The following is a 43,019-nucleotide window of genomic DNA, read 5'->3' on the forward strand; positions in this document are numbered from 1 at the left end:
ATCTGATCAAGGAAATGCTGCGGCAGCGCAAAGAGGCCGGCACGCTGAACGAAGACGCATTCGACGAAATCGAGACCGAAGAGTCCGAAGAGGAGAACAAGTAATGGCTATCACCTCTGCAAACCAGCTGGAGCTGTTGCAAACCGCCGAGGCCGTGGCGCGCGAAAAGATGATCGACCCGGGTCTGGTGATCGAGGCGATGGAAGAGAGCCTCGCCCGTGCAGCCAAGAGCCGCTATGGCGCCGAGATGGACATCCGTGTGTCGATCGACCGCAAGACCGGCCGTGCGACCTTTACCCGGGTGCGCACTGTTGTCGCCGATGACGAGCTGGAAAACTATCAGGCTGAGATGACCGTCGAGCAGGCACGCCAGTACATGGCGAACCCCGAGGTGGGCCAGACCTATGTAGAGGAAGTCCCGCCGGTCGAAATGGGCCGTATTGCTGCCCAGTCGGCCAAGCAGGTGATCCTGCAGAAGGTTCGCGAAGCAGAGCGCGACCGTCAGTATGAGGAATTCAAGGACCGCGCCGGCACCATCATCAACGGCCTGGTCAAGCGCGAAGAATACGGCAACGTCATCGTCGATGTGGGTGCAGGTGAAGCGATCCTGCGTCGCAACGAGAAGATCGGCCGCGAGAGCTACCGCCCGAACGACCGTGTGCGCTGCTACATCAAGGACGTGCGCCGCGAGCCGCGCGGCCCGCAGATCTTCCTGTCGCGCACCGCGCCCGAGTTCATGGCTGAGCTGTTCAAGATGGAAGTACCGGAAATCTATGACGGCATCATTGAGATCAAGGCTGTTGCCCGTGACCCGGGGTCGCGCGCCAAGATCGCTGTTATCTCCTACGACGGCTCAATCGACCCGGTCGGCGCCTGTGTGGGTATGCGCGGCTCCCGTGTGCAGGCCGTTGTGAACGAGCTGCAGGGCGAGAAGATCGACATCATTCCGTGGAACGAGGATCAGCCGACTTTCCTGGTGAACGCGCTGCAGCCTGCTGAAGTGTCCAAAGTGGTTCTGGACGAAGAAGCCGGCAAGATCGAAGTTGTGGTTCCGGAGGAACAGCTGAGCCTGGCCATCGGCCGCCGCGGCCAGAACGTGCGCTTGGCTTCCCAGCTGACCAACCTCGACATCGACATCATGACCGAGGAAGAGGAATCGGCTCGCCGCCAGAAGGAATTCGAAGCGCGCACCAAGCTGTTTATGGAAACTCTGGACCTCGATGAGTTCTTTGCCCAGCTGCTGGTGTCTGAAGGCTTCACCAACCTGGAGGAAGTCGCCTATGTCGAGCTGGACGAACTGCTGGTCATCGACGGTGTCGACGAAGGCACCGCCGAGGAGCTGCAGGCCCGTGCTCGCGATTACCTGGAAGCTCAGGCCAAGGCGGCTCTGGACGCGGCGCGCGCACTGGGTGCAGAGGACAGCCTGATCCAGTTTGAAGGTCTGACCCCTCAGATGGTCGAAGCGCTGGCGAAGGACGATGTGAAGTCGCTGGAAGATTTCGCAACCTGCGCGGACTGGGAACTGGCCGGCGGCTGGACCACCGATGGCGGCGAGCGGGTCAAAGATGACGGTATCCTGGAGCCTTTCGGTGTGTCTCTGGAGGAAGCTCAAGACCTGGTGATGACCGCCCGCATCATGCTGGGCTGGGTTGATCCGGCAGAGTTGGAAGAAGAAGCGGCTGACGGCGAAGACGCTGGCGAAGAGGAAGGTGAAGCCTGAACCCGGGCTTCGCACAGGAGAACTGCATGACACGCGGTGGTGCCACAAAAGACCGGACCGGCGATAGCGAACGCAAATGTATCGCGACCGGCGAGTCCCAGCCCAAACAGGGCCTCATCCGTTTTGTGATGGGGCCTGACGGGCAGGTCGTGCCCGACGTGATGGGCAAGTTGCCCGGCCGCGGTGTCTATGTGGCCTCCAACCGGGAGGCTCTGGGTACGGCAGTCAAGAAGAAGCTGTTTGCCCGCGGTTTCAAGGCGCAGGTACAGGTGCCGGATGAACTGGATCAGGAAGTTGAGCGCCAGATTGTCCGCCGCCTGATCGAACTGATCAGCCTGGCGCGCAAGTCGGGTGACGCGGTGTCTGGCTTTGAGCGGGTCAAGGACTGGCTGGCCAAGGAAGAGGCGCGTGTGCTGATCCAGGCCTCTGACGGGTCGGGGCGCGGGAAGTCGAAGCTGAGCACGCCCTACAAGGGCAAATTCATCGGCTGCCTCACGGCGGACGAGCTGGGAATGGCATTTGGGCGCCAAACTGCGATCCATGCCGCCCTCGCCTCTGGCGGACTCAGCAAACGTGTTGTAGATGAGGCGCAACGACTGCAAGGTTTGCGCGAAATGGTGGGCGGCAACGGCCGCACGGAAGGATAAGTAGCTTTATGAGCGATAGTGACGGCAAAAAGACACTGGGTCTGCGTGGGGGTTCCCGTCCGGGGAACGTGAAACAGAGTTTCAGCCATGGACGGACCAAGAATGTCGTGGTGGAAACCAAGCGCAAGCGCGTTGTGGTTCCCAAGCCGGGTGCGGCCAAGGGCGGCAGCGGAGCCGCACCCGCTGCCTCCGGATCGCGCCGGCCTGCCGGCATCAGCGACGCGGAAATGGAACGCCGCCTGAAGGCTCTGCAGGCCGCCAAGGCCCGCGAGGCCGAGGAGGCCGCACAGCGCGAAGCCGAGGAGAAGGCCCGCGCCGAAGAGCGTGAGCGCCGCCGGGCGGAGCAGGAAGCCAAGGAGCGCGAGCAGCGCGAGGCGGAAGAGCGTGCGCGTCAGAAAGCCGAAGAAGAAGAGCGCCAGCGCATCGAAGCCGAAGAAGCGGCCAAGCGGGCTGCAGCTGCTCCGGCAGCAGATACCGCGAAGGCGGACCGCGCGGCACCGAACAAACCAGCCCCCGCGGCAGCACCGCGCAAAGCGGACCGGGAACGCGAGCAGCGTCCGTCCCGCGGCAAGGGCCGTGACGACAACCGCCGCTCTGGCAAGCTGACACTAGGCCAGGCAACTGGCGGTGAAGGCAACCGGCAGCGCTCGATGGCAGCGATGAAGCGTAAGCAGGAGCGTGCGCGTCAGAAGGCCATGGGCGGCTCGGTCGAGCGGGAAAAGGTTGTGCGCGACGTGCAGCTGCCGGAAACTATCGTGGTTTCCGAGCTGGCCAACCGTATGGCCGAACGCGTTGCCGATGTGGTGAAATCGCTCATGCAGATGGGCATGATGGTCACCCAGAACCAGTCGATCGACGCTGACACCGCGGAACTGATCATCGAGGAATTCGGCCACAAGGTGACCCGTGTTTCCGATGCTGACGTTGAGGACGTGATCAAGGAAGTCGAGGACAAGGAAGACGATCTGAAGCCGCGTCCGCCGGTCATCACCATCATGGGCCACGTCGACCACGGCAAAACCTCGCTGCTGGACGCAATCCGCGACGCCCGCGTTGTGGCAGGCGAAGCCGGCGGCATCACCCAGCACATCGGCGCCTATCAGGTGACCACCGAAGGCGGCACCGTGCTCAGCTTCCTGGACACCCCGGGCCACGCGGCCTTCACCTCGATGCGCTCGCGCGGTGCACAGGTGACCGATATCGTGGTTCTGGTTGTCGCCGCGGACGACGCGGTGATGCCGCAGACCGTCGAAGCGATCAACCACGCCAAGGCCGCGCAAGTGCCGATGATCGTGGCGATCAACAAGATCGACAAACCGGCTGCAGACCCGAACAAGGTCCGCACCGACCTGCTGCAGCACGAAGTGATCGTGGAAGCCATGTCCGGCGAAGTGCAGGATGTGGAAGTCTCCGCCGTCACCGGCCAGGGCCTGGATGACCTCTTGGAAGCCATTGCTCTGCAAGCGGAAATCCTGGAGCTGAAAGCCAACCCTGACCGTGCCGCCCAAGGCGCCGTGATCGAGGCGCAGCTGGATGTGGGCCGCGGTCCGGTTGCCACCGTTCTGGTTCAGAACGGCACCCTGCGCCAGGGCGACATCTTTGTTGTGGGTGAGCAGTACGGCAAGGTCCGCGCGCTGATCAACGACAAGGGCGAGCGCGTGCAGGAAGCCGGCCCCTCGGTTCCGGTCGAGGTTCTGGGTCTCAACGGCACGCCGGAAGCGGGCGACGTTCTGAACGTGACCGAAACCGAAGCGCAGGCACGCGAGATTGCCGCCTACCGTGAGCAGGCTGCCAAGGATAAACGCGCTGCTGCCGGTGCTGCCACCACGCTGGAACAGCTGATGGCTAAGGCCAAGGAAGACGAAAACGTCTCTGAGCTGCCGATCCTGGTTAAGGCGGACGTGCAAGGCTCTGCTGAAGCCATCGTTCAGGCGATGGAAAAAATCGGCAACGAAGAGGTGCGCGTGCGCGTGCTGCATTCTGGTGTTGGCGCGATCACTGAGACAGACGTCGGCTTGGCGGAAGCCTCAGGTGCACCGATCATGGGCTTCAACGTCCGTGCCAATGCATCGGCCCGCAACACGGCAAACCAGAAGGGTGTGGAGATCCGCTACTACTCGGTGATCTATGACCTTGTGGATGACGTGAAGGCGGCGGCCTCCGGCCTGCTGTCAGCTGAGATCCGCGAGAACTTCATCGGCTATGCGCAGATCAAGGAAGTCTTCAAGGTCACCGGCGTTGGCAAGGTTGCCGGCTGTCTGGTCACCGAAGGCGTTGCCCGCCGCTCGGCCGGCGTGCGCCTGCTGCGCGACAACGTGGTGATCCACGAAGGCACGCTGAAGACTCTGAAACGCTTCAAGGACGAAGTGTCCGAGGTTCAGTCCGGCCAGGAATGCGGTATGGCGTTCGAGAACTACGACGATATCCGTCCGAACGACGTGATCGAAATCTTCGAGCGCGAGGAAGTGACCCGCACCCTCGACTAACGTCTGAGGAGTTGCGGAAAGAAAAGGCCCCGGTTCGAAAACCGGGGCCTTCTTCTGTTCCGCGCACTTTTTCAGTAGTTTTTGGGCTGTGGCAGTTAAGTGCCCGAAAAAATGCGAAAAACCTCCCTGTAAGGGTAGCGGTCCGGCTGTGCCGGGGCCGCAAACGCCTTACAGCCAATCACGCAGGATAGGGATCAGCGGAATATCTGCCGGCGGCATTGGAAAGTCGCGCAGGTCTTGCGGCCGGACCCATTTCAGCGTTTGCCCTTCTTTGGCCTGCGGGATGCCATCCCACTTGCGGCAGGCAAAAAGAGGCATCAGCAGGTGGAAGTCATCGTAGGAATGGCTGGCGAAGGTCAGCGGCGCGAGGCAGGAGGCCCAGGTGTCGATTCCCAGCTCCTCGTGCAGCTCGCGTATCAGGGCAGCCTCGGGCGTTTCGCCCGATTCGATCTTTCCTCCGGGAAATTCCCACAGGCCGGCCATGGACTTTCCTTCAGGTCTTTGGGCCAGCAAAACTCGCCCATCCACATCAATGAGCGCCACCGCCGATACCAGAACTGTTTTCATGACCGGTAATCCGCGTTGATCGAGATGTACTGGTGCGTCAGGTCACAAGTCCAGACTGTCGCTGCACCGCTGCTCAGGCCCAGATCCACCCTGATAGTGATCTCCTGCTTTTTCATCTCGGCAGCGCCTAGCTCTTCCTTATAGTCCGGGGAAACCCAGCCCTTTTCGGCCACCAGCACATCACCAAAGGAAATCGACAGGAGATCGCGGTCTGCAGCCGCGCCGGACTTGCCGATTGCCATCACTACGCGGCCCCAGTTCGGATCTTCTCCGGCAATGGCGGTTTTCACCAGCGGCGAGTTGGCGATTGCCATGCCATGCACTTTTGCATCCGCGTCCGAAGCCGCACCCGTCACCTGGATCTCCACGAATTTGGTCGCGCCTTCACCGTCACGCACCACCTGGTGGGAAAGGTCCAGCATGACACGCTCCAGGCCCGCAGAAAACTCTGCATTGCCGGTCGCATCTACACCGGAGGCGCCAGTGGCGCAGAGCATCAGGCTGTCGGAGGTGGAGGTATCGCTGTCCACGGTGATGCAATTGAAAGTCCGGTTGCAGATCTCTACCAGTTGCGCCTGCAGCGCCGTCTGCTCCATCTTGGCATCGGTGAAGATATAAACCAGCATGGTCGCCATGTCCGGTGCGATCATGCCGGAACCCTTTGCAATGCCGGCGATCTTGACCGTTTTACCATCGATCCCAACAGTGGCGCTGGCACCCTTTGCAAAGGTGTCCGTGGTCATGATCGCCTTGGCTGCCGCTTCAATCGCGTTTTCATCCAAGGCGCTATTCAGCTCGCCAAGCTTGGCGACAATCCGGTCATGGGGCAGCGGTTCGCCGATCACACCGGTGGAAGCAGTAAAGATGCGTTCCGCCGGAATGCCGGTTTGCGCGGCCACAGCAGACGTTATCTCCGCAACCGAAGTTTGGCCGTAATGGCCGGTGAAAGCGTTGGAGTTGCCTGAATTCACCAGGATTGCTGCGCCTTCGTCAACCGAACCGCCCAGCTTGGCCTGGCAATCCAGCACAGGAGCGGAGCGCGTCTTGGAGCGGGTGAAGACGCCTGCAACCGCAGTTCCTGGCTCCATGAGCGCCAGCATCACATCCGTGCGGCCCTGATATTTAACGCCTGCTGCAGCGGACGCAAATCGTACGCCTTTGATCGCAGGAAGATCGGGGAAGCTGGCAGGCGCCAGCGGCGAAACGGGCATAGGTTTGGCCATCATCAGTTCCTTACCAGGCTGAGGTCTTTGAGAATGGCCGGATCCAGGTCCTCGATCTCCGGCCGTTCAATTTTGGCGGCGGCGGTCAGTTCGTTCACCCGTTCCTCAACCGCTTGCTGACGCAGTTCATCGGCCAGTTCGGCACGCACGTCTTCGAATTCGGGCGCTTCCGTCTTGCGGCGCTCGTTCAGCAGGATGATATGCCAGCCGAACTGCGTCTGAACTGGACCGGAGACCTCGCCAGAGCGCAGTTTCAGGACAGCCTGTTCGAACTCCGGCACCATGCGGCCGGTGGTGAACCAGCCGAGATCGCCGCCGTTTGGACCGGAGGGGCCGGTAGAGCGTTCCTTGGCCAAGGTGGCAAAGTCGGCTCCTGCGTCCAGCTCCGCCTTGACGTCCTGCGCGTCTTCTTCGCTTTCGACCAGGATATGGGCCGCATGAAATTCGTCGCCGCCTTCACCGGTTGAGTATTTTTCGTCATAAGCGGCGCGCAGCTTTTCCTCGCCGCTGGCCTTGTTCATGACCATTTCGATCACATCCGCCGCGAGCATCGCGCGTTCCTCGTTTTCGACTGAAAGCTCGACGTAGCGCGGGACCTCGCCGCGCAGCTGCTGTTTCAGCGCAGTCTGCTGGATCAGCTGGTCCAGGATTGCGTTGTACAGCACTTCGTCCGGCAGCTGCTTGTACTGGGCCGGCAGGTTTTCGCGGGCCATGACCATATGGCCGATGGTGATCTCTTCGCCGTTGACCGAGGCAACCACGGTGTTTGCATGCGGTGCTGCTGCTGCGGTCAGCGGCAGCGCAGCACAGGCAGCAATCGCCATGCCGCGCAGAAATGTGAGACCTTTACGCATTGAAACCTTCCTATTCCTTGGCCGCGGAGGGCCCCGGCGTTGACACTCTATACCCTGCCGCTTACATCGCTTTGAGGCCATTGGCAGGACCGTCTTTCCACCATTGTTTATGGGTTGCGGACACGGCGGGCAAGCCTGCCCGATGCAAAGGCCGGACATAGGATCGCTGGAGAAGATATGCTGGGTTTCGGAACACTCGCCAAAAAGGTTTTCGGCACGCCGAACGACCGTAAGATTAAGGCGACACGGCCGCTGATTGCGCAAATCAACGGGCTGGAAGATGAGTTCGAGAAGCTCAGCGACGACGGGCTGGTGGCAAAGACCGAAGAGCTGCGCAAACGTGCCCTGGGCGGTGAAAGCCTGGACGCGCTGCTGCCCGAAGCCTTTGCCAATGTGCGGGAAGCGGCCAAACGCGCCCTGGGCCTGCGCGCCTTTGACACCCAGCTGATGGGCGGCGTGTTCCTGCATCAGGGTAACATCTCCGAGATGAAGACCGGCGAGGGCAAGACCCTCGTGGCCACTTTCCCGGCCTATCTGAACGCGCTGACCGGCAAGGGCGTGCATGTGGTCACGGTGAACGAATACCTGGCCAAGCGCGACAGTGAATGGATGGGCAAGGTTTTTGCTCAGCTCGGCATGACCACCGGCGTGATCTGGTCGGGCCAGCCCGATGCCGAGAAGATGGCCGCCTATCAAAGCGACGTCACCTACGCGACCAACAACGAGCTTGGTTTTGACTACCTGCGCGACAACATGAAACCGTCGCTGGATCAGGTGTTCCAGAAGCAGCATAACTTTGCCATCGTTGACGAGGTTGACTCGATCCTGATCGACGAGGCGCGCACCCCGCTGATCATCTCCGGTCCGGCAGAGGACCGTTCGGAGCTGTATTCGACCATCGACAAAGTGATCCCGCTGCTGGCGGCAGACCACTATGAGATCGACGAGAAGACCCGCGGTGTGACCTTTACCGAGGACGGCAACGAATATCTGGAGCAGACTCTGCGCGAGCACGGCCTGCTGGATGCAGAGGCTTCGCTCTATGATCCCGAAAGCACCACAGTTGTCCACCACGTGAACCAGGCACTGCGTGCCCACAAGCTGTTCCAGAAGGACAAGGACTATATCGTCCGCGACGGCCAGGTGGTGCTGATCGATGAATTCACCGGCCGGATGATGCCGGGCCGCCGCTTGTCGGAAGGCCTGCACCAGGCCATCGAAGCCAAGGAAGAAGTACAGATTCAGCCGGAGAACACGACTCTGGCCTCCGTGACCTTCCAGAACTACTTCCGTCTCTACGACAAGCTCTCAGGCATGACGGGCACTGCGATGACCGAGGCCGAGGAGTTCTCGGAAATCTACGGTCTTGGCGTGGTTGAGGTTCCAACTAACCGCCCCATTGCCCGGGCGGACGAGGACGATCAGGTCTACCGCACCGCCCGTGAGAAATACGAGGCGATGATCAAGGAAGCTAAAAAGGCGCATGAAAAGGGCCAGCCGGTTCTTTTGGGCACCACCTCGATTGAAAAATCCGAGCTGCTAAGCCAAATGCTGCAGCAAGAAGGCATACCGCACAACGTTTTGAACGCCCGCCACCACGAGCAGGAAGCCCAGATCGTAGCCGATGCCGGCCGATTTGGCGCGGTGACCATCGCCACCAACATGGCTGGCCGCGGCACCGATATTCAGTTGGGCGGCAACGTCGAGATGAAGGTGCTTGAGGCGCTGGCGGCAAACCCGGAGGCTGATCCGGCAGAACTGCGCGCCGCTGAGGAAGCCAAGCACGCTGAGGAGAAGCAAAAGGTGTTGGATGCAGGCGGTTTGTTCGTCATGGCCTCCGAGCGCCACGAAAGCCGCCGCATCGACAATCAGCTGCGCGGCCGCTCCGGCCGTCAGGGCGACCCGGGCCGCACCCGCTTTTACCTCAGCCTCGAAGACGACCTGATGCGCATCTTCGGCTCTGAGCGGCTGGACAAACTCTTGTCCTCGCTCGGCATGAAGGAAGGCGAGGCGATCATTCACCCTTGGGTGAACAAGTCGCTGGAACGCGCCCAGGCGAAGGTCGAGGGCCGCAATTTCGACATGCGCAAGAACGTGCTGAAGTTCGACGACGTGATGAATGACCAGCGCAAGGTGATCTTCAAGCAGCGCCGTGAGATCATGGCGGCCGAAGACCTCTCCGAGATCACCGATGACATGCGCCACGAGGTGATCGACGATCTGCTCGACGCCCATATGCCGCCCAAGACCTATGCAGACCAGTGGGACACCGAGGGTTTGCAGGAACAGGTCCGTGAAATGCTTTCGGTCGACGCGCCGGTGGCGGAATGGGCGGCAGAAGAGGGCGTGGACGACGAACAGATCCGCGAACGCCTGGTGGAAGCTTCCGACAAACTGATGGCGGAAAAAGCTGAGGCCTTTGGTCCGGAAAATATGCGCAACATCGAAAAACAGGTACTGTTGCAGACTATCGACAAGAAATGGCGTGAGCATCTGCTGACGCTTGAGCACCTGCGGTCAGTTGTGGGTTTCCGCGGCTATGCGCAACGTGATCCGCTGAACGAGTACAAGAACGAGAGCTTCCAGCTGTTCGAAGGCATGCTCGACTCCCTGCGGGAGGAAGTGTCACAACAGCTCAGCCGCGTGCGTCCGATGACCGAGGAAGAGCAACAGCAAATGCTGATGGAAATGGCAGCCAAGCAGGCAGCCATACAGCAGATGGCGGCACAGCAGACCTCTCCTGCGGCTGCTTCCGCAGAAGAGCCCGCGCCGGGATTTGTAGAGGATGATCCATCCACTTGGGGCAACCCCTCGCGCAACGACAAATGCCCCTGCGGCTCAGGCAAGAAGTTCAAACACTGCCACGGCAGCCTCGCGTGACAGCATGACCTGAATTAACTGGGTCCGGCCGAAATCCGGACCCTGCCGTCCGGCCGCGGAAGGGGGAACTCCTGCCCGCCGCCGGTCTTTTTGCAAAGACCGCTCCCGTTGGGCGTGGCGCTGCGCCACGCCCAAGGCTGCGAGGGAGTCCCTGGCGCAGCCAGGGTACCCGCAGGCGCGGGGGCTCCCCTTTTGCTGTTTCTCTCTGAGCAACAAAGAAGACGAGATTGCCTTATTTGCCGGATTCTCACCTGTTTGAGGCCACAAACCGGCCGACATTTTCAGCCAGGTTCTGTTTACCAGACAGGTTCAGGAGGATCTCATGCTGAGCAACCAGGTGATGCTGACAAGTGCAATAACGCTGGCATGCGCATTGGGCATCGGGTTCTACATGCAGGCATCTAGCCCCCGCTGGGCAGGTGATGCGGTTGCCGCCTCCGATCCTCAGCTTCCAGATGAACCCGAGTCGGCGGAGCTGAAAATCGAGAATATCACGCTGACCTCCTCCCCGGCTGAAACGGCACCTGCTGCCGCGGAGCCGCAACCGGCGGTTCCGGCGCAACCGGCCTCCTGCCGTATGACTGCCTCGGCCGAGGCTGCCCCCATTGCGATGGTCTCGCTCACTGTGACCGCGCCGTGCCATGGCGGCGAACGCCTGACCGTGCATCACAGCGGCATGTCCTTCACGGTTTCTCTGGACCCGACCGGGCGCTACGCGGCGCAGGTTCCGGCCCTGACACGGACCGCGGTATATATTGCGGAGACCGCAAGCGGCGGCGGGACGGTTGCCGTTGCCGAAGTGGCGGGCGTGGAGGCCATGGAGCGTGTGGTTCTGCAATGGAGCGGCCACAGCGGCCTGGAAATGCACGCCCGGGAGTTTGGTGCGGAATACGGCAGCGCCGGGCACGTCTGGCACGGGGCCGCACCCGGCGCGGCTGCAGGGCAGGTGGTCCGCCTCGGCGACCCTAGCCTGCTGGCGCCGCGGATTGCCGAAATCTACAGCGTGCCAGCCAGCCAGCCGGAACGGTTCGGAACCGTCTCCCTGACTGCTGAAGCGGAGGTGACGGGCCTAAATTGCGGCCGCGAAATCTCCGCTCAGGCGTTGCAGCTGCGCGGCGGGCGGCTCAGCAGCAATGATCTGGTGGTGGCAATGCCGGATTGCGATGCCCAGGGCAGTTTTCTGGTGTTGAATAATCTGTTGGAAGACCTGAAAATCGCCGCCAACTGACTTGCGGTAAATTCAGGTATCCACATGACCTTCTTTCGTGCGGCCGTTTGCGCCGCACTTTTTCTGGCGGTTCTTGCGCGCGGGCTTGCAGCTCAGGACGTCACACTTTCATCTCCGGACGGTGCTGTTGAGATCACTGGCACGCTGCTGGGCTTTGATGGCGAATTCTATCGGGTGCAGACCCAGTTCGGGGAACTGACCGTTGATGGCTCAGGTGTAACCTGTGACGGTCCGGGGTGCCCCAGCCTGTCCGGGTTTGTGGCTGAAATCACTTTGGCGGGCTCTTCAACCATGTCGGAAGTCTTGCTGCCGGCCCTGATTGAAGGCTTTGCTCTGCGGAATGGGTATCAGACCCGCAGGGAACCTCTGCCTCAGGGAAATTTCAGCCATGTGCTTCTGCGTGGCCAAAGGCCTGCAGCGCGGTTCTCCTTCGCCGCCAGCAACACGGACGCGGGGTTCGCAGCCCTGATTGCGGATGAGGCGGATGTTGCCATGGCGCTGCGGGAAATCCGGCCCCTTGAGCGGAAGGCCGCGCGTGCGGCAGGTTTGGGAGATCTGACTGGGCCAGGGCGCAGCCGTGTGCTGGCGCTGGATGCCTTTGTGCCAGTGGTGGCCCCCAGCAACCCGGTGCGCGAGATTTCCTTGCTGCAATTGGCCGGTATCCTGTCCGGCCGGATCACCAATTGGCAGGAACTTGGCGGCCCTGACGCTCCCGTGTCGATTCATATGCCTGTATCTGGTTCCGGTTTGTCGCAGGCGGTCGAGGACAAGCTGATGGGGCCTTTCGGGACTGGCTTTACATCTGCAATCCACCGTCATGACCGCAGCAGCACGCTGGTCCGGCGGGTGCTTGTTGACCCTTTCGCCATCGGAGTCGCCAGCTATGCCGAGAAAGGCGCAGCCCGGGTGCTGACGCTGACCGGTCCTTGCGGGTTTTCTCTCCAGGCAAGCCGCCGGGCAGTTAAGACAGAGGATTATCCGTTGACCGTTCCGATGTTCCTGTACCTGCCGGCCCGGCGCCTGCCCAAGGTCGCACGCGATTTCTTGGCCTACGTGCGCGGTCCCGCAGCGCAGGCAGTGATACGCCGCGCCGGATTTGTGGATCAGGCTCCGGAACTGATCCCGGTCAGCAGCCAGGGCAACCGCCTGGCCAATGCCATTCTGGCAGCGGAAGAAAGAGGCGGTTTGCCGGAACTTCAGCGCCTGGTGACCGAACTGGGCGGGATGCGGCGGCTGACGGTCTCGTTCCGGTTCGAGCCTGGGTCACCGCGCCCGGATGCCCAGTCCCGCAGCAATATCGAACAGCTGGCCCGGGCGCTCGAGGCCGGGGAGTTCGACGCCAGGGAGATTGTGTTCGCTGGATTTTCGGACGGTGTGGGACCTGCAGAAGGCAACCGGCAGATCGCGCTGAAACGGGCAGGTGCCGTGCGGGACGCAGTGCTCAAAGCTGCGGAGACAGCGGATGCCAGCCGTGTCGCAATCCGTACCGAAGGTTTTGGCGAAGCCTTGCCGATGGCTTGTGATGACAGCGATTGGGGCCGCCAGATCAATCGCAGAGTGGAGGTCTGGGTGCGTTAGGCCCGAAAAGTATCACCGGTAAGCCTAGCAAAATGTGGCTGCCGTATTTTTGGGCCGTCGCAACAAATGCGATAGCCGCGCAGGTCTAATTGCAGCAGAAGACGCAAGATTTCCAGGCTAGCTGGCCAGCCGCTTGGCCCAAACCAGCGGCTGCTCGAAATTGTACATCACCAGATCTTTGTCCACGCCCTCGAAGCGGGCCAACTCTGCCACTTGGGCGATGCCGCAGGTTTCAAAGACAAGGCTGGAGGGGCATTCGAAGAACAGCAGTCATGCGCCGGGCAGGGAGCAGGCCGTGGCATCTAGGTCGGTGCAGTTGACATAGGTGACAGAAACGCCAAACTGCTGCAGCAGGACCTCGTCCCGCCGGATTGCGCCGGAATAGGAGTTGGGGACACTGACAACCCAGTCGCCGCTGCGCAACAGTGTCGGCACCGTGGCGGAGACCGCTGCCAAAGGCGACAGCGGCTTCACCCTGCTCCAGTGCCGCCAGCTTGTGTTCCAAGTCGCGCCCGGTGGGGTTGGCGGTCGCGGAGTAGATGTCGTCTAGGGTGGCATCGGCAAAACGGTCTTGAAGGGCGTCGTAATCCGGGAATGAGAACAGGCTTTACTGGACGATCGCCGGCACCACCGCACCGTGCGCTTGGCTGCCCGCGTCAGGAGTTAGCAGCTATTGCAGAAGGCGATTGTTCACCAGCTCATCTTCAGTTCAAAGCACACACCTGACATCTGATATATGGTTTTAGACGAAAGCAGTGCCTTCTGTTGGCAGGGTAGATTCCCGGGTTTTACCGGCAATTTCCGCAGCTTGGAAAATTGCCGGGGATGGTATGCACCTGCCCGGTTTGCCATAATGCCTGCCGGGCGGTCCGTCGCCTGCGCAGATACCTTCTTTTGGCCGGGAGCCGTAACCCCGGCGGTTCACGCATCCCATGGAGCAAATCGATGGCCCAGAAAACTATCCTTGTCACCGGATGCTCCGGTTTTATCGGCTATCATCTGTGCCTGCGCTTACTGGCAGACGGGTTTCGAGTTGTTGGCATTGACAATCTGTCGGATTACTACAGCGTTCAACTCAAGCGGGACCGACAGGCGATGCTTGAGAAACACCCCGATTTTACTGTCGTCAATCGCAGCATTGAAGAAGCTGGGGTCATGATGGGGCTGTTTGCAGAGCATAGGCCTGATTATGTTGTGCATCTGGCTGCGCAGGCCGGGGTGCGATATTCGATCGAGAACCCGCGCTCCTACCTGGACAGCAACATCGCCGGTACATTCGAGATCCTCGAAGCCGCTCGTGCCTATCCTCCTCGGCACATGCTGCTGGCCTCCACCTCTTCGGCCTATGGTGCCAACACCAAGATGCCTTACAAGGAAACTCAAAAGGCCGATCACCAGATGTCATTCTATGCCGCTACCAAGAAGGCGTGCGAGAACATGGCGCATTCTTATGCGCATCTGTTTGATCTGCCGGTTACCATGTTTCGCTTTTTCACTGTCTACGGCCCTTGGGGACGGCCCGACATGGCGCTGTTCAAATTCACCAAGGCGATCCTCGGAGGGGAGCCGATTGACGTCTACAACTACGGCGATATGAAGCGGGACTTTACTTATGTCACTGATTTGGTTCAGGCGATCCGTTTGTTGCTGGATGCGGTCCCAAAACGCCCGGCAGACGGGGTTGTGCCGGACGGAGACAGCCTGTCGCCCGTTGCGCCGCACAGAGTAGTCAACATCGGTAATTCTGAGACCGTCAGGCTAACCGCCTTCATAGAGGCGATTGAGTCAGCCACGGGACGTAAGGCAGAACAGAACCTGATGCCGATCCAGGCTGGCGATGTTCCCGCGACCTGGGCCGATGCGTCGCTGCTTCAAACGCTCACAGGCTACAAGCCGAAGACCGCCGTGGCCGAGGGTGTGGCGCAGTTTGTAAGCTGGTACCGGGAGTACTACGGCGCCGCGCTGCCTTCAGAAACTTGCAGCTAAGGCGCTTCGCCAGACAGCACGGGAAACGGCTGCTGCAGGCAGACGGATGGTGTTTTCACCGGAGCAAAGCCTGCGGTTACGCTTGGGTACATGATCAGGGGAGGCAGTCCTTGCTCCGGATTGCCGAGGGCATGTTGTCTCGAAACAAGGGTTTACAGCCGCTGGTTTTGTGGCTCTGTTTTGAGAAAACGGCTTCACGCCGCAATGCATAAGGAAATTTGCGATGGGTAATGTTCTGTTCCCGCTTCCAATTAGGCCGGTTGTTCCGGTGACGGGCGAGGAAGCTGGGTACCCGGTGGGGCGGGTTTTTTGTGTGGGACGCAACTTTGCGGCGCATGCTGCTGAGATGGGCAATGAAGTGGACAGGGAGGCGCCATTCTATTTCACCAAATCTGCTGCCAACGCGGTGCTGACGGATGCAATTGTGCCCTATCCGCCGGGGACAGAAAACTTCCACTACGAAATGGAACTGGCAGTGGCGATCGGGACACCGGTATTCCGGGCCGGGCGGGAACAGGCTGCAGCATCTGTGTTCGGCTATGGCTGTGCGCTGGACATGACTCGCCGCGACCTGCAGATCAGAGAGCGGCAGAAACAACGGCCCTGGGATCTGGGCAAAGACCTGGAGAACGGTACGGTGCTGGCGCCGCTGACCCGGGCGGTCGAGTGGGGTGGCCCTGCGGGGCAGCGAATCTGGCTGGAAGTGAACGGCGAGATCAGGCAGGATGCTACGCTGGCGGAGATGATCTGGTCCGTAGCCGACATTATTTGCCACCTTTCCGGATTCTACCACCTGCGGCCGGGGGATCTGATTCTAACCGGCACACCTGCCGGAGTGGGGGCCGTGAAGGCCGGGGACAAGATACGCGGAGGGATCGACGGGCTATCTATTGTTGGCCTGGAATTGGCTGCAGCGGAATGACGCACGGTGGTCCACAGCGTGATAGTTGTTGCCATGCGGCTGTTTTCATATGTATCAATTTAGGTGGAAATCTTGACCGTTTCGTAACGTATCGGGCAGCTGTTTCGCCTGAAACCGGAGCGCGCGGGCAGATTTCATGAGTAAAAAATGCATAATCTGCTGTTGATGGTTACAAATGCACCTAATAGCAGGGAAGCAACTGGTTCGTTAAACGAACCCAATTGGGGGCTTTGACGGCAGAATCGGAAAGAAGTTCGCGGGGGCGGCGCAGCAAAATTGCGAAAGCGCCAGGTCCGGCAATTGAATTGGTCAAAGGGAGGACACATATGACCACTCGCAGAAAGCTTTTGGGGGCAGCTGGTGCAGCGGCCCTGGCCATGTTCGGCACAATGCCGGCATTTGCTCAGGAAGTGACCCTGAAACTGCATCAGTTCTTGCCGGCGCAGGCAAATGTGCCGAAGCTGATCCTGGACGTCTGGGCGGACAATGTTGAAGAATCGTCCGGTGGACGGATCAAGATCGACCGCTTTCCGTCGATGCAGCTGGGCGGCAAGCCGCCGGAGCTGATGGACCAGGCCATTGACGGCGTGGCTGATATCGTCTGGACCGTGGTGGGCTATACCCCGGGCCGATACCCCTCAACCGAAGTGTTTGAGCTGCCGTTCATGATGACCAATGCACGCGCCGTGTCGCATGCCTATTGGGAAATGTTCGACAAGCACATGAAGGACACGGAGTTCAAGGATGTGCATATCCTGGGCACCTGGGTGCATGGACCGGGCATGATCCATACCGCCGATCCGGTAGAGACTCCGGAAGACCTGGAAGGCATGAAGATCCGCGGCGGCGGCCGTTCGGTCAACGCGCTGCTGACCGAACTGGGTGCGACCCCGGTTGGGATGCCGGTTCCGGCGATCCCGGAAGGCCTGTCCAAGGGCGTGATCGACGGCACCACCATTCCGTGGGAAGTGACCGCGGCTCTGAAGGTCCCGGAGCTGGTTGAAAACCACACCGAGTTCTCCGGCAAGGCGCTCTATACCCTCACCTTTGTTCTGGCGATGAACAAAGAGAAGTACGAGAGCCTGCCTGATGATCTAAAGAAGGCGATCGATGACAACTCCGGCCTGGAGTTCTCGGTCTTTGCCGGCGGCACTCAGGCGGATTCGGACGGTCCCTCGCGCGAGATGGCGCTGGACCTGGGCAACAACGTCATCACTCTGGACGAAGACCAGACCGCCATCTGGCGTGAGCGTTCGCAGCCGATTTATGACCAGTGGATCGCTGACATGAAGGAAAAGGGCATCGATGGTGCTGCGCTGATCGAGGAAGCCAGCGCGCTGATCGAGAAATACACGCCGCAGTATCAGTAAGGCGTTTTGATTGATAAAGGTAAGGGGCCGCGCGGCATTGGCACTGCGGCCCTTTGCATACCGGAACAAGGCAACAGAACCATGCACAAGCTCATGATGCGGCTGGCCAAATCAATGGCCTACCTGGGCGGTGCGGTCCTCACTCTTCTGATCATTCTGACATGTGTTTCGATCGCTGGGCGCTTGCTCAACGGTTTCTTCCATGGCGATTTGATGGAGCGGATTGCGCCTGGGTTTTCGAAATGGATGACGGGCTGGGTCGGACCGGTCAACGGCGACTTTGAACTGGTCGAGGCCGGGGTGGCCTTTGCAATCTTTGCCTTTCTGCCGCTGTGCCAGATCACGGCGGGCCATGCATCGGTTGATGTGGTGGCCAATGCGTTTCCGCGCAGTGTGAAACGGTTTCTGCGGATGGTGACCGAAGTTGTCTTTGCCGCGGTTCTGGTGCTGATCGCCTGGCGGCTGGCGGACGGTCTTGCCGGCAAGTATTCAAATGGCGAGACCTCCTTCCTGCTCGAGTTTCCGATCTGGTGGGCCTACGCCATCAGCCTGGTGGCAGCGGTCGTGGCCGCCATTGTGGGCATATACATGGGTGCAATCCGCACCATCGAATTCTTTACCGGCCGGATCCTGATCTGGGACGGCGTGGAGGGTGAACAGTGACGGCTCTTGAAATTGGCATCGCCTCCTTCCCGGTTCTGATGCTCTTGATCTTTCTGCGGGTTCCGATTGGGCTTTCGATGTTTCTGGTCGGCCTTGGCGGGCTGATCTGGGTGACGGATGGCACGCAGGTCGCGTTCGGGCGGCTGAAAAGCGAGACCTACACCACCTTTTCCTCCTATTCGCTGACCATCGTGCCGATGTTCCTGCTGATGGGGCATTTTGCGACGCTGGGCGGCATGTCCACCGCGCTGTTCAAGGCGGCCGAAGGGTTTCTGGGCCACCGCAAGGGCGGCGTTGCCATGGCAGCGATTGGCGCCTGTGCGGGCTTTGGCGCGATCTGCGGCTCGTCGCTGGCAACCGCGGCCACCATGGGCCGGGTCGCGCTGCCGGAGCTGAAGCAATACGGCTATGCCGGCGGGTTTTCGACCGCGACGCTGGCAGCCGGCGGCACGCTGGGCATCCTGATCCCGCCTTCGGTCGTTCTGGTGATCTATGCGATCCTGACCGAGCAGAATATCGCCAAGCTGTTCCTGTCGGCCTTCATTCCCGGCCTGCTGGCGGCACTGGGCTATGTGATCGCAATTTCCATCTACGTGCGCCTGTTCCCGGAAAGCGCGGGCACCCGTCCGCCGGTTCCGATGCGCGACCGCTTTGCCGCGCTGTTCCATGTCTGGCCGGTGCTGCTGGTGTTCGGTCTAGTCGTCGGCGGCATTTACCTGGGCTGGTTCACCCCGACCGAGGGCGCGGCCGTGGGGGCATTTGGAACCGGCTTTATCGCCTGGACCAATGGCGGACTGACCCGCGAGACGCTTGCGGACAGTTTCCTGGTGACGGCGCGCTCCACCGCGATGATCTTCTTCATCGTGCTGGGCGCGGGCTTCTACAACGGCTTCCTGGCGCTGACCAAGGTGCCGCAGGAACTGGCCGATTTCGTCGTGAGCCAAGGCCTGAGCCCCTGGATGGTGCTGGCGCTGATCCTTGCGTTCTATCTGGTGTTCGGTTGCCTGATGGACTCGCTCTCGATGATCCTGCTGACGATCCCGATCTTCTTTCCGGTGATCTCTGCCATGGACTTTGGTCTGCTGTCGCTGCCCGCGATGCAGGCGGATGCGGCGATGGAGGTGCTGAAGGCCGGCGTGCCCGAGGGGATGGGAGCAGAAATGCTAGCCTCGATACAGGATGCCATTGCCACCGGTGCCGAACTGACCCGTGAGCAGATGAAGGAACTGGGCATCCGCGTCACCGAAGGCCGTGTGAACCGGATTGAGGCGGAATATGTCGCCATCTGGTTCGGCGTGCTGGTGCTGATCGTGGTGGAGGTTGGCCTGATCACCCCGCCGGTGGGCATGAACCTGTTCATCATCAACGCGATGGACCGCAAGACCAAGATGATCGACACCTACAAGGCGGTCATGTTCTTTGTCGCGTCCGACCTGATCCGGGTGGTCATCCTGGTGGCCTTCCCGATCATCACGCTGCTGCCGCTGATGCTGATGCAGTAATGCGTTGCCCTCTCCCGCTATGCGCGGGGGAGGGGTTGCCGCCAGCCGGTGCAGGATATGGAAATATTTTGTGACACCGGCCCGGATTGACCTGAATCACCTTTCGGGGTTCCGCTGGTCCTGTCCGACACCACGCACAAGGGGAGACCCGCCATGCAAATCAATCGCAGCAAAGCCTCCGCATCCAAGGTCAAGGCGCTGGCCACCGAGGTTTCCGGGCTGCAGGGGCCTTGTGTGGGCTGCAGCAACTGCGTTGGGCTGTGCGAGGCGCTGATTGACGCGCTTGTGCTGCCGGATCTGATTCTGTCCCGCAAACGCGGTGGTTCGTGACGCAGCGGCTCTGGCTGCCTTAGCCGTTTGATACCGCAGACCCGCGCCGGTAGGATGCACCTGCAGAAATATGCGGGGCGGCAGAAGATGGCAGGGCAAGACACATTCGTTCATGAAATCCGCGTGGGCTGGGGCGATTGCGACCCGGCGCGGATTGCCTATACCGGGCGGCTGCCTGCCTTTGCTTTGGAAGCGATCGACGCCTGGTGGGAGTACCATCTGGACGGTGACGGCTGGTATCAGATGGAGCTGGACCGCGGCACCGGCACGCCGTTTGTGCATATGAGCATCGATTTCCGGTCGCCTGTCACCCCCCGCCACCGGTTGATGTGTGAAGTCTGGCCCGCTGCCCTGGGCAGCAAGTCGGTGACTTTCCGGGTCAATGCGCGGCAAAACGGAGAGCTGTGTTTCGAGGGGAAATTTGTCTGCGTCTTCATTGCACCTGAGACCTTCACCGCCAAACAGGCACCCGAGGACTATCGGGCGGTGATCGAGGCGCAGCTGCGGCCCGAGTAAGGCCGGTCAGCGCAGCCAGCCATCAGAGAATGCCACCCCGGTTACACCTGCAAACCGCGCCACCCGGTCCAGCTCTGCCTCCAGCCGTCTGGTGCGGGCCGCGCTCCATTTAACGTCTCTCTCCGGCCAGACGGCGGTTACGCGCAGGAGGTCTGCGTCGCGGTCCGCCTTCATGTCTATTCGGCCCGCAAGCCGGGCGCCTTCCAGTAGCGGGAATACATAATAGCCGTACCGGCGTTTGGGCGCGGGGGTGAAGACCTCGATCCGGTAGTGGAAGCCGAACAGCCGCTCGGCCCGCTTACGGTCGCGCAGGGCCGGGTCAAAGGGACTGAGCACCCGCATCCGGCCCGGCGGAGGCCGCAGCTCTTCAGCCCTTTCCACGGTGTCAGGACGGGTGAACACCTTGCGCAGATTGCCATCCGCCTGCTCGACTTCGATCTCTTCAAGCTCACCCTGGCGCAGCTGTTCCGCACACCAGGCCTTGGCTTCCGCCGCGGAGGCGGTGTCCCAGAAGGCGGCGATCTCTCCCGATGTGGCAAATCCCAGCCGGTCCAAAGCGGCAGAGCACAGCCAGTTGACTGTCGCAGCTGCATCGCAGTCGGTACCGGGACGCAGATGTTCCTCGATCACTCGTTCCGTCAGGTCATAGCGTTTCTGAAACCCCTCGCGCCCCACCACCGTAAGCGCGCCGGAGCGCCATAGGTATTCCAGCGCGGTTTTGGACGGGTGCCAGTCCCACCAGCCGCCGGAACCCTTTTTCTCGTCCTTGCCGACGTCGGAGGAACTGACCGGCCCGTGATCGCGGACATGTTGCAGGACAGTTTCGAACTGCGCCTCAAACCCGTCGCGCCGCCAGTCGCGCCAGCGTTTACGAAGCAGTTCAGTGTCGCGCTGAAACCTGAGATGCCAGTGCGGATAAAACTCCATCGGGATCACGGCAGCGTCATGGGTCCAGTGTTCAAACAGACCCCGCTCGCGCTCGTAAAGGTGTTTCAGGTGCTTGGATCGGTAGCCCGGCCGGCGGGAAAACAGGATCACATCATGCGCCCGCGCCACGGTGTTTATGCTGTCGAGCTGCACAAATCCAAGCCGCTGGATTAGTTCCAACAGATTTGCGCCCTTGGCCGGTCCTGAGGGTTGCTCCAGCAGCGCGTGGCGATCCAGGAACAATCGCCGCGCGCCCTGATTGCCGAGCCGCTGCAGCGCCATCAGCGCCGTTTCAGCGTGTCGCCATAGGATATGGTCGGGGTCAGCGTGACATGCTTTTCGATCTGGGCGTCCGGATCTTCCAACTGGGCAGCAATGATCTCTGCCGCCTTGCGCCCGATTTCCAGGCGGCAGGCGTCCATGGTGGCAAGTTGCCGGGGCAGACCCTGCAGCAGTTCCACTCCGTTGAAGCCGGCCAAGCCGATCTGGCCGGGAACGCTGATCCCCTGTTCCTGCAGGTAAAGCAAACCTCCCGCACCGATCATGTCGTTGGAGTAATAAAGAAAATCCAATTCAGGGGAGCGTTCCAGCATGGCCTGGGTCATTTCCCTGCCCTTAGCCAGCGCCGACCCGCCGGAATAGAATTCGCGGTCCTCGATCTCTACGCCTTCTTTGGCCAGAACCTCGGTGAAACCCTCGAACCGTTTACGCGCCCTGTGGTCAAGTGGCATTTTTGTGCCCATGAAGCCGATGTGCCGGTAGCCCGCCTTGAGGATCGCCTTGGCCATCTCGCGGCCCGCGCGGCGGTGGGAGATACCGACCATCGCATCCACCGGCTTGCCGTCGGTATCCATGATCTCCACCACTGGAATCCCGGCGCTGCTCAGCATGGCGCGGGCGGCATCGGTATGTTCCAGGCCTGCGATGATAACTCCGGAAGGGCGCCACGACAGCATTTCGTAGAGGACTTTTTCCTCCTTTTCGGGCTGATAATCGGTAACGCCGACAACGGGCTGAAGCTCTGTGTTTTCCAGCACCTTGTTGATGCCGGTCAGCACCTCTGGAAACACCATGTTCGAGAGTGAAGGAATGATCACAGCCACCAGGTTCACCCGGTTCGAGGCCAGCGCGCCCGCAATTTTGTTTGGCACATAACCCAGTTCCTTGGCGGCGGTCAGAACCTTGGATCGGGTCTTCTCCGACACGTCGCCGCGATTGCGCAGAACCCGGCTCACCGTCATTTCTGAAACACCGGTTGCTTCGGATACATCGCGAAGGGTTAGCGGGCGCTTGCTGTCCGTTGTCACGTTCCTGAGCCTCTTGTTTTGTCTGCCTCTAACGTTAGCGCAGACATGACTTGCTGCACAATGGAAACTGGCGCGGCAAAACGGCTTTCGCCTGCGCCCATCCCATTGTGATCGCAGGATGGATTTGCTATCGCGGAAGGACGCGGCCCCGTGGCTCAACTGGATAGAGCAGCCCCCTCCTAAGGGGCAGGTTGCAGGTTCGAATCCTGCCGGGGTCGCCAGACACAAGTGAACCAATTAAGTGTCTGATAAGTAAAGAAGGTTTAGGGCGGAGAATTTTCGCACCCCACACACCTCCCCCACACGACAGGTGGTCTTTTGCTTCTTGGCCGTGACGCAATGTCCACTACCTGGGCAGGCGCGCTATCCTCTCAGCATGGTTTGTCTCCTACGTCTGCCAATGATGTCTTAGGAGTGGCGGCATACCGTCGGCTGTACGCATCTGCCGTTTGGCCTATCCGCTAATCGCCTCGTATGCTATCGGCCATGACATTTCTTGTATTTTTTTCCACTGCCGCAGGGGCAAGGTTTATTCCGACCAGTTTTCTGAATCTCAGCTGGCGGAGGATTTGTTTTTGATTGGTGGAGGTTCACCGTCCTCCCAGGTTGAGCCATTCGAGCGGCATCCTCATAGATGTGAGCATTTTCGGAGGTCCGTACCGAGGGTAAGGTGAAGGAAAGGACGCGGGCTGCTGAAGCAGGGAGCAAGGCGAAGTCCGAGTTTCTGGCCACAATGAGCCATGAAATCAGGACCCCGATGAACGCGGTGCTGGGCATGGCCTCCTTGCTGGAGGAAACCAGCCTGGACGAGGAGCAGGCGCTTTATGCCAGGACAATCTCTGAATCGGGCAAAGCGCTGCTGGACATCATCAACGGGATTTTGGATTTCTCGAAGATCGAAGCCGGGAAGCTTGAGCTGCGGACCGCGCCTCTTGACCTGCAGGAACTCTTGAGCGGGGTGGCCCGCATGTTGGCCCCCAACCCGGTCGAAAGCCGGGTCGCACTGCAGCTGGAGTATGATCCCGAGGCGCCGGCGGGCATTCTAGGGGACGAAGGGAGGATTCGGCAGATCATTGTGAACCTTGTCGGCAATGCTCTGAAATTCACCGAGGCTGGATCAGTGACGGTCAGAGTCACCGGCCAGGCTGCTGGCGGCATGGCTAAGCTGCGGATCGCCGTGAAAGACACCGGGGTGGGCATACCCGAAGACAGTCTCGAGAAGATCTTCACTGCGTTTTCCCAAGTTAACAGTACCGCTTGCCGGGAGTTCGGCGGCACCGGGCTGGGGTTGGCGATTGCTTCCCGTCTCGCGTATCTGATGGGGGGCGGTATTGAGGTCCAGTCCGTGCTCGGCAAGGGGTCCACATTCACCTTCACATGCGCCTTTGCAACCGCTGAAGATCTGGTGACGGGGTAACTGCGGTGTGCAAAGCCGGAGGCCTTGGCGCGGCGGGGCGGCATTGCAGGGGCGGGAAGAAACCAAAAGCTGAGCTGTGCGGACCGGCCTTCCGACTGCCGCAGTATACGCAACTTGAAGTGAAGTATTGAAAACAGAGCTCGTAGATTTTGCGATTGCACCAGTTACTTCATTTGAGCCCGTGTCATTCGCGTCCGCGGCATGTTTGCTTGTAGCAACTTTTGGTTCCGGCCGTCGCGACGCATGGTCTGAAGTTTACTCAGCCTCGTAAATCAGAAGCCACGCATAAATCAGACAAATGAAAAAAATATGTTAGCACTTAGAGACCCCGTGCGAGTTCTCCTCGCACGATCCGGCGTTGTTTTGGGGATAGAGGGCTGCGGAGCGTGACATGGAAACCCTACAATTCACAGATGAAATGGCAGTTGTTCTTGGGCTTCTTGGATTTACGGTTTTCCTATTTGTCTCTGAAGTCATTCGAATTGACTTAGCGGCACTGCTTGTTCTCGTGCTGGTTGGTATCCTGAGCTACCTCCCAGGGCTCGAAAATCTGGCGGATGCAACCCATCTGTTCGATGGCTTCGCCTCCAACGCTGTCATATCGATCATTGCCGTGATGATTGTCGGGGCCGGGCTGGACCGGACCGGGATCATGAACAAGGTTGCTGCGGCCATCCTGAAACACGGCGGAGCGACCGAGGCGCGGGTGCTTCCGATCGTGTCGGGAACGGTCGGCTTTATTTCCAGCTTCCTGCAGAACGTTGGCGCGGCGGCGCTGTTCCTGCCTGTCGTCAACCGGATATCTGTGCGCTCGGGCATTGCGTCCAACCGCCTGCTGATGCCAATGGGATTTTGCGCCATCCTAGGCGGCACAATGACAATGGTCGGCTCCTCCCCGCTGATCCTGCTGAACGATCTGGTCCTGACCGCGAACCGGGGGCTGCCGGAAGAGGCCAAAATCCCAACCTTCGGGTTGTTCTCTGTCACCCCCATCGGCGTTGCGCTGGTGGCCACGGGCATTCTGTATTTCTTGCTTCTTGGCCGCTGGGTACTGCCTGGATCGCCGGAACCGGCCGAATTGGTTTCCGGCGGCGGCACCTCCGAATACCTTGAGCGTGTCTACGGCCTGCACGCCGATGTTTTTGAGGTGGATGTGCCTGCAGACAGCGCTCTTGTGGGGCAAGTTCTGGCCGACATCAACAACGACAACAATCTCTACATCATCTCGACCTTCTACCACGGCAAAGTGTCGATGATTCAGATTTTGACCGCCGAGATTGCAGCGCCGTGCAGGCTGGCCATCATTGGGAACCGGCAGGTGGTGCGGAATTTTGCGGACCGCTACGGGCTGACGGTCCGCCCTGAGCTGGATGTCTTCGTCGAGGAATTTGCCGCCACGAACGCCGGTGTCGCCGAGTTGGTCATCCCGCCGGATTCCAAGCTGATCGGCAAAAGCCCGCGCCAGCTGCTGCTGCGCAAGACATATGGCCTGAGCCTCATGGCGATCCACCGGGGCGAGGAAACCTTGAGCCACGTAAAAACGGAAGAACATGAACCGACCCAGATCGGGCTGGTGCCTTTCAGGGCCGGCGACATGCTGGTCACGCATACCCGCTGGGACAATCTGATGCGCATCAAGGCCGACCGGGACTTCATCGTGGTGACCACCGATTTCCCGCAAGAGGAGCTGAGGCCGCACAAAGTCGGCTGGGCGCTGCTGTTTTTTGCAATTTCGCTGTCGCTCATCCTGTTCACGGATGTGCGCCTGTCCCTTTGTCTCCTGACCGGCGCGGTCGGGATGCTGCTGAGCCGGGTTTTGAGCATCGACGAAGCCTACCGCGCGGTTGGGTGGAATACAGTGTTTCTGCTGGCCAGCCTCATCCCGCTCGGGCAAGCCGTTCAGAACACCGGCACTGCCGAGTGGATTGCTCAGCATATCCTTGTCCTTCTTGACGGATGGCCAGTCTGGTCGCTGCAGGTGGGCGTGGCCATTCTTTCGACGGTATTCTCCTTGGTGATGTCAAATGTAGGCGCAACGGTGCTCCTCGTCCCATTGGCAGTCTCGATCGCCGTGGCCGCTGGGGCAAGCCCGGCGCTCTTTGCGCTGACGGTAGCTATATCGACATCGAATTCGTTCATCATCCCAACGCATCAGGTCAACGCGCTGATAATGGGGCCGGCCGGCTACAAGGTTACAGATTTTTTGAAGAGCGGAGGTATCATGACGGTCCTTTTTCTGGCCGTTTCAATAGTTATGCTTAACGTGATGTTTTGACCCAAAAGCAGTCGAGACCAAGCTGGTTTGAGACGGGTTTCAAGACGGTGGCCGGTTTCCTGCAGCGCCATCGGACACCATGGGAATGGCGGCTGAAACCGCCGTTGGCCGACATTCAGTGAACGGCAGAATTGTCCCGCAGCGGGGCATTGCTTACTATGAAATGCTGCACCTGATTGCGGATGGCCGCTCTGGGGACTTTACACCGCAGCGGTTCCACGATGGCGAATGTCTGGATTGGGCCGATACGCTACTCAGCTCACCAACTTTCGAACAGTTGTACCGTGACTTTGGCTATGTATGTTTCATGCCAGCAGGCTTAACTGCCTGCCCGGCGCCCATTCTCCTCGTGCCAAACTGAGAACCAGCCCTGGCATTGTTGCCGAAACTCAGGAAGAACGTCACTTTTTTGAAGAACCTCAATTCGGGAGGGTCAGTATGCTGGTCAGCGTCGCGGTAGTCATAAGCACGGCCAGCAAGATCAATGCTTCAATTTCGATGGAGCGGGCCAAATGTCTTCCGGCGCGCGCCTCGCCCCGCTGCAAGTCAGGGACAAAGCGCCTGCCTCCAGTTCTTTCTGATTGGACGCGCTCACGCCCGCGATGATGTCTTCGGCGTTGGGCGGGGCTCAGAAGTTTCCCTTCGCAGCTTCCGTCAGGATGAGCCTGTCCAGGGTCAGGTCCGAGACGGCGCGACGCAGCCGTTCGTTTTCTTTCTGCAATCGTTTGAGTTCCCTGAGTTGGTCGGTTCCCATCCCGCCATACTGTTTGCGCCAGCGGTAAGAGGCCTTCAATCCCGAGGTGATCGCGTCGCTGCTTCACAAAGAACAATAACGATCAGAGCGCCTGTAGTTGCCGCGAAGAGCCCGCCTTGAGCGGGCTCTTTCTTTGCCAGACCTGTGCATGCTTTTGGTTTTGGCGTGCATGTTTTTGGGTTGCGCCACTATTTGTCAATTCACAAGTAACTGATTTTAATTAGTAAAATTCGCGAGTTGGATTGCCGAATCAAAGAAGCGTGCATTCTTATGCCTCATTGGCACCAACTGGCAAACGGACCCTCAGGCTGCGAGTGATTGCTTTCCTGCTAGGATTCGGACCAGCCGGAAAAGTTGGCGCGGTTGTCGGCCATTAGAAATTGCATCTTGCTATGGTTAGCAACCGGCGCACAAATTCGATTTGTGAAATTTAGTGGTGCCGCTGAAGGGACTCGAACCCCCGACCCCATCATTACGAATGACGTGCTCTACCAGCTGAGCTACAGCGGCACCGGCCTCCGCTCGAGGCGGGCAGGTGATGCTCGTTTAAACATTGCGCAATTCCCGCGCAAGTGGGGATCACAGGGAATGGCATAGAATGCCCGTCGTGGCTCTGGGCAGCTCTCCGAAACGGGCGCGGTAGAGCTGGGAAAACCGGCCAAGTGGGAGAACCCGCAATCATAGGCAATGCTGCTGACCGGCGTTTCTGCGTTCCGCGACAACATCAGGTAGCGGGCCAGGTCCAGCCGCAGGTCGCGCAGGTATTCCATGGGCGTCAGTCCGAAGTGCTTGCGGAACCCAGCCTGCAGCGACCGGATGCTGCAGTCCGCCGCGGCAGCAATGGCTGAGACCGAAAGTGACTCACCGACATTGGCATGAATGAAGTCCTGAGCGCGGCGGACTTGACTGCTGCTCCCCGATGAACGGGTGGTCAGCAGGTGACGGATATTGCTTTGCTGATGGGTCAGGAGGCCAAGGATCAGCTGCTCTTCGATCACTTGCTGCTGCAACGCGCTCCAGCAGCCAAAGCCGGTACGGTTTTCAGTGGCGCTGACACAGGCCGCAAACTGGCGTGCCCAGCCATGCAGGGCACCGCCGGATACCGGGAGCGCGGTGTCAAAGACAACAGCCTCGGACAAGGACAGGCCGGCAGCCTGTTCTGCAAGCGCGTGCAGGGCGCTCCGCCTGATCTGCAGCAGCAGCATCCGGCAATCGGCGTGCCAGGTCATCCGGGTATCGCGGGTCGGGTTGAGCACCGTGGCAATGCTGCGGTCGGACGCCACCGGAGTGGCGCCGTTGGCCACCAGCGCGCGGCCGTTGAGCGGCACCTGGACCAGATAAAAGTCCTGCAGTTCGCCCGGATCGATGTGTACCGCGGATCCGTAGCTGAGGTAATTGAGTGACAGAGCCTGACCGTTCACATGGTTGTAACGGGTGCCGGTCCTCCGGGAAGGGCCTGCGGGCTGCAGGCGGTGGTCGCAAAACTTTTGCGCCACCAGCGCGCGTACTTCATCAATGTCGCGGCTGTGGAACTGCCGCCAAGCGCGCAGCGGTTCACGTGCGCCTGAAGATTGCGATGCGGTCATTTCCGCAGCCTAGCACGGTTTGCGGGTCAGGCAATCACGGAGGTCTGCGCTTATTTGCGCATTCTGGATAATCCTTTTTCAGCACTGCGCATAGGCTCTTGGAGTGAGCTGACACGGGAGGAACAAATGGCTCAGGAGCAAGGAGTAACCAAGGCCGCCGACGGACTGAACGGCACGTCCTGGAATGTCGTCGGGCACACATATACGCCCAAGCTGCATAGCGAGAACGCCTTTATCTGGCATGCTGTCATTCCGGACGGGACTTTCGTTCCGCCGCATGTGCACCCAACCCAGGATGAGTGGATCACAATTTTGGAAGGCACCTTGGAGGTAGAGTTTGGCGGTGATGTTTACCAAGCCGGGCCGGGCGACACCGTGAGGATGCCGCTGGGGGTAGCGCATGGCATCTTCAACCGCTCTGGCAGCACGGCGTCCTGCGTGTTCGGGGTGGCTCCGTCACGGAAGCTTTACGAACTGTTCTGCGCGCTTGACGGGGTGACCGACCCGGAGGAGCTGGTGCGCCTTTCGGCGCTGCATGAGGTCGACTTCCTGCCGCCCCCGTCGGAATAAGGGAGGCGGACATGGTGAAACGCAAGACGGTCGCAGTGATCGGCGGCGGGGTAAGCGGATTGGCGGCAGCCAAGGCATTTGCCGAAAAGGGGCATCAGGTCCTGGGATTTGAGCGCAGCCAGGACCTTGGCGGGGTGTGGGAGCCTTCTCGCTCTTACCCCGGAGTGCAGACGCAATCGCCCAAGGACCTGTACTGCTATACCGACCATCCGATGCCTGAAAACTACCCGGAATGGCCGAAGGGGCCGCAGGTGCATGCCTATCTGCATTCCTATGCGGACAAGCATGATCTGCACCGGCTGTTCCAGCTGAACACCAACGTGCTGGAGATGGACCGGCGCCCGGACGGGCAGCCGGGTTGGCGGCTGGTGATCGAGACAGGCGGCGAGACCCGGGTGCAGGACGTGGATTTTGCCGTGGTCTGCACCGGGCAGTTTTCCGAGAAGAACATCCTGACCCATCCCGGGCAGGAGGCCTTCACCGCGCAGGGCGGCGAAGTGATGCACTCCTCTGAGTACCTGGACCCGGAGCATGCGCGCGGCAAGCGGGTGGTGGTGCTGGGCGGCTCAAAATCCGCGACCGACGTGGCGGTGAATGCGGCGCAGAATGGCGCCAGGCAGGTGCATCTGGTCTACCGGCAGAATGTCTGGCGGGTGCCGTATTTCGTCGGCGGCATCAACTTCAAGCGGCTGCTGTACATGCGGGCGCAGGAGGTTCAGTTCAACGGCTGGGGCCGCAGCTGGCTGCACAAGGCCTTCTATGGATTGGCCAAGCCGCTGATCTGGGCAAATTTCCGCGGGTTAGAGACGCTTTTGAAGCTGCAACTGGGGCTGAAGAAGTGGGACATGGTGCCCGATATTCCGATTGAAAAGGACGTTTCCTGCTCGGTGCCGATCGTGACGCCGGGGCTGTTCGAGGGCTTCAAGGACGGCTCGATCCTGCCGCACCGCACCACCTTCTCGCATTATGACGGTGACGAAATTGTGCTGGAAAACGGTGAGCGTATCGGCGCTGATCTGGTGATCTCGGCCGTCGGGTGGAAACTGGGCATTCCCTATCTGGCGCAGCAGCATCTGGACAAGCTGGTCGAGGCGGACGGCCAGTACCGGACCTACCGCCTGGCGGTGAACCCGGACCTGCCGGAAATGGGCTTTGTCGGCTTCAACTCCAGCTTCTGCACGATCCTGTCGGCGGAGATGGTGGCGAACTGGCTGGTGCGTTATGCCGACGGCAAGCTGGCGCGGCAGCCGTCGCGGGCGGAGATGGAGGAGAACATCCAGATGATGCTCGACTGGCGCCGTAAGGAGCGTCCGGCGGCGCAAATCTACGGCGGGCTGTGTTCGGCGCCGTTCCATTTCAAGCATTTCGACGAACTCCTGATGGATATGGGCGCGACGCAATGGAAGCGGTCGAATCCGCTGGCCGAGCAATTCGCGCCGCCCGACGCCAGCGCCTATGGCCGCTTTCTGGCGACAGCGCCGCAATATCAGGCGGCCTGAGGCCCGCCCCTGCGCCTGCCGGAAACGGCGGGCGCACATGCTTTAGCGGTCACGCAGTTACTGCTGCGATGCAATGTTTATCGAGTGAGGGGAATGGTGCCCAGGAGAGGACTCGAACCTCCACGTCCATACGGACACTAGCACCTGAAGCTAGCGCGTCTACCAATTCCGCCACCTGGGCAGGTGTCGTGAGACCGGCGTATAAGGCGGATTGCCAGGGCCGTCAAACGGAAATGGCAGGCAAATCCGCCGGGCCTGGGTTCAGCCAATTGCGATCCACCACGGCAAGCGCGGCAAAGTCGTACCTCTTGTGAGAAGCTGGACTGAATTCTGGCCTGGGCATTCCATTTCGGAATAATACCAGAACGCAATCTCATTGGCTTTGTGTCCCGGATTCTCGGATAAAGAGGCGGTCAGCCAGTTCAAGGAGGCCGCATGGACCGCGCTCAGATCGTGCATCAGAATTTCCTGGACCGGGTTCAGGCTGGTGATTTTCCTGTAGGAGCCGAACCAAGCGGGCCGCTGATAGCCGCCGAGGCAGTGTCCGTATTCCGCGCCCAGGTTCTGAGCCGGGCGCTGGATCTTACCAGCCGGGAAATGCAAAAAGCCGGCGAAGGGTTCTATACCATCGGGTCCTCAGGGCATGAGGGGATGGCGGCGCTCGCCCGTGCCCTGCGCCCTTCCGATATGGCGTTCCTTCATTACCGCGATGCAGCTTTCCAGATCGACCGCGCGGATCAGGTGCCTGGACAGCGGATTGCTTGGGACATGCTGTTGTCCTTTGCCTGCTCCAGCGAAGATCCGACCTCGGGTGGGCGGCACAAGGTGCTGGGCTCCAAGGCACTGATGATCCCGCCGCAGACTTCGACCATCGCCTCGCATCTGCCGAAGGCGGTGGGCGCAGCCTATTCAATCGGCGCGGCCAAGCGGCACAAGCCGGAGCATCAAGTGCTGCCTGAGGATGCGATCGTCTTGTGTTCCTTCGGCGATGCGTCCGCGAATCACTCGACAGCGCAGGGGGCAATCAACACCGCGGGCTGGACCTCGGTGCAGTCGACGCCGCTGCCCTTGCTGTTTGTCTGCGAGGACAACGGTATCGGGATTTCGACCAAGACGCCGAAAGGGTGGATCGAAGCCTCGATGTCGGGGCGACCGGGCATCAAGTACTTCAAGGCGGACGGGCTGGATATCTACAACGCCTTTGCGGTGGCGCAGGAGGCGGCGGAGTATGTGCGGACGCGCAAGAAGCCCGCGTTCCTGCATCTGCGCACCGTGCGTCTGTATGGCCATGCCGGGGCGGATGTGCCGACCACCTATATGGCCAAGGCCGAGGTGGAGGCGGATGAGGCCAATGATCCGCTGTTGCATACGGTGCGGCTGCTGAAGGAGGCAGACGCGTTGCAGCCCGCGGAAGCGCTGAAGATCTATACGGACACTTGCGCGCGGGTGGAGCGGATCCGGGCGGAAGCGGTGACGCGGCCGCATCTGAAAACAGCGGATGACGTGTTGGCCAGCCTGATCCCGCCGAAGCGGGCGTGTGCGTCGACCAATGGCCCGAGTGCCGAGGCAAGGGCCGCAGCTTTTGGCAGCGACATGCGCGCGATGGAGGAGCCGCAGCCGATGTCGCGCCTCATCAACTGGGCGCTGACCGACCTGATGCTGGAGCATCGCGGGATCGTCATGATGGGCGAGGATGTGGGCCGCAAGGGCGGGGTCTATGGCGTCAGCCAGAAGCTGCAGCAGCGGTTCGGGCCGGACCGGGTGATTGACACGCTGCTGGATGAGCAGTCGATCCTGGGGTTGGCGATCGGCATGGGGCACAATGGCTTCCTGCCCATCCCGGAAATCCAGTTCCTCGCCTATCTCCACAACGCCGAGGATCAGCTGCGGGGCGAGGCGGCGACGCTGCCGTTTTTCTCTAGGGGGCAGTTTTCCAACCCGATGGTGCTGCGGATTGCCGGGCTGGGGTACCAGAAGGGGTTCGGCGGCCATTTCCACAACGACAACTCGCTGGCGGTGCTGCGGGATATTCCGGGGATCGTGATTGCCTGCCCGTCGGACGGGGCCGAGGCGGCGATGATGATGCGCGAGGCAGTGCGGCTGGCGCGCGAGGAGCAGCGGGTGGTGGTCTTTGTCGAACCCATCGCGCTCTATCCGATGCGGGACCTGCATGAGGCCAAGGATGGCGGCTGGATGCGGACCTACCCGTCGCGGGACCGGCGCATTGGTTTGGGCGAGGTTGGGGTGCATGGGGATGGCACTGATCTGGCAATCGTGACCTATGGCAATGGGCGCTACCTGTCGGCTCAGGTGCAGGCAGAGCTGGCAGTGAAAGGCGTGGATGCCCGGATCGTGGACCTGCGCTGGCTGGCGCCCTTGCCAGAGGCGGCGCTGCTGGAGGCAGTCGAGGGCTGCAAGAACGTGCTGATCGTTGACGAGTGCCGTGTCACCGGCAGCCAGTCGGAAGGGCTGATGGCATTGTTCGCGGAGCAAAGCAATATCCCCGCGGCGCGGATCGCCGCTAGCGATTGCTTTATCGCAACCGGGCCTGCCTATGGCGCGACGTTGCCGTCGAAGGACAGCATCATTGAGGCTGCATTGAAGCTGGCAGGAGGCAAGAAATGACCCGCACCGCTGTTCTGATCTGCCCGGGACGGGGCAGCTACAACAAGGCTGAGCTGGGGTATCTCCATCGCCATCACGCGGACAAGGCGGCGCTGTTTGCGGGCTTTGATGCGCAGCGCCGGGACGCCGGGCAGGAAGAGGTCACGGTGCTGGACGGGGCCACGCGGTTTTCCGTGTCGAAGTATTCACGCGGGGATATTGCCTCGCCGCTGATCTATGCGTCCGCGCTAGCGGATGCGCAGTCCCTGGCGGAGGATATCGAGGTGGTTGCGGTGACCGGCAACTCGATGGGTTGGTACATTGCGCTGGCGGCGGCCGGGGCGCTGACTGCGGCGGACGGGTTCGAGGTGGTGAACACCATGGGCACGCTGATGCAGAAGCAGCTGATCGGAGGCCAGCTGGTCTATCCCTTTGCCGGACCGGACTGGCTGTACGATCCCGCGCGCAAGGCGGAACTGCTGGCGCTGGCGGCAGAGATCAACGCACGCGAGGGGCTTGACCTGGCGCTCTCGATTGATCTGGGAGGGCTGCTGGTGCTGGCCGGGAACGAGCCCGGGCTGGCGGCGTTCGAGGCGGCGGTGCCGGTGGTGGAGGAGCGCTTTCCGATGCGGCTGGCCAACCACGCGGCCTTCCATACCGCGCTGCAGGCACCGGTGGCGGCAGAGGGACGCAAGCGGCTGGGAGCGGAGATGTTCACCCAGCCGGATGTGCCGCTGATCGACGGGCGCGGGCAGATCTGGTGGCCGGGTGCGACGGACACACGGGCCCTTTGGGACTACACGCTGGGGCATCAGGTGGTGGAGACCTATGACTTCACCCGCGCGGTACAGAATGCGGCCTATGAGTTTGCGCCGGACCTGTTCATCGTGACCGGTCCGGGCACAACGCTGGGCGGCGCGGTGGCGCAATCGCTGGTGCAATGCGGCTGGCAGGGGTTGACCGGCAAGGAGGCCTTCAAGGCGCGCCAGGCTAAGGACCCGCTGCTGCTCTCCATGGGGGATGAGGCGCAGCGCGGGATTGCAACCGGCTGAGTGAGGGGCGGCGGAAAGCTCCCGCGCCTGTTGCCTGCATCGAAGATGCCAGCGAAGCAGCCTGGGGAGTGGCCCTGCCCTGCGGGCAGGATGGAAAGGTATTTGCCGAGGAGGCCTTCAGGGCAGGTTTGCCTGAAGGCCCCTATCCAGTATGCTTGTTCTTCCCCGCCTCAAGGGTAAACCGCGCCAAAGCGCGGCGGCTGCGCTGCCCTTGACCCGGGACTGAACAGGCGGAGGCGGGGTTATTCGGCGGCAGCTTGCGGTTCGGTTCTGGCCGTGATGGCAAAGCAGGTCACCGGCTGGGAAACATTGTGCAGGCTGACTGCGCCGAGAGGTATCGCCTGCGACGGATCTTTCAGGATGTCACAGCTGACGACGACCGGGTAGTCGACCCTCTTGCCGTAGTCGCCCAGCCTTGCGGCGATATTGGCGGCCTGGCCGATCACCGTGAAGTCCAGTCGCTCGCGCGAGCCGATGTTGCCATAGGTCACGCGGCCATAGGCAATGCCGATGGCAGCCTCGCAGCGGTGGCCGTCTTCTTCCTGGGCGATTTTCTCCAGCCGGGCAACGATGGCGCGGGCGCTGTCCAAGGCCTGGGTTCGGGCCTTATCCGGATCGTTGCCGGCCGGGAAGACGGCCAGCACAGCGTCGCCGATGAACTTCAAAACTTCGCCGCCATGATCATGCATGATGGTCGAGGCGGTCTCGAAGAACTGGTTCAGGAGTGCAATATAGTCCTTTCGGCCCAGCTGTTCTTCCAACCGGGTGGAGCCGCGCAGGTCGCAGAACATGATGGCGGCGTCAATCTCGTCGCCGTCGCCGCGGCGGATTTCGCCGCCGAGCACCCGGGCGCCGGTGCGTTTGCCCACGTATGTCTCCAGCAGCGACTGGGCGTTTTCGCGCTGCATGAAAATCTCGTAGTAGCGCGCGATAACCCCGGAGCATTCGAAGATCAGGCCCAGGTTGGCGGTGGAGAAGCCTTTCGGGTGATCGCTGGTAAGCGTCATCACATTGATGCGCCCGTCCGAGAACCGTAGCGGCATCGCGACATAGTCGGTGGCACCTTCCTTGCGCAGGTCTTCAAGGATCGGGAAGGCATCGTCGGTGCAGCAGCTGTCCAGCCTGTGACGCACCCCGCCCAGACCGTTGGAGACATGGCGCAGCGGGCTGTTTTGATACGCGGGATGGTCGTGGATTTCATACGACGGGGCGTAGGTCGTGACCTCGCCGGTTTTCTTTTGCCAGATGTAGTTCTTGCCCGCGATCAGCGGGTGCAACGACCAGGCCATGACTGAGAGGCGGGACAGGTAGATACCCTGTTCCACGAATTTCTCTGCCAGCGCGGCGGTCAGCTCTTCCGGGGTTGCCACCATTGAGGCATCGCGCAGCAGCCAGTCGATCACCGGGCCGGAGATATTGCCGTAATCCGGCATCTCCACCGTGTTGGTGCCGAAATCGAATTCGACCTCTGCGCCGGGCATGAAACCGATGTGGCCGGAAATGGCGGCGGCCTCCGGCATGGCATCCTCGTAGGCCCAGACGCCGTTTCGCACAGCGTTGCCGGGCAGCAGGATATCTCGGTAGCTGGCGGTGCCCTTGAAGGGGCAGAATGTCTGCAGGGAGGTATGGGCCGACAGGGGAACTGTAACGTCATCTGCCGGAAAGTAGACCGCAGGCGGGAGCCGGGTTTCGTACATCACCTTGGCACGGGTGCTTTGCGCCAGAACGGTGCCGCCGCGCCGGGCGGTAACCAGGCCCTGCAGCGGTTCGACAACAATGCCGTAGCCTCGGTTGCGGGTCTGCACCTGTGTGTCCATCCCAAAGATCCTTGTCCAATGTGCCGCTCAGGTGGCGGAAACAGGACCGGCCGGCACAGGCCGGTTCTGAACTATCTGGGGGCTGTGCCGGAAAATTCCAGAGGTGGACACGTGATATTGAGCGGCGCGGAGCGGATGGATCAGACCATGCGGATCACGTCCTTGCTGATCGCCAGCACATAGCCGCGTTTGGCGATGTTCTTGACCAGCAGCTCGCTGACCATCTGGTTGCCTAAGGTGTCGCGAAGGCGCTTGATCCGGGTGGCGCCGGCAGCTTCCTCGCAATCGGTGGAGGTGCGGCCGGAAATTACCGCCTCGATTTCGGCGCCGGACAGCACGTCGTCGTCCAAACGGGCCTCGGCCAGAACCGACAGGGTTTCCATCGCGGCGGGTGTCAGCTTGAACCCCATGCTGTTGAGGTAGACGGTGTTTTCATCGCGGCTGATCAGCAGCTCGTTCACCTGTATGCCGGAGCGTTCGATCTGGGCCATGCGGCGGTTCAGCATCACCAGCATGCCCAGCACCGCCAAGGCCGCTACCATCATGGCGGCGGCAAAGACCAGCAGCACAAAGATCACCATCCGGTAGCTGGTCAGAGTGTCGGCAAAGGCGGTGCCTGACTGGGCCAGGATTTCAAGCAGTTTGATCTCGGCCTGAGCGGTCAGGTCGTTTTCGACAAACAGCCGCTCGACCCGGGCATTGAAGGCATTGGCATCGGGCAGTGTCAGCAGAAGCACCGTACCGGCAACTGCCAGAATCGCAACTATGGCAGCAATGCCGAGGCCGATGACCTTACTGCCGGCGGCGCGGGCTTCAGAAACTGAGATAGTAGGGTCCGGCATTGGCCTTCCTCTGCTGCAGGCCTTCTGGGCCGAAGACGGATAGGACATTCAGAAGCGTCCAGCCGGCTCGGGCGATACGGGCCTGGATTTCGCCGCGAGCGGCCTGTTTGGAGCAAGCGCCGGAAAGCTGGATCACGCCATAGTGCAGGCGCAACGGGTTGTCCTGCTTAGCCTTGTAGTCGGCATAGCAGTCAGCGGCCGCCGCCGGCGGGGAGAGCGCCAGAAGGGCAGCCGCAAGGGCGGGGATCAGAAGGATCTGTTTCATGCGGTCATCCTGCGGCCGGGCTGCTTGAAATTCAATAACCGCAGGGGTTTGAAGGCACTGATATCCGATAACAAGCCACCGATATTGCCTGTCTGAACGGGGCGGGAACAAGTTGGCGGCATCAAGCGCAGTCATTGCGTTCCGCATATTTAATAGAAAGGTCCCGAAATGGCCCATATTCACCGCCCCCAACCGCACCGGAAGTTCATTGCAATGATTGTTGCTGCAGCAATTGCCATTACCGGTTTTTCTGCGGCGCCCGCCCGCGCTGACGAGGATGTTGCAAAAATTCTTGGCGGCCTGGCGCTCCTGGGAATCCTGGGTGCGGCTATCAAACATTCCAGGGATAGGGATGATCATGCGGTAACCCGCACTTACAATCCGCCGCACAACCATTCACACGGCGGCCACCGGCACAATGGGTACAATCGCAACGACGGCCACGTCAAACCGCTGCCGCGGTCTGTGCGCCGCTATGACCTGCCTGCGCGATGCGTCCGCTATTTCCCGCGCTACAGCCAGAACTATCCGCTGGCGGCAAAGCGCTGCCTGGATCGCAACTATGGCTACACCCACAAACTGCCGCGGGCTTGTAAAGTGACGTTCTGGAATGGACAGCGCAACCGCACCGGTTTCAAGCCTGGCTGCCTGAAGAGACATGGCTACCGGATGGTGAACCGCTAACCCGCACATCGGCTTCGAGCAGCAGCAAACTTGGGGGCTTCGGCCCCCCTTTTTTGTACGGGTTGCATCCGGGGCCATGATTGGCTTTGTGAGAGGCATGACACAGCCAGATTACAGTCTCGAGACCGTTGCCCATGAAAAAGGGTTCCTCAGAATTGCCGGTGTGGACGAGGTTGGCCGCGGGCCGCTGGCAGGTCCGGTGACCGCTGCCGCGGTGGTGCTGGATGCCAGCGCTATACCTGATGGTCTCAACGACTCTAAAAAGCTCACCCTGAAAAAACGCGAGGCGCTGGAAGGGGCAATCCTATCCTCCGCACAGGCGGCCATTGCCCATGCTACGGTGGAAGAGATTGATTCACTGAACATTTTGCGCGCGTCGCATCTGGCGATGGAGCGTGCAGTGGCAGCGCTGGACCCGACACCGGACTATTTGCTGATCGATGGCAATCTGATCCCTAAGGGGCTGGTTTTGCCAGCGGAAGCGGTGGTCAAAGGGGACGCAAAATCGGTGTCCATCGCAGCGGCTTCGATCCTGGCGAAACTTGCGCGCGACAGGATCATGGTGGATTTGGCGCAACAGTTCCCGGGTTATGGCTGGGAGAAAAACGCGGGCTATCCCTCGAAACAGCACCGGGATGCGCTACTTCAGCTTGGTGTGACCCCACATCATCGGCGATCCTTTAAACCGGTACACAATATCTTGTATCAAGAGTGAACCGTAGGGCGTTGTTATAATAAACAAATTGACCTCGAATCCGCGATGACTCATCCTGTGGACAACCTAATGAGCGCAAAAATGCGCCGCGGTTATGAGGCAGAGCAATGAATAAAACCATGACAAAGGGCGCGGCAGCGCTCCCTTTAAACACGATTATTGGCGGGGACTGCGTCGAAGCGATGAACAGTCTGCCGGCCAATTCGGTCGATCTGATCTTTGCGGATCCGCCGTATAACCTACAGCTGAAAGGCCAGCTGCACCGTCCCGACAACTCCAAAGTCGATGCCGTGGATGATCACTGGGACCAGTTTTCCAGCTTTCAGGCCTATGACCAGTTCACCCGCGATTGGCTGAAGGCGGCGCGCCGGGTGCTGAAGCCGAACGGCTCGATCTGGGTGATTGGTTCCTACCACAACATCTTTCGTGTCGGCGCCGTGTTGCAGGACGAAGGCTACTGGGTGCTGAACGACGTCATCTGGCGCAAGTCGAACCCGATGCCGAACTTCCGCGGCAAACGGTTCACTAACGCGCATGAGACGATGATCTGGGCCTCCAAGTCCGAAGGCGCCAAGTACACCTTCAACTACGAGGCGCTGAAGGCGCTGAACGAGGGCATTCAGATGCGCAGCGACTGGGTGCTGCCGATTTGCACCGGCCACGAGCGTCTGAAAGACGAAAACGGCGACAAGGCGCATCCGACGCAAAAGCCGGAATCTCTGCTGCACCGGATCCTGGTCGGGGCAACCAACCCAGGCGACGTGGTGCTGGACCCGTTCTTCGGCACCGGCACCACTGGTGCGGTGGCGAAGATGCTGGGCCGGGAGTTTATCGGCATCGAGCGCGAGGAAGCATACCGCAAGGTGGCGGAGAAGCGGATCAAGGCAGTGCGCAAGTTCGATCGCGAGGCGCTGGAGGTTTCCGCCAGCAAACGCGCGGCGCCGCGGGTGCCGTTCGGCCAGCTGGTCGAGCGCGGCATGTTGCGCCCTGGCGAGGAGCTGTACTCGATGAACCGCCGCCACAAGGCAAAGGTGCGTGCGGACGGTACCCTGATCGGCGACAATATCAAGGGCTCGATCCATCAGGTGGGTGCGCATCTGGAAAACGCGCCGTCCTGCAACGGCTGGACCTACTGGTGCTTCAAGCGTGATGGCAAGACAGTGCCGATTGACGTGCTGCGCCAGCAGATCCGGGCTGAGATGCAGAACTGACGGTCACGGTTTCAGAACGCAACAGTCTATTGCAGGTGCCTGTGCTTTTGCGCAGGCGCACACCTTGCCCCGCCTGTCCAAGGCGGGGTTTTTTGCGCCGGTGCGGTCCAATGCGCTATTCCCTGTGTAATGCGGAGCATTTATCTGAAGTGCCGGTGCTGCAGCAGCCAGCGGGCAGGAGGGAAAGCCGATGACCGATACCGCGTTTGCGTCTGGAACCAGCGCCGCCAAGGCGGCGGAAACCGGCAGCTTGCAGCAGGCCTCACCTGCGGAAAGCCGATTCGCAGAGGCGGCGCTGGATGAGCACAAGCGGCGCGGGCTGCAGCTTGCAGTGCGGGCCCGCTGGATCGCACTGCCCATAATCGCGGTCTTTATCGTCTTTCTGAACCCCGTCTGGAGCGTGCTTTACTACCACGGCATTCTGGCGCTGTTGTGCCTCAACGGCTGGTTCATCAGCCGGGTTGGCAAAGTGGGCCGGTCGCGGCTGGAGCTGCTGTTGATCTTCCTTGACCTTCTGATCATGACCATCGGTTTGGTGGTGCCCAACCCCTTTGATGCCCGCGAAATACCTGCGGCGATACTCTACCGGTTCGACAACTTCCAGTATTTCTTCGTCATCCTTGCGGCTGGGACCATGGCCTACTCCTGGCGCACGGTGATTGCGATCGGCACCTGGACGGCCGCCATGTGGCTTAGCGCGTTGGGACTGGTCTGGTGGTTTTCCAGCCCAGTTCACGGATTGTCGGAAGCCGTAGCCGATGCGCTTGGATTTGAGCCGGAACTGGCGGAGTTTTTCGACCCGAATAGTTTTGTGGTTCAGCTGCGGATTCAAGAGGCTGTGGTCTTTGTTCTAGTTGCTGTGACGCTGGGATTTTCGGTGCGACGCTTCAACGGGCTGCTGATGAGCAACGCGAGCCTGACACGGGAGCGGACCAATTTGTCGCGCTACTTCTCGCCCAATGTAGTCGAGCAGCTTTCGCAGAACGATGAACCGCTAAAGCAGGTACGCAGCGAGAATGTGGCGGTTCTGTTCATCGATATCATCGGCTTTACCCGGCTGTCAGCAGGCATGGATCCGCATTCGGTAATTGATCTTTTGCGTGAATTCCATGGCCGGATGGAGCGGGAGGTATTCCGCCACCACGGCACGCTGGACAAGTATCTGGGAGACGGGCTGATGGCGACCTTTGGTACGCCGGTGGCTGGCAAGCAGGACGCCACGAATGCGCTGGTCTGCGCGCATGCCATGCGGTCTTCGCTGGCGAAGTGGAACCGCGAGCGCGTCAAGCAGGGCAAACAGGAGATCCGCGCTGGCATTGGCATTCACTACGGTGAGGCGCTGCTGGGAGACATCGGAGCCAACCGGCTGGAATATGCGGTCCTGGGCATGACGGTGAATATTGCCGCACGGCTGGAGAATCTGACCCGCAGGCTGCGGGCCAGTATTGTTGTCAGCGAAACAGTGGCAGAACAGGTGAAGGCTGAATTGACTGGGCTGGACCTGATGGACGGAGCAGCCTGCTATCCGGATCAGGAAGTGCGCGGGCTGGACCAGCCAATGACGGTTCTGGCCTGGACGTAGACCCTAACGCGGCATCGGGTTCTGCGCCTTGTTATAGGGGTGCCAGTCGGTGACCTCCGGATAGTACCTCTGCCGCCAGCTCCGCACCCGCGGGTTCATCACCCGCCGCCACAATGGAGGGATCATCGCGGCAATGGTCATGACCGGATAACCGTAGGGGAGCTGCGGGGCGTCGGCCTCGGTGTAGTTCTGCAACAGCGGAAAGCGGCGGTTCGGCTTGTAATGGTGGTCCGAATGGCGCTGCAGGTTGATCAGCAGCCAGTTCGACGCCTTGTGCGCCGCATTCCAAGAATGGCGGGGCTGGACGGGTTCATACTTACCGTCTCCCAGATGTTTGCGGGTCAGCCCGTAGTGCTCGACATAGTTGACCACCTCCAGCTGCCAGATTGCAGTGCCAGCCTGAACCAGGAACAGAAGGACGCCGGTCAGCCCGCCGAGAATCAGGGCCAGCAGAAGCATCGCCGCCTGCAGCGCCCAGTAGCGGAAGAACGGGTTGGAGCGGTCGGTCCAGGGGCGGTTCTTCTTCGCTAGCTTCTCTTTTTCAGCGCGGAAGGCAGAATGCCAGCACTGCCGCAACACCCGGGGATAGAAGCGGTGGAAGCCTTCGTTGTATCGCGCGGTGACCGGATCGCGCGGGGTGCCGACATAGCGGTGATGCACCAGCAGATGCTCGGAGCGGAAATGGGAGTAGAGTACCATCGCCAAGAGGATATCTCCCAGCCAGCGCTCCACCCGGCTAGACTGGTGCATCAGCTCGTGACTGTAGGTGATGCCGACGGCGCCGGTGACAACGCCAACACCGAAGAAGGCGGCGAATTTCTCGAAGCCGTTCAGGTGCTCCGTGCCGCTGACATACCAGATCAGCCCGAACAGCGTGAGGAACTGCAGCGGCACCCAGGCTGCAGTCAGTGCCTTGTACCACTTGAGGTCGCTGTCCGGTGTTTCCGGGTCGGCGTTTTCCAGATTGAGCCCGAACATCCCATCCAGCACCGCAAACAGGTGCCAGGTCACGAGTGGCGGCAGCAGCAGAGCCCAGCCGCCCTGCAACGCCGCGATCCAGACCAGCGGCAGAAGCAGGAAAGACATCCAGAACGGCAGGGCGCTTTGCCAGCGGGAAAGAGTTTCGGGGGCAATCATGCCAGGTCTCCCAAATCAGTCAGCGCGCGTTTGGGGAAAACCTATGCCCAGACATTTGAAAACCCAATAGGGGCGCGGGGTAACCTAGCGGCCTTTGTAAAGATCGAAGGCTTTGCGCATCACCGTGGGCAGGCTGGAAGGGCGGAAATGGTGGCGCGAAATCAATTCCTGCTCTGCACTTTGATTGAACCCGCCAGGCAGTTCTGCGGTCATGACACGCAGGATCAAGTGAAAATGGGTGAAGGTGTGCCGCACGTCGCCAGCCAGTTCCTGCCAATCCGCTTCAAAGGGCGGGTTCGGGGC

At 60.7% G+C, this 43,019-nt stretch carries 37 protein-coding genes, 3 tRNA genes and 2 pseudogenes (1 of these 42 only partly in view); 26 read left to right on the plus strand and 16 right to left on the minus strand.

Going from position 1 to position 43,019, the window contains the following annotated elements:
• The 4 genes in view from rimP to infB are tightly spaced (at most 26 nt apart) and all read left to right on the plus strand, a layout consistent with a single transcriptional unit that may run on beyond the window.
• Positions 1 to 104 carry the 3' portion of a ribosome maturation factor RimP gene (rimP, locus tag AB1A62_RS05395; protein ID WP_366660489.1) on the plus strand. 487 nt of this gene lie to the left of the window's left edge, so only the last 104 of its 591 coding nucleotides appear in the window; its start codon lies beyond the left edge, outside the window; its stop codon occupies positions 102 to 104.
• Positions 104 to 1,720 (plus strand): transcription termination factor NusA, encoded by a 1,617-nt coding sequence (nusA, locus tag AB1A62_RS05400; protein ID WP_366660490.1) that lies wholly within the window; start codon positions 104 to 106, stop codon positions 1,718 to 1,720. The genes rimP and nusA overlap by 1 nt, the downstream gene beginning before the upstream one ends.
• A 26-nt stretch (positions 1,721 to 1,746) precedes the next feature.
• Positions 1,747 to 2,367, plus strand: coding sequence for an RNA-binding protein (locus AB1A62_RS05405; RefSeq protein ID WP_366660491.1), 621 nt, complete (start codon positions 1,747 to 1,749; stop codon positions 2,365 to 2,367).
• An 8-nt stretch (positions 2,368 to 2,375) separates the two neighbouring features.
• Positions 2,376 to 4,853, plus strand: a complete 2,478-nt coding sequence (infB, locus tag AB1A62_RS05410; protein WP_366660492.1) for a translation initiation factor IF-2 — start codon at positions 2,376 to 2,378, stop codon at positions 4,851 to 4,853.
• A gap of 168 nt (positions 4,854 to 5,021) precedes the next feature.
• Here infB and mutT read toward each other — a convergent pair whose 3' ends face one another.
• The 3 genes from mutT to AB1A62_RS05425 are packed head-to-tail and all read right to left on the minus strand — an operon-like array spanning position 5,022 to position 7,497.
• The gene (gene mutT / locus AB1A62_RS05415) at positions 5,022 to 5,420 is read right to left on the minus strand and encodes an 8-oxo-dGTP diphosphatase MutT (RefSeq protein ID WP_366660493.1); all 399 of its coding nucleotides are present in this window, start codon (positions 5,418 to 5,420) and stop codon (positions 5,022 to 5,024) included.
• Positions 5,417 to 6,643 (minus strand): bifunctional glutamate N-acetyltransferase/amino-acid acetyltransferase ArgJ, encoded by a 1,227-nt coding sequence (argJ, locus tag AB1A62_RS05420; protein ID WP_366660494.1) that lies wholly within the window; start codon positions 6,641 to 6,643, stop codon positions 5,417 to 5,419. Before argJ ends, mutT begins: the two co-directional genes overlap by 4 nt.
• A 2-nt stretch (positions 6,644 to 6,645) precedes the next feature.
• Positions 6,646 to 7,497, minus strand: a complete 852-nt coding sequence (locus tag AB1A62_RS05425; protein ID WP_366660495.1) for a peptidylprolyl isomerase — start codon at positions 7,495 to 7,497, stop codon at positions 6,646 to 6,648.
• Positions 7,498 to 7,674: 177 nt separating this feature from the next.
• Here AB1A62_RS05425 and secA point away from each other — a divergent pair, with 177 nt between their 5' ends.
• The 3 genes from secA (at position 7,675) to AB1A62_RS05440 (ending at position 13,183) form a co-directional block, all read left to right on the plus strand.
• Entirely contained in the window at positions 7,675 to 10,377 is a 2,703-nt protein-coding gene (gene secA / locus AB1A62_RS05430; protein ID WP_366660496.1) for a preprotein translocase subunit SecA, read from the plus strand.
• Between the two features lie 322 nt (positions 10,378 to 10,699).
• A complete protein-coding gene (locus AB1A62_RS05435; protein WP_366660497.1) occupies positions 10,700 to 11,605 on the plus strand; it encodes a hypothetical protein in 906 nt (301 codons plus the stop codon).
• Positions 11,606 to 11,629: 24 nt separating this feature from the next.
• On the plus strand, positions 11,630 to 13,183 hold the full coding sequence (locus AB1A62_RS05440) for a phosphate ABC transporter substrate-binding/OmpA family protein (protein WP_366660498.1): 1,554 nt from the start codon (positions 11,630 to 11,632) through the stop codon (positions 13,181 to 13,183).
• A 270-nt stretch (positions 13,184 to 13,453) separates the two neighbouring features.
• Here AB1A62_RS05440 and AB1A62_RS05445 read toward each other — a convergent pair whose 3' ends face one another.
• The gene (locus AB1A62_RS05445; protein WP_366660499.1) at positions 13,454 to 13,639 is read right to left on the minus strand and encodes a hypothetical protein; all 186 of its coding nucleotides are present in this window, start codon (positions 13,637 to 13,639) and stop codon (positions 13,454 to 13,456) included.
• Between the two features lie 489 nt (positions 13,640 to 14,128).
• Between AB1A62_RS05445 and AB1A62_RS05450 the strand changes: the two genes are divergently transcribed.
• The 7 genes from AB1A62_RS05450 to AB1A62_RS05480 all read left to right on the plus strand — a co-directional run bounded on the left by AB1A62_RS05450 (position 14,129) and on the right by AB1A62_RS05480 (position 20,472).
• Positions 14,129 to 15,169 carry a GDP-mannose 4,6-dehydratase gene (locus AB1A62_RS05450; protein WP_366660500.1) on the plus strand — a complete coding sequence of 347 codons (1,041 nt, stop codon included), beginning with the start codon at positions 14,129 to 14,131 and terminating at the stop codon, positions 15,167 to 15,169.
• A gap of 223 nt (positions 15,170 to 15,392) precedes the next feature.
• The gene (locus AB1A62_RS05455; protein ID WP_366660501.1) at positions 15,393 to 16,091 is read left to right on the plus strand and encodes a fumarylacetoacetate hydrolase family protein; all 699 of its coding nucleotides are present in this window, start codon (positions 15,393 to 15,395) and stop codon (positions 16,089 to 16,091) included.
• 326 nt (positions 16,092 to 16,417) lie between these two features.
• A complete protein-coding gene (locus AB1A62_RS05460) occupies positions 16,418 to 17,461 on the plus strand; it encodes a TRAP transporter substrate-binding protein (protein WP_366660502.1) in 1,044 nt (347 codons plus the stop codon).
• An 81-nt stretch (positions 17,462 to 17,542) separates the two neighbouring features.
• Positions 17,543 to 18,124 carry a TRAP transporter small permease subunit gene (locus AB1A62_RS05465; protein ID WP_366660503.1) on the plus strand — a complete coding sequence of 194 codons (582 nt, stop codon included), beginning with the start codon at positions 17,543 to 17,545 and terminating at the stop codon, positions 18,122 to 18,124.
• Entirely contained in the window at positions 18,121 to 19,626 is a 1,506-nt protein-coding gene (locus AB1A62_RS05470) for a TRAP transporter large permease (protein ID WP_366660504.1), read from the plus strand. The genes AB1A62_RS05465 and AB1A62_RS05470 overlap by 4 nt, the downstream gene beginning before the upstream one ends.
• Positions 19,627 to 19,779: 153 nt before the next feature.
• The gene (locus AB1A62_RS05475; RefSeq protein ID WP_366660505.1) at positions 19,780 to 19,956 is read left to right on the plus strand and encodes a hypothetical protein; all 177 of its coding nucleotides are present in this window, start codon (positions 19,780 to 19,782) and stop codon (positions 19,954 to 19,956) included.
• Between the two features lie 87 nt (positions 19,957 to 20,043).
• The gene (locus tag AB1A62_RS05480) at positions 20,044 to 20,472 is read left to right on the plus strand and encodes a thioesterase family protein (protein WP_366660506.1); all 429 of its coding nucleotides are present in this window, start codon (positions 20,044 to 20,046) and stop codon (positions 20,470 to 20,472) included.
• Positions 20,473 to 20,478: 6 nt separating this feature from the next.
• On the opposite strand, the gene AB1A62_RS05485 is transcribed toward AB1A62_RS05480, so the two are convergent.
• Positions 20,479 to 21,681, minus strand: coding sequence for a crosslink repair DNA glycosylase YcaQ family protein (locus tag AB1A62_RS05485; protein ID WP_366660507.1), 1,203 nt, complete (start codon positions 21,679 to 21,681; stop codon positions 20,479 to 20,481).
• On the minus strand, positions 21,681 to 22,706 hold the full coding sequence (locus AB1A62_RS05490) for a LacI family DNA-binding transcriptional regulator (RefSeq protein ID WP_366660508.1): 1,026 nt from the start codon (positions 22,704 to 22,706) through the stop codon (positions 21,681 to 21,683). Before AB1A62_RS05490 ends, AB1A62_RS05485 begins: the two co-directional genes overlap by 1 nt.
• Before the next feature lie 144 nt (positions 22,707 to 22,850).
• Here AB1A62_RS05490 and AB1A62_RS05495 point away from each other — a divergent pair.
• Positions 22,851 to 22,927 (plus strand) — tRNA-Arg (locus AB1A62_RS05495).
• A 256-nt stretch (positions 22,928 to 23,183) separates the two neighbouring features.
• Here the strand turns inward: AB1A62_RS05495 and AB1A62_RS05500 are convergent.
• Complete coding sequence (locus AB1A62_RS05500; RefSeq protein WP_366660509.1) at positions 23,184 to 23,483, minus strand: SEC-C metal-binding domain-containing protein; 300 nt, start codon at positions 23,481 to 23,483, stop codon at positions 23,184 to 23,186.
• Here AB1A62_RS05500 and AB1A62_RS05505 point away from each other — a divergent pair.
• From AB1A62_RS05505 to AB1A62_RS05515, 3 genes are all read left to right on the plus strand, one after another.
• Complete coding sequence (locus tag AB1A62_RS05505) at positions 23,377 to 24,123, plus strand: ATP-binding protein (RefSeq protein ID WP_366660510.1); 747 nt, start codon at positions 23,377 to 23,379, stop codon at positions 24,121 to 24,123. The two genes, AB1A62_RS05500 and AB1A62_RS05505, sit on opposite strands and share 107 nt — an antisense overlap.
• A gap of 391 nt (positions 24,124 to 24,514) precedes the next feature.
• Complete coding sequence (locus tag AB1A62_RS05510) at positions 24,515 to 26,398, plus strand: SLC13 family permease (protein ID WP_366660511.1); 1,884 nt, start codon at positions 24,515 to 24,517, stop codon at positions 26,396 to 26,398.
• Positions 26,399 to 26,483: 85 nt separating this feature from the next.
• Complete coding sequence (locus tag AB1A62_RS05515) at positions 26,484 to 26,759, plus strand: hypothetical protein (protein WP_366660512.1); 276 nt, start codon at positions 26,484 to 26,486, stop codon at positions 26,757 to 26,759.
• A 247-nt stretch (positions 26,760 to 27,006) separates the two neighbouring features.
• Here AB1A62_RS05515 and AB1A62_RS05520 read toward each other — a convergent pair.
• The 3 genes and pseudogenes from AB1A62_RS05520 to AB1A62_RS05530 form a co-directional block, all read right to left on the minus strand.
• Positions 27,007 to 27,179, minus strand: a pseudogene (locus tag AB1A62_RS05520) (transposase); the annotation flags it as partial.
• A gap of 407 nt (positions 27,180 to 27,586) precedes the next feature.
• Positions 27,587 to 27,662 (minus strand) — tRNA-Thr (locus AB1A62_RS05525).
• Positions 27,653 to 28,738, minus strand: coding sequence for an AraC family transcriptional regulator (locus AB1A62_RS05530; protein WP_366660513.1), 1,086 nt, complete (start codon positions 28,736 to 28,738; stop codon positions 27,653 to 27,655). The genes AB1A62_RS05525 and AB1A62_RS05530 overlap by 10 nt, the downstream gene beginning before the upstream one ends.
• 126 nt (positions 28,739 to 28,864) lie before the next feature.
• Between AB1A62_RS05530 and AB1A62_RS05535 the strand changes: the two genes are divergently transcribed.
• Together AB1A62_RS05535 and AB1A62_RS05540 are read left to right on the plus strand one after the other, a co-directional pair.
• A complete protein-coding gene (locus AB1A62_RS05535) occupies positions 28,865 to 29,308 on the plus strand; it encodes a cupin domain-containing protein (RefSeq protein ID WP_366660514.1) in 444 nt (147 codons plus the stop codon).
• Between the two features lie 11 nt (positions 29,309 to 29,319).
• Positions 29,320 to 30,807 carry an FAD-dependent oxidoreductase gene (locus AB1A62_RS05540; protein ID WP_366660515.1) on the plus strand — a complete coding sequence of 496 codons (1,488 nt, stop codon included), beginning with the start codon at positions 29,320 to 29,322 and terminating at the stop codon, positions 30,805 to 30,807.
• 94 nt (positions 30,808 to 30,901) lie between these two features.
• Here AB1A62_RS05540 and AB1A62_RS05545 read toward each other — a convergent pair.
• A tRNA-Leu gene (locus AB1A62_RS05545) sits at positions 30,902 to 30,988 on the minus strand.
• 254 nt (positions 30,989 to 31,242) lie between these two features.
• Here AB1A62_RS05545 and AB1A62_RS05550 point away from each other — a divergent pair.
• Both AB1A62_RS05550 and AB1A62_RS05555 read left to right on the plus strand, forming a co-directional pair.
• Positions 31,243 to 33,432: a thiamine pyrophosphate-dependent enzyme gene (locus AB1A62_RS05550; protein WP_366660516.1), complete on the plus strand. Its 2,190-nt coding sequence runs from the start codon at positions 31,243 to 31,245 to the stop codon at positions 33,430 to 33,432.
• On the plus strand, positions 33,429 to 34,463 hold the full coding sequence (locus tag AB1A62_RS05555; protein WP_366660517.1) for an ACP S-malonyltransferase: 1,035 nt from the start codon (positions 33,429 to 33,431) through the stop codon (positions 34,461 to 34,463). The genes AB1A62_RS05550 and AB1A62_RS05555 overlap by 4 nt, the downstream gene beginning before the upstream one ends.
• Before the next feature lie 242 nt (positions 34,464 to 34,705).
• On the opposite strand, the gene AB1A62_RS05560 is transcribed toward AB1A62_RS05555, so the two are convergent.
• From AB1A62_RS05560 to AB1A62_RS05570, 3 genes are all read right to left on the minus strand, one after another.
• Entirely contained in the window at positions 34,706 to 36,280 is a 1,575-nt protein-coding gene (locus AB1A62_RS05560) for a DUF427 domain-containing protein (protein WP_366660518.1), read from the minus strand.
• 140 nt (positions 36,281 to 36,420) lie between these two features.
• Positions 36,421 to 37,122, minus strand: coding sequence for a hypothetical protein (locus AB1A62_RS05565; RefSeq protein WP_366660519.1), 702 nt, complete (start codon positions 37,120 to 37,122; stop codon positions 36,421 to 36,423).
• The gene (locus tag AB1A62_RS05570; RefSeq protein WP_366660540.1) at positions 37,094 to 37,387 is read right to left on the minus strand and encodes a hypothetical protein; all 294 of its coding nucleotides are present in this window, start codon (positions 37,385 to 37,387) and stop codon (positions 37,094 to 37,096) included. The genes AB1A62_RS05565 and AB1A62_RS05570 overlap by 29 nt, the downstream gene beginning before the upstream one ends.
• A 168-nt stretch (positions 37,388 to 37,555) precedes the next feature.
• On the opposite strand from AB1A62_RS05570, the gene AB1A62_RS05575 reads away from it, so the two are divergent.
• The 4 genes from AB1A62_RS05575 (at position 37,556) to AB1A62_RS05590 (ending at position 41,579) form a co-directional block, all read left to right on the plus strand.
• Positions 37,556 to 38,071 carry a hypothetical protein gene (locus AB1A62_RS05575; protein ID WP_366660520.1) on the plus strand — a complete coding sequence of 172 codons (516 nt, stop codon included), beginning with the start codon at positions 37,556 to 37,558 and terminating at the stop codon, positions 38,069 to 38,071.
• Positions 38,072 to 38,168: 97 nt separating this feature from the next.
• Positions 38,169 to 38,786, plus strand: a complete 618-nt coding sequence (locus AB1A62_RS05580) for a ribonuclease HII (RefSeq protein ID WP_366660521.1) — start codon at positions 38,169 to 38,171, stop codon at positions 38,784 to 38,786.
• Between the two features lie 107 nt (positions 38,787 to 38,893).
• Complete coding sequence (locus AB1A62_RS05585; protein WP_366660522.1) at positions 38,894 to 39,997, plus strand: site-specific DNA-methyltransferase; 1,104 nt, start codon at positions 38,894 to 38,896, stop codon at positions 39,995 to 39,997.
• Between the two features lie 190 nt (positions 39,998 to 40,187).
• On the plus strand, positions 40,188 to 41,579 hold the full coding sequence (locus AB1A62_RS05590) for an adenylate/guanylate cyclase domain-containing protein (RefSeq protein WP_366660523.1): 1,392 nt from the start codon (positions 40,188 to 40,190) through the stop codon (positions 41,577 to 41,579).
• Positions 41,580 to 41,582: 3 nt separating this feature from the next.
• Here AB1A62_RS05590 and AB1A62_RS05595 read toward each other — a convergent pair whose 3' ends face one another.
• Both AB1A62_RS05595 and AB1A62_RS05600 read right to left on the minus strand, forming a co-directional pair.
• Positions 41,583 to 42,716, minus strand: coding sequence for an alkane 1-monooxygenase (locus tag AB1A62_RS05595; RefSeq protein WP_366660524.1), 1,134 nt, complete (start codon positions 42,714 to 42,716; stop codon positions 41,583 to 41,585).
• Between the two features lie 84 nt (positions 42,717 to 42,800).
• A pseudogene (locus tag AB1A62_RS05600) lies at positions 42,801 to 43,019 on the minus strand (A/G-specific adenine glycosylase); the annotation flags it as partial.

The organism is Leisingera sp. JC11 (assembly GCF_040704725.1).
Classification (GTDB): domain Bacteria; phylum Pseudomonadota; class Alphaproteobacteria; order Rhodobacterales; family Rhodobacteraceae; genus Leisingera.

What these genes read in the sequence shown, in the direction of transcription:
- nusA (WP_366660490.1), top strand. Translation starts at nt 104, where the DNA reads ATGGCTATCACCTCTGCAAACCAGCTGGAGCTGTTGCAAACCGCCGAG.
- AB1A62_RS05405 (WP_366660491.1), top strand. Translation starts at nt 1,747, where the DNA reads ATGACACGCGGTGGTGCCACAAAAGACCGGACCGGCGATAGCGAACGC.
- infB (WP_366660492.1), top strand. Translation starts at nt 2,376, where the DNA reads ATGAGCGATAGTGACGGCAAAAAGACACTGGGTCTGCGTGGGGGTTCC.
- mutT (WP_366660493.1), bottom strand. Translation starts at nt 5,420, where the DNA reads ATGAAAACAGTTCTGGTATCGGCGGTGGCGCTCATTGATGTGGATGGG.
- argJ (WP_366660494.1), bottom strand. Translation starts at nt 6,643, where the DNA reads ATGGCCAAACCTATGCCCGTTTCGCCGCTGGCGCCTGCCAGCTTCCCC.
- AB1A62_RS05425 (WP_366660495.1), bottom strand. Translation starts at nt 7,497, where the DNA reads ATGCGTAAAGGTCTCACATTTCTGCGCGGCATGGCGATTGCTGCCTGT.
- secA (WP_366660496.1), top strand. Translation starts at nt 7,675, where the DNA reads ATGCTGGGTTTCGGAACACTCGCCAAAAAGGTTTTCGGCACGCCGAAC.
- AB1A62_RS05435 (WP_366660497.1), top strand. Translation starts at nt 10,700, where the DNA reads ATGCTGAGCAACCAGGTGATGCTGACAAGTGCAATAACGCTGGCATGC.
- AB1A62_RS05440 (WP_366660498.1), top strand. Translation starts at nt 11,630, where the DNA reads ATGACCTTCTTTCGTGCGGCCGTTTGCGCCGCACTTTTTCTGGCGGTT.
- AB1A62_RS05450 (WP_366660500.1), top strand. Translation starts at nt 14,129, where the DNA reads ATGGCCCAGAAAACTATCCTTGTCACCGGATGCTCCGGTTTTATCGGC.
- AB1A62_RS05455 (WP_366660501.1), top strand. Translation starts at nt 15,393, where the DNA reads ATGGGTAATGTTCTGTTCCCGCTTCCAATTAGGCCGGTTGTTCCGGTG.
- AB1A62_RS05460 (WP_366660502.1), top strand. Translation starts at nt 16,418, where the DNA reads ATGACCACTCGCAGAAAGCTTTTGGGGGCAGCTGGTGCAGCGGCCCTG.
- AB1A62_RS05465 (WP_366660503.1), top strand. Translation starts at nt 17,543, where the DNA reads ATGCACAAGCTCATGATGCGGCTGGCCAAATCAATGGCCTACCTGGGC.
- AB1A62_RS05475 (WP_366660505.1), top strand. Translation starts at nt 19,780, where the DNA reads ATGCAAATCAATCGCAGCAAAGCCTCCGCATCCAAGGTCAAGGCGCTG.
- AB1A62_RS05480 (WP_366660506.1), top strand. Translation starts at nt 20,044, where the DNA reads ATGGCAGGGCAAGACACATTCGTTCATGAAATCCGCGTGGGCTGGGGC.
- AB1A62_RS05485 (WP_366660507.1), bottom strand. Translation starts at nt 21,681, where the DNA reads ATGGCGCTGCAGCGGCTCGGCAATCAGGGCGCGCGGCGATTGTTCCTG.
- AB1A62_RS05500 (WP_366660509.1), bottom strand. Translation starts at nt 23,483, where the DNA reads ATGCCCAGCACCGCGTTCATCGGGGTCCTGATTTCATGGCTCATTGTG.
- AB1A62_RS05510 (WP_366660511.1), top strand. Translation starts at nt 24,515, where the DNA reads ATGGAAACCCTACAATTCACAGATGAAATGGCAGTTGTTCTTGGGCTT.
- AB1A62_RS05515 (WP_366660512.1), top strand. Translation starts at nt 26,484, where the DNA reads ATGGCGGCTGAAACCGCCGTTGGCCGACATTCAGTGAACGGCAGAATT.
- AB1A62_RS05530 (WP_366660513.1), bottom strand. Translation starts at nt 28,738, where the DNA reads ATGACCGCATCGCAATCTTCAGGCGCACGTGAACCGCTGCGCGCTTGG.
- AB1A62_RS05535 (WP_366660514.1), top strand. Translation starts at nt 28,865, where the DNA reads ATGGCTCAGGAGCAAGGAGTAACCAAGGCCGCCGACGGACTGAACGGC.
- AB1A62_RS05540 (WP_366660515.1), top strand. Translation starts at nt 29,320, where the DNA reads ATGGTGAAACGCAAGACGGTCGCAGTGATCGGCGGCGGGGTAAGCGGA.
- AB1A62_RS05550 (WP_366660516.1), top strand. Translation starts at nt 31,243, where the DNA reads ATGGACCGCGCTCAGATCGTGCATCAGAATTTCCTGGACCGGGTTCAG.
- AB1A62_RS05555 (WP_366660517.1), top strand. Translation starts at nt 33,429, where the DNA reads ATGACCCGCACCGCTGTTCTGATCTGCCCGGGACGGGGCAGCTACAAC.
- AB1A62_RS05560 (WP_366660518.1), bottom strand. Translation starts at nt 36,280, where the DNA reads ATGGACACACAGGTGCAGACCCGCAACCGAGGCTACGGCATTGTTGTC.
- AB1A62_RS05565 (WP_366660519.1), bottom strand. Translation starts at nt 37,122, where the DNA reads ATGCCGGACCCTACTATCTCAGTTTCTGAAGCCCGCGCCGCCGGCAGT.
- AB1A62_RS05570 (WP_366660540.1), bottom strand. Translation starts at nt 37,387, where the DNA reads ATGAAACAGATCCTTCTGATCCCCGCCCTTGCGGCTGCCCTTCTGGCG.
- AB1A62_RS05575 (WP_366660520.1), top strand. Translation starts at nt 37,556, where the DNA reads ATGGCCCATATTCACCGCCCCCAACCGCACCGGAAGTTCATTGCAATG.
- AB1A62_RS05580 (WP_366660521.1), top strand. Translation starts at nt 38,169, where the DNA reads ATGACACAGCCAGATTACAGTCTCGAGACCGTTGCCCATGAAAAAGGG.
- AB1A62_RS05585 (WP_366660522.1), top strand. Translation starts at nt 38,894, where the DNA reads ATGAATAAAACCATGACAAAGGGCGCGGCAGCGCTCCCTTTAAACACG.
- AB1A62_RS05590 (WP_366660523.1), top strand. Translation starts at nt 40,188, where the DNA reads ATGACCGATACCGCGTTTGCGTCTGGAACCAGCGCCGCCAAGGCGGCG.
- AB1A62_RS05595 (WP_366660524.1), bottom strand. Translation starts at nt 42,716, where the DNA reads ATGATTGCCCCCGAAACTCTTTCCCGCTGGCAAAGCGCCCTGCCGTTC.